The organism is Phytohalomonas tamaricis (assembly GCF_003012345.1).
Taxonomy (GTDB): Bacteria; Pseudomonadota; Gammaproteobacteria; order Pseudomonadales; family Halomonadaceae; genus Phytohalomonas; species Phytohalomonas tamaricis.
Map to the genome: position 1 here is coordinate 452,415 of NZ_PVRV01000023.1, position 54,894 is coordinate 507,308.

50 protein-coding genes, 1 rRNA gene and 1 pseudogene (1 of these 52 cut by a window edge) are annotated in these 54,894 nt (G+C 56.3%); 32 read left to right on the plus strand and 20 right to left on the minus strand.

Annotation, left to right across the window (positions count from 1 at the left end; translation table 11 throughout):
- Positions 1–340, minus strand: partial view of a phosphoglycolate phosphatase gene (locus C3Z11_RS13565; RefSeq protein WP_106478476.1) — the 5' portion only. Its footprint begins 338 nt before the window's first position; 340 of the gene's 678 nt are visible here — the first part of the coding sequence; the start codon lies at positions 338–340; its stop codon lies beyond the left edge, outside the window.
- Between the two features lie 202 nt (positions 341–542).
- Between C3Z11_RS13565 and C3Z11_RS13570 the strand changes: the two genes are divergently transcribed.
- The 6 genes from C3Z11_RS13570 (at position 543) to C3Z11_RS13595 (ending at position 7,400) form a co-directional block, all read left to right on the plus strand.
- Positions 543–1,841 (plus strand): NAD(P)/FAD-dependent oxidoreductase, encoded by a 1,299-nt coding sequence (locus C3Z11_RS13570; RefSeq protein WP_106478477.1) that lies wholly within the window; start codon positions 543–545, stop codon positions 1,839–1,841.
- Positions 1,842–2,092: 251 nt separating this feature from the next.
- Positions 2,093–3,154, plus strand: a complete 1,062-nt coding sequence (locus C3Z11_RS13575; RefSeq protein WP_262927395.1) for a LacI family DNA-binding transcriptional regulator — start codon at positions 2,093–2,095, stop codon at positions 3,152–3,154.
- 100 nt (positions 3,155–3,254) lie between these two features.
- Positions 3,255–4,073, plus strand: a complete 819-nt coding sequence (locus C3Z11_RS13580) for a sugar phosphate isomerase/epimerase family protein (protein ID WP_106478478.1) — start codon at positions 3,255–3,257, stop codon at positions 4,071–4,073.
- On the plus strand, positions 4,070–5,023 hold the full coding sequence (locus C3Z11_RS13585; protein WP_106478479.1) for a sugar kinase: 954 nt from the start codon (positions 4,070–4,072) through the stop codon (positions 5,021–5,023). Before C3Z11_RS13580 ends, C3Z11_RS13585 begins: the two co-directional genes overlap by 4 nt.
- Before the next feature lie 59 nt (positions 5,024–5,082).
- Positions 5,083–6,381: an MFS transporter gene (locus C3Z11_RS13590; protein ID WP_262927396.1), complete on the plus strand. Its 1,299-nt coding sequence runs from the start codon at positions 5,083–5,085 to the stop codon at positions 6,379–6,381.
- Between the two features lie 35 nt (positions 6,382–6,416).
- Positions 6,417–7,400: a 2-hydroxyacid dehydrogenase gene (locus C3Z11_RS13595; RefSeq protein ID WP_106478480.1), complete on the plus strand. Its 984-nt coding sequence runs from the start codon at positions 6,417–6,419 to the stop codon at positions 7,398–7,400.
- Between the two features lie 122 nt (positions 7,401–7,522).
- Here the strand turns inward: C3Z11_RS13595 and C3Z11_RS13600 are convergent, their stop codons facing one another.
- From C3Z11_RS13600 to rpe, 6 genes are all read right to left on the minus strand, one after another.
- Entirely contained in the window at positions 7,523–7,936 is a 414-nt protein-coding gene (locus C3Z11_RS13600) for a (R)-mandelonitrile lyase (RefSeq protein WP_106478481.1), read from the minus strand.
- An 83-nt stretch (positions 7,937–8,019) separates the two neighbouring features.
- On the minus strand, positions 8,020–9,804 hold the full coding sequence (locus tag C3Z11_RS13605; RefSeq protein WP_106478482.1) for a GMC family oxidoreductase: 1,785 nt from the start codon (positions 9,802–9,804) through the stop codon (positions 8,020–8,022).
- A 31-nt stretch (positions 9,805–9,835) separates the two neighbouring features.
- A complete protein-coding gene (locus C3Z11_RS13610) occupies positions 9,836–11,245 on the minus strand; it encodes a c-type cytochrome (protein WP_262927397.1) in 1,410 nt (469 codons plus the stop codon).
- Positions 11,246–11,369: 124 nt separating this feature from the next.
- Positions 11,370–12,095, minus strand: coding sequence for a gluconate 2-dehydrogenase subunit 3 family protein (locus C3Z11_RS13615; RefSeq protein WP_262927398.1), 726 nt, complete (start codon positions 12,093–12,095; stop codon positions 11,370–11,372).
- 182 nt (positions 12,096–12,277) lie between these two features.
- Complete coding sequence (locus C3Z11_RS13620) at positions 12,278–12,610, minus strand: GIY-YIG nuclease family protein (protein WP_262927399.1); 333 nt, start codon at positions 12,608–12,610, stop codon at positions 12,278–12,280.
- The gene (rpe, locus tag C3Z11_RS13625) at positions 12,603–13,289 is read right to left on the minus strand and encodes a ribulose-phosphate 3-epimerase (RefSeq protein WP_106478484.1); all 687 of its coding nucleotides are present in this window, start codon (positions 13,287–13,289) and stop codon (positions 12,603–12,605) included. The genes C3Z11_RS13620 and rpe overlap by 8 nt, the downstream gene beginning before the upstream one ends.
- Positions 13,290–13,438: 149 nt before the next feature.
- On the opposite strand from rpe, the gene ggt reads away from it, so the two are divergent.
- Positions 13,439–15,169, plus strand: a complete 1,731-nt coding sequence (ggt, locus tag C3Z11_RS13630; RefSeq protein ID WP_106478485.1) for a gamma-glutamyltransferase — start codon at positions 13,439–13,441, stop codon at positions 15,167–15,169.
- A gap of 72 nt (positions 15,170–15,241) precedes the next feature.
- Here the strand turns inward: ggt and C3Z11_RS13635 are convergent, their stop codons facing one another.
- Complete coding sequence (locus C3Z11_RS13635) at positions 15,242–16,711, minus strand: aspartate ammonia-lyase (RefSeq protein ID WP_106478486.1); 1,470 nt, start codon at positions 16,709–16,711, stop codon at positions 15,242–15,244.
- 265 nt (positions 16,712–16,976) lie between these two features.
- Between C3Z11_RS13635 and cysP the strand changes: the two genes are divergently transcribed.
- The 4 genes from cysP to C3Z11_RS13655 are packed head-to-tail and all read left to right on the plus strand — an operon-like array spanning position 16,977 to position 20,749.
- A complete protein-coding gene (gene cysP / locus C3Z11_RS13640) occupies positions 16,977–18,008 on the plus strand; it encodes a thiosulfate ABC transporter substrate-binding protein CysP (RefSeq protein WP_106478487.1) in 1,032 nt (343 codons plus the stop codon).
- Entirely contained in the window at positions 18,008–18,847 is an 840-nt protein-coding gene (cysT, locus tag C3Z11_RS13645) for a sulfate ABC transporter permease subunit CysT (RefSeq protein ID WP_106478488.1), read from the plus strand. The genes cysP and cysT overlap by 1 nt, the downstream gene beginning before the upstream one ends.
- Entirely contained in the window at positions 18,847–19,668 is an 822-nt protein-coding gene (gene cysW / locus C3Z11_RS13650) for a sulfate ABC transporter permease subunit CysW (protein ID WP_106478489.1), read from the plus strand. The genes cysT and cysW overlap by 1 nt, the downstream gene beginning before the upstream one ends.
- 19 nt (positions 19,669–19,687) lie before the next feature.
- The gene (locus tag C3Z11_RS13655) at positions 19,688–20,749 is read left to right on the plus strand and encodes a sulfate/molybdate ABC transporter ATP-binding protein (protein ID WP_106478490.1); all 1,062 of its coding nucleotides are present in this window, start codon (positions 19,688–19,690) and stop codon (positions 20,747–20,749) included.
- Positions 20,750–20,828: 79 nt separating this feature from the next.
- Here the strand turns inward: C3Z11_RS13655 and C3Z11_RS13660 are convergent, their stop codons facing one another.
- From C3Z11_RS13660 to C3Z11_RS13670, 3 genes are all read right to left on the minus strand, one after another.
- Positions 20,829–21,485: a thiopurine S-methyltransferase gene (locus tag C3Z11_RS13660; protein WP_106478491.1), complete on the minus strand. Its 657-nt coding sequence runs from the start codon at positions 21,483–21,485 to the stop codon at positions 20,829–20,831.
- A gap of 12 nt (positions 21,486–21,497) precedes the next feature.
- The gene (locus C3Z11_RS13665) at positions 21,498–22,109 is read right to left on the minus strand and encodes a TIGR04211 family SH3 domain-containing protein (protein ID WP_106478492.1); all 612 of its coding nucleotides are present in this window, start codon (positions 22,107–22,109) and stop codon (positions 21,498–21,500) included.
- Between the two features lie 233 nt (positions 22,110–22,342).
- The gene (locus C3Z11_RS13670; protein ID WP_106478493.1) at positions 22,343–22,672 is read right to left on the minus strand and encodes a DUF1820 family protein; all 330 of its coding nucleotides are present in this window, start codon (positions 22,670–22,672) and stop codon (positions 22,343–22,345) included.
- Between the two features lie 312 nt (positions 22,673–22,984).
- On the opposite strand from C3Z11_RS13670, the gene miaB reads away from it, so the two are divergent.
- The 6 genes from miaB to C3Z11_RS13700 all read left to right on the plus strand — a co-directional run bounded on the left by miaB (position 22,985) and on the right by C3Z11_RS13700 (position 29,310).
- A complete protein-coding gene (gene miaB / locus C3Z11_RS13675) occupies positions 22,985–24,328 on the plus strand; it encodes a tRNA (N6-isopentenyl adenosine(37)-C2)-methylthiotransferase MiaB (protein WP_106478494.1) in 1,344 nt (447 codons plus the stop codon).
- A gap of 124 nt (positions 24,329–24,452) precedes the next feature.
- Positions 24,453–25,457: a PhoH family protein gene (locus C3Z11_RS13680; protein ID WP_262927400.1), complete on the plus strand. Its 1,005-nt coding sequence runs from the start codon at positions 24,453–24,455 to the stop codon at positions 25,455–25,457.
- Positions 25,454–25,945, plus strand: a complete 492-nt coding sequence (gene ybeY / locus C3Z11_RS13685; protein ID WP_106478496.1) for an rRNA maturation RNase YbeY — start codon at positions 25,454–25,456, stop codon at positions 25,943–25,945. Before C3Z11_RS13680 ends, ybeY begins: the two co-directional genes overlap by 4 nt.
- The gene (locus C3Z11_RS13690) at positions 25,942–26,835 is read left to right on the plus strand and encodes an HlyC/CorC family transporter (RefSeq protein ID WP_106478497.1); all 894 of its coding nucleotides are present in this window, start codon (positions 25,942–25,944) and stop codon (positions 26,833–26,835) included. The genes ybeY and C3Z11_RS13690 overlap by 4 nt, the downstream gene beginning before the upstream one ends.
- A gap of 224 nt (positions 26,836–27,059) precedes the next feature.
- Positions 27,060–28,541 (plus strand): apolipoprotein N-acyltransferase, encoded by a 1,482-nt coding sequence (gene lnt / locus C3Z11_RS13695; RefSeq protein WP_106478498.1) that lies wholly within the window; start codon positions 27,060–27,062, stop codon positions 28,539–28,541.
- 34 nt (positions 28,542–28,575) lie between these two features.
- Entirely contained in the window at positions 28,576–29,310 is a 735-nt protein-coding gene (locus C3Z11_RS13700) for a YdcF family protein (RefSeq protein ID WP_106478499.1), read from the plus strand.
- A gap of 27 nt (positions 29,311–29,337) precedes the next feature.
- Here the strand turns inward: C3Z11_RS13700 and C3Z11_RS13705 are convergent, their stop codons facing one another.
- Positions 29,338–29,928, minus strand: coding sequence for a zinc ribbon-containing protein (locus C3Z11_RS13705; RefSeq protein ID WP_106478500.1), 591 nt, complete (start codon positions 29,926–29,928; stop codon positions 29,338–29,340).
- Positions 29,929–30,237: 309 nt separating this feature from the next.
- Between C3Z11_RS13705 and leuS the strand changes: the two genes are divergently transcribed.
- From leuS to slyA, 5 genes are all read left to right on the plus strand, one after another.
- The gene (gene leuS / locus C3Z11_RS13710; RefSeq protein ID WP_106478501.1) at positions 30,238–32,829 is read left to right on the plus strand and encodes a leucine--tRNA ligase; all 2,592 of its coding nucleotides are present in this window, start codon (positions 30,238–30,240) and stop codon (positions 32,827–32,829) included.
- 46 nt (positions 32,830–32,875) lie between these two features.
- A complete protein-coding gene (locus C3Z11_RS13715; protein ID WP_158701046.1) occupies positions 32,876–33,394 on the plus strand; it encodes an LPS-assembly lipoprotein LptE in 519 nt (172 codons plus the stop codon).
- Positions 33,394–34,455, plus strand: coding sequence for a DNA polymerase III subunit delta (gene holA, locus C3Z11_RS13720; protein WP_106478503.1), 1,062 nt, complete (start codon positions 33,394–33,396; stop codon positions 34,453–34,455). Before C3Z11_RS13715 ends, holA begins: the two co-directional genes overlap by 1 nt.
- Before the next feature lie 114 nt (positions 34,456–34,569).
- Positions 34,570–35,679 (plus strand): DUF5924 family protein, encoded by a 1,110-nt coding sequence (locus tag C3Z11_RS13725; protein ID WP_106478504.1) that lies wholly within the window; start codon positions 34,570–34,572, stop codon positions 35,677–35,679.
- Positions 35,680–35,795: 116 nt separating this feature from the next.
- Positions 35,796–36,236: a transcriptional regulator SlyA gene (gene slyA / locus C3Z11_RS13730; protein WP_106478505.1), complete on the plus strand. Its 441-nt coding sequence runs from the start codon at positions 35,796–35,798 to the stop codon at positions 36,234–36,236.
- Positions 36,237–36,256: 20 nt separating this feature from the next.
- Here the strand turns inward: slyA and C3Z11_RS13735 are convergent, their stop codons facing one another.
- Positions 36,257–36,766 (minus strand): hypothetical protein, encoded by a 510-nt coding sequence (locus tag C3Z11_RS13735; protein WP_106478506.1) that lies wholly within the window; start codon positions 36,764–36,766, stop codon positions 36,257–36,259.
- Between the two features lie 122 nt (positions 36,767–36,888).
- Between C3Z11_RS13735 and C3Z11_RS13740 the strand changes: the two genes are divergently transcribed.
- Positions 36,889–37,347: a universal stress protein gene (locus C3Z11_RS13740; RefSeq protein ID WP_106478507.1), complete on the plus strand. Its 459-nt coding sequence runs from the start codon at positions 36,889–36,891 to the stop codon at positions 37,345–37,347.
- Between the two features lie 56 nt (positions 37,348–37,403).
- On the opposite strand, the gene C3Z11_RS13745 is transcribed toward C3Z11_RS13740, so the two are convergent.
- Positions 37,404–39,326 (minus strand): ATP-binding cassette domain-containing protein, encoded by a 1,923-nt coding sequence (locus tag C3Z11_RS13745; RefSeq protein ID WP_106478508.1) that lies wholly within the window; start codon positions 39,324–39,326, stop codon positions 37,404–37,406.
- Positions 39,327–39,533: 207 nt separating this feature from the next.
- Between C3Z11_RS13745 and C3Z11_RS13750 the strand changes: the two genes are divergently transcribed.
- Together C3Z11_RS13750 and C3Z11_RS13755 are read left to right on the plus strand one after the other, a co-directional pair.
- Positions 39,534–40,394: a TatD family hydrolase gene (locus tag C3Z11_RS13750; protein WP_106478509.1), complete on the plus strand. Its 861-nt coding sequence runs from the start codon at positions 39,534–39,536 to the stop codon at positions 40,392–40,394.
- Entirely contained in the window at positions 40,387–40,872 is a 486-nt protein-coding gene (locus tag C3Z11_RS13755; RefSeq protein ID WP_106478510.1) for a hypothetical protein, read from the plus strand. The genes C3Z11_RS13750 and C3Z11_RS13755 overlap by 8 nt, the downstream gene beginning before the upstream one ends.
- Here the strand turns inward: C3Z11_RS13755 and C3Z11_RS13760 are convergent.
- The gene (locus C3Z11_RS13760) at positions 40,869–41,462 is read right to left on the minus strand and encodes an elongation factor P hydroxylase (protein WP_106478511.1); all 594 of its coding nucleotides are present in this window, start codon (positions 41,460–41,462) and stop codon (positions 40,869–40,871) included. The genes C3Z11_RS13755 and C3Z11_RS13760 overlap by 4 nt on opposite strands.
- A gap of 133 nt (positions 41,463–41,595) precedes the next feature.
- On the opposite strand from C3Z11_RS13760, the gene C3Z11_RS13765 reads away from it, so the two are divergent.
- The 3 genes from C3Z11_RS13765 to C3Z11_RS13775 all read left to right on the plus strand — a co-directional run bounded on the left by C3Z11_RS13765 (position 41,596) and on the right by C3Z11_RS13775 (position 45,107).
- Entirely contained in the window at positions 41,596–43,047 is a 1,452-nt protein-coding gene (locus C3Z11_RS13765) for an MATE family efflux transporter (RefSeq protein ID WP_262927412.1), read from the plus strand.
- The gene (locus tag C3Z11_RS13770) at positions 43,013–44,074 is read left to right on the plus strand and encodes a DUF3080 family protein (protein ID WP_106478552.1); all 1,062 of its coding nucleotides are present in this window, start codon (positions 43,013–43,015) and stop codon (positions 44,072–44,074) included. The genes C3Z11_RS13765 and C3Z11_RS13770 overlap by 35 nt, the downstream gene beginning before the upstream one ends.
- Before the next feature lie 337 nt (positions 44,075–44,411).
- Positions 44,412–45,107, plus strand: a complete 696-nt coding sequence (locus C3Z11_RS13775) for a hypothetical protein (RefSeq protein WP_106478512.1) — start codon at positions 44,412–44,414, stop codon at positions 45,105–45,107.
- A gap of 97 nt (positions 45,108–45,204) precedes the next feature.
- On the opposite strand, the gene tusA is transcribed toward C3Z11_RS13775, so the two are convergent.
- Both tusA and rlmM read right to left on the minus strand, forming a co-directional pair.
- Complete coding sequence (gene tusA / locus C3Z11_RS13780) at positions 45,205–45,447, minus strand: sulfurtransferase TusA (RefSeq protein ID WP_106478513.1); 243 nt, start codon at positions 45,445–45,447, stop codon at positions 45,205–45,207.
- Between the two features lie 59 nt (positions 45,448–45,506).
- A complete protein-coding gene (gene rlmM / locus C3Z11_RS13785) occupies positions 45,507–46,577 on the minus strand; it encodes a 23S rRNA (cytidine(2498)-2'-O)-methyltransferase RlmM (protein WP_106478514.1) in 1,071 nt (356 codons plus the stop codon).
- 446 nt (positions 46,578–47,023) lie between these two features.
- Between rlmM and C3Z11_RS13790 the strand changes: the two genes are divergently transcribed.
- Positions 47,024–49,258, plus strand: coding sequence for an NADP-dependent isocitrate dehydrogenase (locus C3Z11_RS13790; protein ID WP_106478515.1), 2,235 nt, complete (start codon positions 47,024–47,026; stop codon positions 49,256–49,258).
- Positions 49,259–49,587: 329 nt separating this feature from the next.
- Here the strand turns inward: C3Z11_RS13790 and C3Z11_RS13795 are convergent.
- Together C3Z11_RS13795 and C3Z11_RS13800 are read right to left on the minus strand one after the other, a co-directional pair.
- Positions 49,588–49,819, minus strand: a pseudogene (locus C3Z11_RS13795) (transposase); the annotation flags it as partial.
- A gap of 5 nt (positions 49,820–49,824) precedes the next feature.
- The gene (locus C3Z11_RS13800; protein WP_158701047.1) at positions 49,825–50,658 is read right to left on the minus strand and encodes an AraC family transcriptional regulator; all 834 of its coding nucleotides are present in this window, start codon (positions 50,656–50,658) and stop codon (positions 49,825–49,827) included.
- A 174-nt stretch (positions 50,659–50,832) separates the two neighbouring features.
- Between C3Z11_RS13800 and C3Z11_RS13805 the strand changes: the two genes are divergently transcribed.
- From C3Z11_RS13805 to C3Z11_RS13815, 3 genes are all read left to right on the plus strand, one after another.
- Positions 50,833–51,912, plus strand: a complete 1,080-nt coding sequence (locus tag C3Z11_RS13805) for a BMP family ABC transporter substrate-binding protein (protein WP_106478517.1) — start codon at positions 50,833–50,835, stop codon at positions 51,910–51,912.
- Positions 51,913–52,032: 120 nt separating this feature from the next.
- Positions 52,033–53,073, plus strand: a complete 1,041-nt coding sequence (gene add, locus C3Z11_RS13810) for an adenosine deaminase (protein ID WP_106478518.1) — start codon at positions 52,033–52,035, stop codon at positions 53,071–53,073.
- A 107-nt stretch (positions 53,074–53,180) separates the two neighbouring features.
- Entirely contained in the window at positions 53,181–54,134 is a 954-nt protein-coding gene (locus tag C3Z11_RS13815; protein WP_106478519.1) for an isopenicillin N synthase family dioxygenase, read from the plus strand.
- Positions 54,135–54,809: 675 nt separating this feature from the next.
- Here C3Z11_RS13815 and rrf read toward each other — a convergent pair.
- Positions 54,810–54,894: ribosomal RNA gene (rrf, locus tag C3Z11_RS13820) — 5S ribosomal RNA — on the minus strand; the annotation flags it as partial.

Sequence of the window (54,894 nt, forward strand, 5' to 3'; positions counted from 1 at the left end):
CATGTTGCGCACTCAGGCACTCCTCTACGCCCGGGTAACAGACAGTTCGTTCGCAGGGCGCCTGAGCATAATAATGCAGAAAACGATCATGCACGGCGTCAAGCGCGGCCTGATCGAAGGGAAGACAAAGGCCACGCGCTACTGCATCGACAAGTGCACGCTCGATCAGTTTACGAGAGCCGTTGCCGACCCAGGTGCGTACACGCTCTATCCCGGCAGGCGGCATATTGCGCTCCTCCAGCGCCAGATCGACCGCAGCAGCAAGATCAGGCGCGGAATCGACCAGCGTGCCGTCGAGGTCATAGGCGATCAGGCGAATATCGTATAAAGCGGGATGCATTACGGTGTCCTTGGCAGTTTCAAGAGTGAATCTGGGGCATGGTGGCCAGCAGTTAAATGGCCTCACCTGTTGAAGTTGAGCATTGCGACTAACGTCTAATCCATTCTATCGTCTCGTCAGCACGAGCCGTCAGCATATAAACTAGCCTGATCAAATTACTCAATTTTTATTCGCTTGATCTCACTTCAGCCATGGAGCATACATGAACCCTCCCCGCATCGTAGTGGTAGGCGGCGGCGCAGGTGGCCTTGAATTGGTTACCCGACTCGGCCGCAAGCTTGGCCTGCGAAAGCGCGCCGAAATCGTGCTGGTTGACCGCAACACCACCCACATCTGGAAGCCACTGCTCCACGAAGTGGCCACCGGCGTGCTCGATTCCAGTCTCGATGAACTCTCCTATCAGGGCCACTCCAGCACCCACGGTTATCGTTACCAGCTCGGCACACTTTCCGGTCTGGACCGCGAACAGCGCCGTATCACCCTCGCCCCGATTCACGATGAAAAAGGCCTGCCCGTCCTGGCCGAGCGCACGCTTGAATATGATTATCTCGTGCTATCGCTGGGGAGTGTCTCGAACGATTTCGGCACGCCCGGCGTGGCCGATCACTGTTATTTCCTCGATAGCGTCAAGCAAGCTGAAGCCTTCCGCAAGGCAATGCTTAACACCTTTTTACGTTACGGTGACCCCGGGCATCACGAGCGCTCCCATCTTTCGGTCGCCATCGTTGGCGGCGGCGCTACCGGCGTCGAGCTATCTGCTGAGCTTCTCAATGCCACACAGATGCTCAAGAGTTACGGTTATTCCGAGATTGATCGCAACCAACTGAAGATTCACCTGATTGAGGCCGCGCCGCGCATTCTGCCGGCATTGCCGGAGCGCATCGGCAATGCCGCACGCAAGGAGCTGGAAAAGCTCGGCGTCGAAATTCACGTCAACACCAAGATCACCACGGCCGATGACAAGGGCTTTACCACTGCAGATGGTTCGCGTCTCGACGCCGATCTGACCGTGTGGGCCGCCGGCGTGCGCGGCCCTTCGGTCCTGTCCGAACTAGGCCTTTCGACGCGCCCCAACCATCAGGTCAAGGTGCATCAGACGATGCAGAGCATCGATGATGAGCGCATCTTTGCGCTGGGCGATTGCGCCGCCTGCCCACAGCCCGGCGACAAGATGGTGCCACCACGTGCCCAGGCCGCCCATCAACAGGCCAACCATCTTTACAAGAATCTCGTTGCCATGCTCGAAGGCAAGCCATTACAAGATTTCAATTACCGCGACATGGGCTCGCTGATTTCGCTGGCGCACTTCGATGCGGTAGGTAGCTTGATGCACGGCGCCTCCGCTCGCGGTCTCTTCATTGAAGGCATGCTAGCCAAGCTCTTCTACGCCTCGCTTTATCGCCTGCACCAAAAAGCGATCTACGGCGCCACGCGGACGGCGCTCAAAATCGTCGTTGACCGGCTCAACAACTGGTTACGCCCCAAGATGAAGCTGCACTGAGCACCCGCTCTTTGTTTCAGCTAGCCGCCCGTGCCAATGGTACGGGCAATTTTTGCCCTACAGTCATGCCCTGCTTGGCAGTGGACGTCATCTCCTTTCTTCCCTTTCAGTCGTAGACGCTGTAGTCCTGCGACACACCTTCCTGCCATTGTCCAATTTGCTAACGTCGGTCGTCTCTCTAAAGTAGCTCTGGAACCGTTACCAAACCAGCTGTAGCGAACAGGCACCAACGCAGCAAGGCGACCACACGCATGCCATCTTCGGAAATGCCAGACAAGTCAGTTCGGGCCACGCCAGGCCGCGCCAAGCGGACGACCATCCATGAAGTCGCCAAGGACGCGCGCGTGTCGAAGACCAGCGTGTCGCGTTATCTCGGTGAAGAGCGCAAGTTGCTCTCCGACGATCTGCGCGAACGCATTGAGGCGTCGATCAAGAGGCTGGGCTTCAAGCCTGACCGTATCGCCAGCAGCATGCGGGGCCGTCGGACTCGGCTGATTGGCATGGTGGTCGCCGACATGCTCAACCCCTACACCGTGGCGATGATGCATGGTGCTGAAACGGCCTGTCGCGAGCAGGGCTATTCCTTAGTGGTATGCAATACCGACCGTGACGACGAGCTTGAGCGTCGTCATCTTGATGTTCTGCGCGCCTATAGCGTCGAAGGCCTGATCGTCAACACGCAAGGACGCAACGTCGACATGCTTCAAGAGTTGAGTAACGAAGGCCTGCCGATGGTGATGGTGGACCGCCGCGTATCTGAGCTCAATGTCGACATGGTAGGCCTCGACAATCATCACGCTGTCAGCCTTGCCACGTCTCACCTGCTCGACCAGGGCTACCGGGACATCCTGCTGATCAGCGAGCCCATCGCCGGTATCAGTACGCGTCAGGAACGCAGTAACGGCTTTCAGTACGCCTTGCAGGCCTGCCAAGATGCGCACGGCGACATTATTGAAGTCGCGTTAACCACCCCAGACGCCCTTACAGAGGCACTCAAGCACTTTATGCAGCGTCCCGGGGCCGGTCCAAAAGCCTTGCTCAGCGCCAATGGGGTAGTCACCACTCATATCTGCCACGTGTTGAGGCGTCACGACAGCATCTCCTTTGACACGCTGGGACTCATTGGCATCGATGAACTCGACTGGTGCGCCCTGCTCGACCCGGGCATTTCAACGGTAGCGCAGCCAACGCAGCACATCGGACAGGCCGCCGTCGACCAGCTTCTGGCACGCCTGAGCATGTCAACTCGCCCCATTCAGCATCAGCTATTTGAAGGTTCACTCAACATCCGCGGTTCGACGCGTGCTCGATGAGCATCGTCGAGCCACTAAAAAAAGCGTTATGGAACCGTTCCCATAACCATATGCCAGTAAAAATAAAGATCGTCCCATCAAGGCGGTCGGGAGAGACAACATGACAGTACCCGTAGTGATCTGCACCTCGGCGTTTGGCGCCGAGGTGGTACGTCAGCGCGGCCAGGGGCATTTCGCGATGGCCATCGCACAGGCAGGCGCCGAAGGCATTGAAATTCGTGAGGAGCTATTCACGGATCAGGACCGTCCCAGTGAAGCGCTGGGGGCCCGTCTCCATGATACCGGCCTGCTCTGCATTTATTCCTCGACACTTAAGCTCTTTGAAGACAGCGGCACACTCAACATGACGCTGGCAGACGAACTGGCAATAGCCGAGGCGTTACACGCACGCTATATCAAGGTCTCACTTGGCCAGTTCCCGCTCGCCCCCGAAGAGGCTACCGCAGCTGTCCAGGCACTTGGCGCGACGCTTGAGCATAGCCCTATCACGTTGTTGATAGAGAACGACCAAACGCTAAGCGGTGGACGAATCGCCCCGCTCAAACAATGCCTAGATGCCTGCCGCGCTCAGGATATCGATATTGCCATGACCTTTGATGTTGGCAACTGGTACTGGACCGGTAATGACCCGCTGGAGGCCGCTAGAACGCTCGGGAAGTTCGTTGCCTATGTCCATTGCAAGGGCGTCGAAACGAGCATCACTGCGCACGGTAAGCAGCTGGCCGCACGAGTTCCGGATGACACCGATATGAACGCCTGGTCCAGCCTATGGCAGCATTTCCCCGCAAAATGCCTGCGGGCGATCGAGTTCCCATTGATTGCTGATGACGACGCCACACTCATTGTTCATGCTCAGCAGCAGATCGAGCGGCTGCGTGAATTAGGACAATACATGGCCGATCAGGAGGACATCGCATGACGCTCACTCACGACGTCGCCGCCTTTGGCGAGACGATGGCCATGTTCGTGGCCACCGAATGCGGTGATCTCGATCAGGTCACCCACTTCAGCAAACGCATCGCCGGCGCCGACAGCAATGTCGCGATCGGTCTTTCACGACTCGGCCTGCGTGTCGCCTGGCTGTCCCGGGTCGGTGACGACAGTCTGGGGCGCTTCATTCTTGCCACGCTTGCTGAGGAGGGACTCGACTGCTCGCACGTGCGCATCGATTCTGAGCATCCGACCGGCTTTCAGCTCAAGGAGCGCCGTGACGACGGGCTCGACCCGCGTGTCGAATATTTCCGCCGCGGTTCGGCGGCGAGCCATCTGTCGCTCGACGATTTCGACCCGGAGCTTTTTCTCGGCGCACGCCATCTGCATTGCACCGGCATTCCACCCGCCCTCGGCGAGCACGTGCGCGAGCTGTCACGCCACGCCATGCAGATGATGCGCGCAGCAGGTCGCAGCGTGTCGTTTGATACCAACCTGCGCCCCGGACTATGGCCGGATCAGGCGACTATGATCCGCGAAGTCAACAGTCTCGCGGCGCTGGCCGGCTGGGTATTGCCCGGCATCGACGAAGGTCGCCTATTGACCGGCCGGGAGACACCCGAGGCGATCGCCGATTTCTATCTTGAGCGCGGCGTCGGTGAGGTCATCGTCAAGCTCGGCGCCGAAGGTGCCTTCTACAAGAGCGCCACGGAGCGTTTCCACACGCCCTGCGCCAAGGTCGAGCGCGTCGTCGACACGGTCGGTGCCGGTGACGGCTTCGCCAGTGGCTTCATCAGCGCCCGGCTCGAAGGGCTCGGCGCACGCGACGCCGTGACACGCGGCACCCTGGTCGGCGCCTGCGCCATTCAGGTTGCTGGCGACATGGAAGGGCTTCCCACCCGCATCGAACTCGATGCACTCATCAGCACGCAGCAATAGTAACCACTGACGTCCATTCGCTCTGACGGAGCACGCCAGGGACGTCGAGGAGAAAAATCATGACGCGCAATACCAGCATCACGTCTGCAGCGCTGCCCAAACGGCGCTGGTGGTACATCATCCCGATCGTTTTCATCACCTACAGCCTGGCCTATGTCGACCGCGCCAACTTCGGCTTTGCAGCGGCGGCGGGCATGGCGGACGACCTGAACATCACCCCGGCGATTTCATCGCTGCTGGGCTCGCTGTTTTTCCTCGGCTATTTCTTTTTCCAGATTCCCGGCACCATCTATGCCGAAAAACGCAGCGCCAAACGGCTGATCTTCTGGTGCCTGATCAGTTGGAGCCTGCTGGCCACGCTGACCGGGATCGTGCCCAACGTCTCCGCCCTGATCGTGATCCGCTTCATGCTCGGCGTCACCGAAGCCGCAGTGATGCCGGCAATGCTGGTCTATCTAAGTCACTGGTTCACCCAAGGCGAGCGCTCGCGCGCTAATACCTTCCTGATCCTTGGCAATCCGGTGACGATTCTGTGGATGTCGGTGCTGTCAGGCTACATCATCAGCAATGCCGACTGGCGCTGGATGTTCATCATCGAGGGCGCACCGGGCATCATCTGGGCGTTCTGCTGGTGGTTTCTGGTCGACGACAAGCCGGAACAGGCCAAGTGGCTGAGTCGGGAACAGAAGGATTCGCTGGAAGCCGCCTTTCAGGAAGAGCAACGCGGCCTCAAGCCGGTACGCAACTATCGTGAAGCCTTCCGTCAGCCGCAGGTGATTCTGCTATGCCTGCAGTATTTCTCCTGGAGCATCGGCGTCTACGGTTTCGTGCTATGGCTGCCGTCGATCCTCAAGGAGGCCGGGCAGCTCAATATCGTCGAGGCCGGCTGGCTCTCTGCACTGCCCTACCTAGCCGCCGTGATCGGTATGCTCGCTGTCTCTTGGGGATCGGACAAGCTGCGCAACCGCCGTCTGTTCGTGTGGCCGCCGCTACTGATCGCCGGATTCTCCTTTGCCGGCTCCTACATGCTGGGCGCCGATCATTTCTGGTGGTCTTACACGCTATTGGTCATCGCCGGCTTCGGCCTTTACGCACCCTATGGCCCCTTCTTCGCGATCATTCCCGAGATTCTGCCGCGCAACGTCGCCGGTGGCGCCATCGCCCTGATCAACTCGCTCGGCGCGCTGGGCGGCTTCATCGGTTCCTACGGCGTGGGTTATCTCAATGGCCTGACCGGTACGCCTGCGGTATCGTACATGTGCATGTCCGGGGCGCTGTTCATCGCCGCAATACTGACCATGTTCGCACGCCCTGCCAGTGAAAAAGGATCGCCAGCGCCCATGCCCCGCCACGCATGAGCCTGCTTACAATAATCGAAGACAAGGAGTCGTAAATGGCCAAGCATGTAATGATCTACCGGCGCGGGCTGCCCGAAGCGCTGCTCGAGCGTCTCAAGGAACACTTCGAGATCGAGGATTTCAGCCATCTCGAGAGCCCGCTTGATGACGAGCAATTCAAGCAGGCACTGACCCGCGTCCACGGCATGATCGGCGCCAGCGTCAAGCTCGACCGCAGCGTGCTCGAAACGGCCGACAAGCTCGAAGCGATATCGAGCATCTCGGTCGGCGTCGACAACTACGATATCGACTTTCTCAACGAACGCGGCATCGTGCTGTGCCACACCCCGGACGTATTGACCGAGACCACTGCGGATACTGCCTTCGCACTGATTCTCGCCAGCGCACGACGGGTGGTGGAACTGGCCGAGTACGTCAAGAGCGGCGAGTGGGACAAGAGCCTCGAAGAACCGCTGTTCGGCGTCGACGTGCAGGGCAAGAAGCTCGGCATCGTCGGTATGGGCCGTATCGGTGCGGCGATTGCGCGACGCGGCAGGTTCGGCTTCAACATGGAAGTGAGCTACCACAACCGCTCGCGCCACGAGCAGTACGAACGCGAGATCGGCGCAACCTACAAGGAGCTCGACGCGCTGCTGCGCGACAGCGATTTTGTCTGCGTCACCGTACCGCTATCGAAGAATACCGAGAAGATGTTCGGCAAACGTGAGTTCGAGCTGATGGGCAGCAACACGATTTTCGTTAACATCTCACGCGGTCAGGTAGTCGACGAGGAGGCACTGATCGAGGCGCTGCAAAACGGCACTATCCTCGGCGCCGGACTTGATGTGTTCGTCAAGGAGCCGCTGCCCAAGGATTCGCCGCTGCCCAAGCTGAAAAACGTCGTTGCCCTGCCCCACATCGGCTCGGCCACCCACGAGACGCGCTACGCGATGGCGGAGCTGGCCGTCGATAATCTGATCGCTGCGCTCAACGGTGACAAGCCCAAGGCGCCCTACAATTGGGACGACACCAAAAAGTAGCGGCTACGGCATTCGCATCCTGCCGTCATGCATGTCAAAAGAACCCCGCCTCGTGCGGGGTTCGTTCGTTTTATGCTCGTGCCAGGAATGCCTGATTCGCCGCGTTAAACCCTGCGGGGCGCTCAGCCAACCTGACCAGAGTGGCCGAGGTAATCCTCATCGGTCACTTTCTCCAGCCACGTGACTCGTGAGCCATCCTGCGCTTCAGCGATGGCGATATGAGTCATCGCGGTGGTGTCGGTCGCGCCGTGCCAGTGCTTCTCGCCCGGTTCGAACCAGACCACGTCGCCGGGTCGAATCTCCTCCCGCTCACCGCCCTCGCGCTGAGCCCAACCGAGCCCTGCGGTCACGATCACGGTCTGGCCAAGCGGGTGGGTGTGCCAGGCGGTGCGCGCGCCGGGCTCGAAGGTCACGGTGACACCGCCGACCCGAGCGGGCTCGGTGGTCTGGAAAGGCGCGTCGAGGCGGACGGTGCCGGTGAAATAGTCTGCCGGTCCTGGCGTGGACGGCTTGGAGCCGTTGCGCTGAATATCCATGCGTTTTCTCCTGTAAGGCTGTCGGGGCGCCGCTGGGCCAGACAGAGACGCTTTTCAAGCATGTATTTCAACTGCGCCCCGCTTCAAGCCGACATCAGCGGTCCGGGATTTTTCAGGTACTGCTCCCGGATCGCCTTCGCCGACCAATAGGTCAGCGCAGCGACCGTACCGGTGGGGTTGTGCTGCATATTCTGCGGGAAGGCGTTGGCGCCCATCACGAACACGTTGTGTACGTCCCAGCTCTGCAGATAGCGATTGAGCGCCGAGGTCGAGGGATCGGTGCCCATGATCGCGCCGCCGACGTTGTGGGTCGACTGGTAGTGGCGCGTATCGTAATGATCACCGAAGTTCTTGAAACCTTCGACATGGCTGCGCGGATTGAGCTCGCGCACGATCTCGAGCATCCGTTCGCGCATGAAACGGGTCATGCGGATGTCGTTGTCGTGCCAGTCCAGCGTCATGCGCAGCAGCGGGTCGCCGTTGGGGTCTCTGTAGTTGGGATCAAGGCTGAGATAGCAGTCGCGATAGGCCATGTTGGTTCCCGTCGTGCCCATCGACATCGAGTGGCCATAGTTATCCTTGACCGCTTTCTTCCAGCCGCTGCCCCATTTGGGCGCATCGCCCGGTGTCGGGGTATTGCTGATCGGTGCGCCGCTGCCCTGTGCCGTATAGATGTACGAACCGCCGATAAAGCCATGACGGGCAGAATCGAACGTATCGGGACTGAAATCATCGATCACCTGGCCGTTGGCGCCGGCGGCAACAAAGGGATTGAACTCGATATCGTCGAAGAACATATCGATCGAGCCAGTCATCTGATAGGAGTAGTTACGCCCGACTACGCCGGTGTTGGCTACCGGGTCATAGGGTTTGCCGATGCCGGAAAGCAGCAGCAGGCGCACATTATTGAGCGCATAGGACGCGACGATCACCAGCTCGGCCGGCTGAAACACCCTGTTGCCGTCGCCGTCGATATAGGTGACACCGGTCGCCTTCTTGCCGTCGCTGTCGAGTTCGACGCGGGTGACTTCGCAGTTGGTGCGATAGGCGAAATTCTCGCGCCGCTTGAGCGCATCGAGAATGCAAGTCTGCGGTGACGATTTGGAATAGTTGAGACACCCATATTTGCTGCAGAAACCGCAGAAATTACACGGCCCGAGCTGCATGCCGTAAGGATTCTTCCACGCCTGCGACACATTGGCCGAAGGATAGGGATAAGGGTGCCAGCCCAGATTCTTGGTGGCTTGGGCAAACAGCGCATTGTTGTAGGTCCCCGGCAGCGGCGGCAGCGGATAAGGATTCGCTCGCGGCCCCTCAAACGGATTGCCGCCCTCGATGAGCTGGCCGTTGATATTGCCGGCCTGGCCCGAAATGCCGCATACCTTTTCGAAGAAATCGTAGTGCGGTTCGAGCTCCTCGTAGCTGACGCCATAATCCTGAATCGTCATGTCATCGGGCAGAAAGCCCTTGTCGAAGTGCTCGTCAGCGAAGCTCTTGAGCTTGAGTTCGACCGGTGTGGCGCGGTAAAGCACGCCGGTCCAATGCACCCCCGCACCACCGACCCCGTCGCCGGGCAGAAACGAGGTCAGATAACGGTTGGGCAACGCCGTCTCGTTGAGATTGCGCCGAATCGTGATGGCCGCCTGCGATGGGCGCTGCATCATTTCCATGCGCACTCCATAGGCGAGTTCGTCGGCGGGCTTGGGATAGGTGAAATCGGCGTTGGTACGGTCATTGCCACGCTCCAGCGCTAACACGTTCAAGCCCGCATCGGTCAACTCCATACCCATGATCGAACCGGTCCAGCCGAGCCCTACGATGACGGCATCAACCGGCTCTTTTCTGATAACAGTACTATTGCTCGCCATGTTTTCCCCTCGCTTCCTGCTGCATCCGTTGTTATTGATCGTCCTCGACCGGCGCACCGCCCTTGAGCTGCTCACCGCTGGTCGGCTGCTGGTCACGCCCGGTCGAACGGTAGCCCGGCGAGACGCTGAAACTATGCTCGGGCAGCGTCTTGCGCACCTCGGCGACTTGATCGGCGGTCACCGCCGCGGCATCGTTGCTCCATGCGCCGCGCACGAAGGTAGCGATATCGGCCACTTCCTGATCCGACAGCCGCCAGGCGAAGCCAGGCATCGAGACCGATTCCGGCGCTTTCGGCGTCGAAGGCATCTCTGCGCCAGCAAGGATGGTATGAATCAAGCCGGTGGGGTTGTCGGCGTTGACTAACGAATTGCCATCGAGCATCGGAAAGATATGTCCGGCGCCCTTGCCATCGGTGAAATGACAAGCATTGCAATTATCGAGATAGAGCCGCTCGCCTTCGCTGAGGTCGCGCGCCGACGCAAGCTTAGCTTCGGTCCCGGATTCGGCAATATCGCTCTTGTCCGGTGACGCCGCCTTGCTGGCGCTGCCGCCCGCCTGTCCTGTGTGGGCAGGGATGGACTTGAGATAAGCGGCAATGGCGTGGATATCCTGATCATTGAGATGTGAAGTACTGTTGGCTACTACCGAGGTCATCTCGCCCGAAACGGCAGTGTAGGCGTTGCGCCCGGTGGCAAGCAGATCGACGATGTCCTGCTCGCTCCAGTCAACGACACCGCGGCCACTCTCGCCCTTGCCACGCAGCGCCGGAGCCAACCAGTCGTTGAGGTCGGCACCGGCGAGATAATCCTCATCACTGGCATCAAAGCCCTTGAGCTGCTGGGCAAAGCCGCGCGGGGTATGGCAACTGCCGCAGTGGCCCAGCCCTTCAACGAGATAGGCGCCACGATTGAGCTGATCGCTGCGGTTCGGATCGGGCTGGAACACCTCATCTTCAGTGAACAGCCAGTTCCACATCGCTATTGCCCAGCGCTGGTTGAAAGGAAAGTTGAGATCGGTCTGCTCGGGACGATGATTGACCGGCTCCACGCCGTGCATGAAGTAGACGTAAAGCGCATGAATATCAGCATCTGTGGTCTTGGCGTAGGAGGGATAAGGCATCGCCGGATAGAGATGGGCGCCATCGGCGCGAACGCCATCACGCACGGCGCGAGCAAACTGCTCTTCGCTGTAGTCGCCGATGCCCGTTTGCTTGTCAGGCGTGATATTGCTCGAATATATCGTGCCGAACGGGCTTTCAATCGCCAGACCGCCAGTGTATTCCTTGCCGTCCGGCGCGGTATGGCACGCGACACAATCGCCGACCCGAGCCAGATAGGCGCCGCGCTCGATCACGCCCTGATCGGCTGCCTGCGCGTTGGCCGCCATGGGCAACGCCCAGGCGATCACTCCCCCACCTGCCAGCAATATTTTTTTCATCATCGTAGTTACCGTATTTTGGTGCGCCAAACCCAACTGGGCATTTTCGCGGCCTGCCAGCACCTGTGGTTATTCTTGGAACTAAACGGTGCGGCCCGGTAGTGATAACCTGCGTTTTTATCTGGAACTAACCCCGCTCTCCCGACAGGCTGACCGGCCCGAGCGGGTAAGGCACGTTGTGCTGCTCGACCCACTCGCGGAAATTGGCGCGCGCACCGGTGAAGCCGATCATCTTCCAGGCGCCCATGTGCTTGTTGCCGCCGTAGATCGGATCGGCGAAATAGCCCTCGCGGATGTTCTGCCACAGAAAGGAAAAGAAGACCCCGGCGGTTAACGGCGCCGCGTCGAGCGCGGCAAAATCGATCTTGTCCTGCTCAAGCCGCCCTAATATGTCGTCGCGCGTGGCAGCGTCGAGCGCGGAAAACGCCTTGTCGTGCTCCTGCTGACAGTAACGCTCGACGGCAGCAATGCCATGACGGTAGAGCTCACGTGGCGTATAGGGCAGCTGATAGCCGAGTTCGGGATCACCATCGGTGATGAAGGGTCCCTGCATGTACCAACGATCGGCATGGCCAAAGGGACCGTACAGTTCCTTGTCGATGAAGATCGGCACGTTAGTCTCCAGCGCACCGGGGCCGTGCTCGTCGGAAGGAATCAGTTGATCACAGGCAGCAAGAATAAATTGCCATTCGTCCGTATTGAAAAAAGACGGTTGGTAGTCGGCAAGCGCTGGCGGCTCCTCCGCCGCACTAGCGGTTAACGTAACGCCGCTCCCCAGGCTGACGGCAGGAATCAGGGTTAGCGAGCGTCGCATGAAGTCGCGGCGCTGTTCGTCGTCCGGCATTGAAGACATGATAACGGCCCTCCGGTGGTCATCGCGTCCAAACCGCGTTGCGCGAGACCGCTTGGGTAGTGTGCGGTCTCGCATCGATGCCCTCACCACCTGTTGGGAAGGCCACACACGGCACAAAAAAGCCGTAGTGGTCACTACGGCTTAATCCAACCTTAGGGCAGCATTAATTAAATAAAAAATAGTTAATCTAAATTAGATTCAGCTTCTCCATATTCAAACAGCATGGCGAGAGAACACTCGCCTGCTATCAATGCCTGCTTGTCATGCCTAGGCCGACGCTTGAGCGCATATTCCAGCTTGAGCGCTCGCGACTTATCCCCAACTTCGCAGTGAAAGCGCAGCTGCAAAGGACCCTTGCCGCGTAAGGCACGGGCACCGCGTTTACCTGATTGATGCTCGGCAAAGCGGCGAGTGATATCCGTGGTGATACCGGTATAAAGATGCCCGTACGAAGTTTCGATGATGTACAACGACCAGCATGGCTCAACACGCCGATGCTCTTCTTGCTCAGGCATCAGCGAGCTGCTGACGGAGCTCATTGATGATGGTGTCATAACCGTTGGGGTCATCGTCATCACGTGCGCCGAATACGGCCGAACCGGCGACAAAGGTGTTGGCCCCAGCGCGAGCGATCTCGGCGATATTATCAGCCTTGACGCCGCCATCGACCTCTAGGCGAATGTTACGTCCACTCGCCTCGATGCGCTGGCGTGCCTGCCTGAGCTTGTCGAGGGTGCCTGGAATGAATGACTGACCGCCGAACCCTGGATTGACACTCATGATCAGAATCATGTCGAGCTTGTCGATTACATAGTCGAGGTAGCTCAGCGGCGTGGCGGGGTTGAATACCAGTCCCGCCTTGCAGCCGCCATCCTTGATCAATTGCAGCGAGCGGTCGATGTGCTCGGACGCCTCGGGATGGAAGGTAATGAAACTGGCACCGGCATCAATGAAGGCACCAATCATGCGATCGACCGGCTTGACCATCAGGTGCACATCGACCGGTGCCTTGACGCCATGCTTGATCAACGCCTCGCACACCGCCGGGCCAATGGTCAGGTTGGGGACATAATGATTATCCATCACGTCGAAGTGGATCATGTCAGCGCCGCTGGCAATGACATCGTCGGCTTCCTGTCCGAGGCGAGCAAAATCGGCGGAAAGAATGGAAGGGGCGATCTTGAAATCGGACATGCACAGGACCTCAGGCCGTAAAGGTTTGAGTGAAACAATCGTCTATTCTAGGCCATCGGCGTCGGCTAGGCTAAGAGCGGCGGTCGCCACAGCACACGGTGGCCAATATGCCTGATAACAAACAAGCCCAACTGCAAGGAATCCTCACCATGGCTCACCCTCGCCATCGTCTTGCTGCCGCCCTGCTTGGCGCCACTACGCTGCTGCTGTCCACCGTGACCCTGGCGGTAGCGCAACCGATCATTGAAGGCGAACGCTTCCATCCCGCCGTCGGTACCCATGGCATGGTGGCCACCAGCAACACGCTGGCCACTCAAGTTGCCCATGATGTGCTGGCCCAGGGCGGAAACGCCGTCGACGCTGCGGTCACCGCCGGTTTTGCGCTTGCCGTGACCCAGCCGCAGTCGGGCAATATCGGCGGCGGCGGGTTCATGCTGATCTCCGATGAAAAAAGCGGCAAGGTCATCGCCATCGACTACCGCGAGAAGGCGCCCCAAGGCGCCAGTGAGACGATGTTCCAGGACGAGCACGGCAACGTGATCGCAGACGCCTCGCGCTACACCGCCAACGCCTCCGGCGTGCCCGGTACTGTTGCCGGCCTAGCACTCGCTCTCGACAAGTACGGCACTCTCAGTCTCGCTCAGGCGCTGGCGCCAGCGATCACCCTGGCCGAGAACGGCTTTGCCGTGCCCCAGTTGTTCAGCGACAACATCAGCCAGGCTCGGGAGCGGCTGACCCAGTGGGAGGCGACGCGCAAGACCTTCTTCAAGTCCGATGGCAGCGTTTATCAGCCCGGTGAGGTATTCAAGCAACCTGAGCTTGCGGCAACGCTCAAGCGTATCGCTGAACAAGGCCCGCGTGAGTTCTACGAGGGCAAGACGGCGCAGCTATTGATCGCGGAAATGAAGCGCCACGGCGGCATCATGACGCTGAACGATCTCAACGCTTACCAGCCAGCGCTGCGCGAACCGGTACACGGCAGCTATCGCGGCTACGACGTCTATTCGATGAGCCCGCCCTCCTCCGGCGGCGCTCACATTGTTCAGATCCTTAACATGCTTGAGGGCGACGATATCGGTGCGCTGGGCTTCAATTCAGCGGCCACCATCCATCTGATGAGCGAGGCGATGAAGCGCGCTTACGCCGACCGTTCCCAGTACTTGGGCGACACCGACTTTGTCAATGTGCCGCTTGCAGCGATCACTTCAAAAGCTTATGCCCACTCGCTGCGCGCCCAGTTCGACATGCAGCACGCCACGCCGTCGAGCGAGATCGCGCCGGGCCAGGTTGCTCCTTACGAATCCGACCAGACCACCCACTTCTCGGTCGCTGACGACCAGGGATTGGCGGTCTCCAACACCTATACCCTCAATTTCAGCTACGGTTCGGGGATCACCGTCGACGGCGCTGGCTTTCTGATGAATAACGAGATGGACGACTTTTCAGCCAAGCCGGGGGTGCCCAACGCCTACGGATTGATCGGCGGCGCAGCCAACAAGATCGAGCCCGGCAAGCGCATGCTGTCATCGATGTCGCCGACCATCGTCAAGCACGACGGCAAGAACTTCCTGATCACCGGTAGCCCGGGCGGCTCGCGCATCATTACTACCACGCTGCAGGTGATCATGAACGTGATCGATCACCGTATGAATATCCAGGCCGCGGTCAGCGTGCCACGCGTGCACGATCAATGGTCACCTGAGGAAATCCGTATCGAACAGGGCATCAGCCCCGACACCATTAATCTGCTTGAGGCGATGGGCCACACGGTGGTGACCAAGGAGGCGATGGGCGCCAGCCAGTCGATCGTGATTGAAAACGGTACTTTCTATGGCGGCGCCGACCCACGCCGCTCTACGTCCGCGGCGATGGGGTTGTAAAGATTATCTGCTTGACCTAAAAAGCCCGACGCTACGCGTCGGGCTTTTCTATTGACAGCAACGTGATTTGCATCAATGCGGGGACTTCAATGGCACCAGCCGCGGCGCAATCATGTTTTCCGGACGCAGAATATCGGCGAGCGTCTCCTCATCAAGCAGCTGCTCCTCACGCACCAGCTCAAGCACGCCGCGTCCACTGATCAAGGCTTCACGGGCGATACGCGTGGCATTTTCATAGCCAATGTAAGGATTGAGCGCGGTGACCAGGCCTATCGAGTTTTCGACCAGCGCCCGGCAGTGATCGACATTAGCGGTGATGCCACTGATGCAGTGTTCGCGCAGCATGTCCATGGCGCGCTGCAACAGACGGATAGAATCGAATATCTTGTAGGCGATCAGCGGCTCCATCACGTTGAGCTGCAGTTGCCCGCCTTCGGCAGCCAGCGTCAACGCCAGATCATTACCGATCACCTCGAAGGCAACCTGATTGACCGCCTCGGGAATGACCGGATTGACCTTGCCCGGCATGATCGAGCTACCCGGTTGACGCGGTGGCAGGTTGATTTCATTGATGCCTGTACGCGGGCCACTGGAGAGCAGGCGCAGATCGTTGCAGATCTTGGAAAGCTTAACCGCGAGGCGTTTGAGCAGCCCTGAAAACAGCACAAAGGCGCCCATATCCGAAGTCGCCTCAATCAGGTCAAGCGCCGGCTTGAGCGGCTGACCGCTGATCGCCGCGAGTCGCTCGACTGCAAGCTGCTGATAGCCGGGGTCGGCGTTAATGCCTGTTCCAATGGCAGTGCCCCCCAGATTCACCTCGCACAGCAATTCCGGAACAAAGCGGCGCAGTTTGTCGAGGTCTTCATTCAAAGTTGTCGAAAACGCATGGAACTCCTGCCCCAGCGTCATCGGTACCGCATCCTGCAACTGAGTACGCCCCATCTTGAGCACGTCAGTAAATTCTTCGCCCTTTTTGCCCAGTGTCTGACACAGGCTATCGAGGCTTGCCAGCAGCATATCGTGACCCAGCAGCAGGCCAAGGCGAATCGCAGTCGGGTAGGCATCATTGGTCGACTGCGCCATGTTGACGTCGTTATTGGGATGGAGGTGATGATAGTCACCCTTGGCATGCCCCATCGCCTCAAGCGCCACGTTAGCGATGACCTCATTGGCGTTCATGTTGGTTGACGTGCCCGCCCCGCCCTGGATCATATCGACGACAAATGCGTCATGAAACTCACCACGAATGACACGAGAACAAGCCTGGCTGATGGCCTGATACTTATCGGTACTTAGATAACCCAGCTGGTGGTTGGCATCGGCCGTCGCCTGTTTGACCATCGCCAACGCAGTAACAAATTTTGGATAGTGCGAAAGCGGCACGCCAGAGAGACGGAAGTTGTTGACGGCGCGCAGCGTCTGGATGCCGTAATAGGCATCAGCCGGTACTTCGAGCGTTCCGAGCAGATCCTTCTCGAAGCGGAAACCATCAGAAGATGAAGCATAGGGAGAAACAGCGGAGGCAGCGGTAGTCGAGGACATGTTCGGTCAGCTTACAGTAACGGAGCCAAGATGGACGGGAACTTTCCCGCCGAATGATTCCACTTTAGTCTTAACGCTTAACATACGGCTAATGCCGTTATGCGCTGCGTCATGCCCGAACGGCATGGCCTGCATTGAAAGCAGCTAGAGACATCGAGAAACGATAACTTACAAATAACCAAATAGCATAATAGGCATTATTGTAATTCCTGTAAGCTTTGCTTAGCCTAAACGCCATTGACCTATCACATACGCAGGGACTTTCATGGCTCGCTTCACTCCCCATTGGCTTAATGTCTTGCGCGGCGGTGCGCTCGTCGCCACCCTCGGTCTAACCCTGTCAGCGCCACTGGCGCAGGCAGCGGACCGTGAACTGCTCAACACCTCCTACGATATCGCGCGTGAACTGTTCGCCGAGATCAATCCGCAGTTCGTTACCTACTGGAAGGACAAGACCGGCGAAGATGTCGAGATCAAGCAGTCCCATGCCGGCTCATCCAAGCAGGCGCGGGCCATCATGCAGGGGCTGCGCGCTGATGTTGTCACCTTTAACCAGGTGACCGATGTCGATGTCCTGGCCGAAAAAGCCCACCTGATTCCGGCCGACTGGCAGCAGCGTCTGCCTAACCACAGCTCGCCCTACTATTCGACCATGGCATTCCTGGTGCGCAAGGGTAATCCCAAGCACATCGAGTCGTGGCAGGATCTCGCTAAACAGGACGTTAAGCTCGTCTTCCCCAACCCCAAGACCTCGGGCAATGCGCGTTACACTTATCTCGCCGCCTGGGCTGCTGCCAATGATTTCGACAATGGCGACGAGACCAAAATCCGCGACTACATGAAGCGCATGCTCGGCAACGTGGCGGTGTTCGATACCGGCGGCCGCGGTGCGACCACCACTTTTGTCGAGCGCGGTATTGGCGACGTACTGATCACTTTTGAGTCCGAAGTTAACAATATTCGCAACCAGTACGGTAAGGACGATTATGAAGTCGTCGTGCCCAAGACCGATATTCTCGCCGAATTCCCGGTCACCTGGATCGACGAGTACGTCAAGCGCAATGGCACCGAAGATCTCGCCAAGGGCTATCTTAACTATCTCTATAGCGACGAGGCTCAGCGCACCCTGGCCAACTTCTACTATCGCGTTAACAACGACAAGATCGCCGCCGAATTCGCCGACCGCTTCCCCGAGACCAAGCTGCTGCGTGTCGAGGATGTGTTCGGCAGTTGGCAAGACGCCATGGCCACCCACTTCTCAAGCGGTGGTGAACTCGATCAGCTGCTGCGCCGCTGATGATTGCGTTATCACGTAAACGGGTACTGCCGGGCTTTTCACTGTCGCTCGGCATTACTCTGCTCTATGTATCGCTTATTCTGCTGTTGCCAATGAGCAGCCTTGTTGGCCAGCTTTCCACGCTCAGCTGGGAACAGTACTGGAACATCATCACCGACCCGCGCCATATCGCCAGCTACAAGGTAACGGTCGGCACGGCACTGGCAGCATCACTGGCCAATGCCGTGTTCGGTCTGCTGCTCGCCTGGGTGCTGGTTCGCTATGAATTTCCCGGCAAGCGCATTCTCGATGCACTGATGGATCTACCCTTCGCCCTGCCTACGGCCGTAGCCGGCATCACGCTGGCTACGCTGTATAGCCAGAACGGTGCCATTGGTGAACTGCTTGCCCCTTATGGCATCGAGGTAGCCTATACCTGGGTCGGTATCGTACTGGCTATGGCTTTTACCAGCATTCCCTTCGTGGTACGCACGGTTCAGCCGGTGCTGGAAGATTTACCTGGGCAGATCGACGAAGCAGCGTTGACCTTGGGCGCCTCGAACGGCTACGCCTTTCGCCGCGTGATCATGCCGCATATCTGGCCGGCGCTGGTAACCGGCACTGGGCTCGCCTTTGCTCGCTCGCTGGGCGAGTACGGCGCGGTGATCTTCATCGCCGGCAACATGCCCTACAAGACCGAAATCACCTCACTGATGATCGCCGTACGCCTTGAGGAATATGACTATGCCGGCGCCGCAGCGATCGCCTCGGTCGTGCTGGCAGTCTCACTGTTTCTTTTATTGGCCATCAATATATGGCAGGCGCGGTTTTACAAACGCCTGCACGGAGGACGCGGCTAATGCGACGCATCGGTGACTCCCCGCCCGTTCGCGCACTGCTGATCGCGCTGGCACTGGTGCTGACAGCGCTGTTTCTGGTCGTGCCGCTGGTCAGTATCTTCTATCAGGCCTTCGCCAGCGGCCTGGGAGAAATCTGGGTCAATCTGAGCGACGAATACACATGGTCCGCGATCACGCTGACGCTGCTGGTCACGGTTATCACTGTGCCCGTCAATCTGGCATTCGGCGTGTTTCTCGCCTGGCTGGTTACCCGCTTCTCCTTCCCCGGCCGGCGCATTTTGCAGACCCTGATCGATATTCCATTCGCTGTCTCGCCAGTAGTGGCTGGTCTTTTGTACCTGCTGCTCTATGGCCGTGGCGGCTGGCTGGGCAGTTGGCTTGCAAATTATGATCTGCAGTTGATGTTCGCCTGGCCCGGCATGGTATTGGTCACGGTGTTCGTTACCTGCCCGTTCGTGGCGCGTGAGTTGATTCCGCTGATGCAGGCTCAGGGCAGCGCCGAGGAGGAAGCCGCGGTGACGCTTGGCGCGCGCGGCTGGACGCTGTTTCGTCGCGTCACATTGCCCAACATTCGCTGGGCGTTGCTCTATGGAGTAATTCTGACCAATGCACGGGCAGTTGGGGAGTTCGGCGGTGTATCGGTGGTCTCCGGCTCGATTCGCGGCGAAACCAATACGCTGCCGCTGCATGTCGAGCAGCTGTATCAGGACTACAACACGGTAGGCGCCTTCACCAGTGCCTCGCTATTGGCCGGACTGGCGATTGTCACGCTGGTTATAAAAGCCTGGCTTGAGTGGCACACTGCCCGCCGCAGCCATTAATTCAGGATTGCATATCGCGATGAGCATCCGTCTTAACAATATCTCACGGCGTTTCGGCGCCACCACAGCGCTGCATCCCCTGTCGCTTGACATCAAGCAGGGCGAGTTGATTGGCCTGCTCGGCCCGTCGGGCTCAGGCAAGACCACCTTGCTGCGTATCATGGCCGGACTGGAATCACCCAACAGCGGCACCATCCATTTCGGTGAGCGTGATGTTACCCACGTCCACGTTCGCAAGCGCCGAGTCGGTTTTGTCTTTCAGAACTACGCCCTGTTCAAGCATATGACCGTCGCGGAAAATGTCGCCTTTGGACTCAAGGCACGCCCACGAAGCGAACGCCCCTCTCACCGCGATATCCGCGAGCGGGTTTTAGGCCTGCTGCAAAAGGTAAGACTTGAAGCATTGGCTGAGCGTTATCCGGCCCAGCTGTCCGGGGGTCAGCAGCAGCGCGTCGCTCTAGCACGCGCACTTGCCGTCGAGCCTGACGTATTGCTGCTCGACGAGCCGTTCGGTGCACTCGACGCCAAGGTGCGTATCGAGCTGCGGCGCTGGCTGCGCCACCTGCACGACGAATTCGGCTTCACCAGCGTTTTCGTCACTCACGATCAGGAAGAGGCACTGGAGCTTTCCGACCGCGTAGTCGTGATGAGTGAGGGACGTATCGAACAGATCGACACGCCCCACCAACTCTATCGCCATCCGGCCAATCGTTTCGTATTCGAATTCCTGGGCGAGACCAACCGCCTCGAAGGCGAAATCGTCAACGGAGTGCTAACCAACGGGGAGGCACGCTTGACGCTGCCTGGCGCAACGGGGTCGCGCGCCGAAGTGCTGCTGCGCCCCCATGAGGTGCGATTGGCGGAAAGCTTCGACGAGCATGCCCATCTGCCGGTAAAGGTCAGCGCCATTTCCCCGGTAGGTGCAGAAGTGCGCGTCGAGCTCGAAGCCAACTGGATGAGCGACCCCTGGCAGGCGACGATGACGCATCATGACTATGAACAGCTGACGCCAACACGTGGCACTCGGCTTTACGCACACCCTACCCGCCAGCATCGCTTCGATCTCGATTACGCCATCTGATCAACGCAGTACAGGCCAACCGCATCGGGTTGGCCTGTCACGTTACGGTCTCTGTCAATGGAGTGCGCCAGCCGGAGCGTCAACGTACGGCAAGTGCCTCGTCATCTTCCGGCCCCTTGCGCACCATCGTCCAGACAGTTTCGCAGATGCCATCATCCACATGCTGGGTGCCAAGCCTTGCGAGCGTGAAATTGGGCCCGAACAGGCGCTCTATTTCCGCATCATCAACCGAGAAAGGCGGGCCAACATCGGCACCACGCCCGTGGGTCAGGCTGACTAACAGCCCAGAGGTACCTGGCGCCATCATTTGCGCAAGATGAAACGCATAGCGCTGCCGAGTGGCGGCAGGTAGCGCGATCAGTGCCGCTCGATCGTAAAAGGCAGAAAAGGAGAACGTCTCATCGGCAGAAAAGTGAAAAAAGTCACCTTGCCACAGTTCGATATTGCCCTGGCGATAACAGACAAAATCATCCTGACGAAAACGGGTAACTTCGCCTCGCCCCTCCGCTACAAACTGCTCAGCCGCTTCTCGTACCAGTTCGATACCCAACACCTCATGGCCACGCTCCGCCAGCCAGCGCATGTCCAGGCTTTTTCCACACAACGGCACCAGCACTCGCCCATTGGCAGGAACCGATAGTGCTCGCCAATGGGCTTCAAGCGCCTCATGCGGCTCCTGCTTGTGAAAACCGATGCGCCCTTCCTGCCAGCGGGACAGCCACTCCTGATGATTCATAGCCGTACCCGTTTAGAACCAGCGATCACGCCGCTTACGGCGACGCGGTAAATGCGGCACGATCAAGCCAAGCAGCAAGCCTGCGCCCGCCACGCCGCCGCCATACATGAAATAGCGCATCAGCAGGTCATCTCGCTCAGTATCGAGCCGCGCCTGGTACTCACGCGCCTGCGATTGCGCCTGGGCCAATTGCTGGTCGAGTTTCTGGGTCCGCGCTTCTAACTCGGCAATGCGGCTTTGCCTCACATCAAGCGTTTCCGTCATGCCGGAAACCTTGCTTTCCCATTCACTATCAATGTTATTCAGCCGAGTCGTGAGTTCGCTGACCTTCTGTTGCAGCTCCGGCATTCTCTCACTACGGCTGCGCTGATTCTGCAGTTCGTCCGATCTTATCCACACGGTATCACCACTACCGCTGCGAATCCGGCTATAGTCGCCTTGTGTTTCAAGCAAGGTAACTTTCTCGCCGGCATCGACAGTGCCCACGATCCGATAACCGTCTGTCGGACCGCTTCGCACATAGGTATGGAGATCGTCACTTACCCAACGTGTTTGATCGGCATGGGCCACGCTGGCCGCCGCCCCCATCATGACACCGATAAATAAATGCTTGATTTTGGTCATAAAAAATTCGTTTCTTTGCAGTTGTTAACTTACGGAAAAATAGCTCACACACGGCGATGAGACTGCTCAGGCGGGCATCCTGCCCACCTGTGAAAACCGTCTGCTGGCGTTTTGCCGTTTGATCCAGCCATCCACACTTTCTGTGGATAACCCTTGGGAAAACATGCATCGATAACTTTTCGGGCCGCCGCTATTACTGACACCCGCACAAATTGTTCAAAAATTGATCAGCACTACAAGTCGTCGCGTGGCGGCCCGCTCATCGGCATGGGAAAGGGGGCAATCTTGCCTTCAGCCTTGACGGCCTTGGCCACCCCTTCACGCTCGACCTCGTCAATACGGACAATGGCATTCAGCGGCAGATAGCTGCGCTGTACGCCATCAAAGGCATGACGCAGCTTTTCAGCGCTCGGGTCAACCACGACCTTTGACGTGTCACCGAAAACAAAACCTTCGACCTCAAGAAAACCCCATAGATCGCTTTGATAGATTTCGCGCGCGTAAAGCTCCCAGACCTCACCCTGCTGCTGAAAGACCACTTTGTAAATCGGCTTTGCCGCCATTGCTGCGATGCACCTCATCGTTACCCTCCGGACATTTCAGGAAGGCATATTGCAAAATAAAAGGGGCGAGTCTACCACACCGTATTTGCGCTGCCTTCAACGAACGCACGATGCTGGCCGATACGCCAGGAAAAACGTATAATGCGTGACCCGATTCCCGCATCCGGCTAGATCGGATCGCCGCATTTTTTATTTTATCGCAGTGGCGAGCTAGCGGCAGCGGTCCTCACGGTTATTCGATATACATTAACCCTGTTCTGATTCATGTCACGCTGAATGCAGCGTGACAGCCCATCACATTGGCACAAGCACATGGCGAAGAAACTCTTCATCAAGACCCACGGCTGCCAGATGAACGAGTACGACTCCGCTCGCATGGCGGATCTTCTCGGCGAGTCTCATCAGCTGGAACTGACTCACAACGAGCATGAAGCAGATGTCATCTTGCTCAACACCTGCTCGATTCGCGAGAAGGCGCAGGAAAAGGTCTTTCACCAGCTGGGACGCTGGAAGAAGCTCAAGGCGGCCAACCCTGACCTGGTCATTGGCGTGGGCGGCTGCGTAGCAAGCCAGGAAGGCGAGAATATCCGTAAGCGCGCGCCACATGTTGACATGGTATTCGGTCCGCAGACATTGCACCGCGTGCCGGACATGCTCAACAGTCGCGCGGCAAACCAGATCTCGGTGGTCGATGTGACCTTTCCCGAGATTGAGAAATTCGACCGCCTGCCAGCGCCAAGATCCGAAGGTGCTACCGCCTTTGTCTCGGTCATGGAAGGCTGTTCAAAATACTGCAGCTTCTGCGTCGTTCCCTATACGCGCGGTGAGGAAATATCACGTCCGTTCGAATCGGTAATGGATGAAGTCATTCATCTTGCCGAACAGGGCGTGCGGGAAATCAACCTTCTCGGTCAAAACGTCAATGCCTATCGCGGCTTGAATCTACTTGGTGAGGAGATTGACCTCGCTGAGCTGATTGCCTGTGTGGCTGCTGTGGATGGGATCGATCGGATCCGCTTCACTACTTCGCATCCGGTTGAGTTTACCGACAGCCTGATCGACGCATACGCTGAAATCCCTGAGTTGGTCAGCCACCTGCACTTACCGGTGCAGTCCGGCTCGGATCGTATCTTGGCCGCAATGAAGCGAGGTCACAATCGCGAGGAATATATCGCCAAGATGGAGCGCATCCGCGCGATTCGTCCCGATATCAGCTTCTCATCGGACTTCATCATCGGTTTTCCCGGTGAAACCGAAGAAGACTTCGCTGATACCATGGACCTGATCCAGCGCATCGGCTTTGATCATTCTTTCAGTTTCGTCTATTCGAAGCGCCCTGGGACGCCGGCATCATCGCTTGAGGATGACACCCCGGAAGAGGTGAAAAAGCAGCGTCTGGCGATTTTACAAACGCGCATCATTGAGCAGGCCACGCAGATTTCACGTCGCATGGTAGGCAACGTTGAGCGCATTCTGGTAACCGGCTTTTCGCCCAAGGATCCTGGCGAGCTGTCGGGGCGCACCGAGAACAACCGTGTAGTCAATTTCCGCGCTCCCAACCCGATTGATTTAATTGGATATTTCGTCGATGTTGAAATCGTCGAAGCCTATGCCAACTCTCTACGCGGCGAGCTGGCCTCTGCCCAGCTATACTGAAGCCCACGTACCATCAGCAAGGACGCTTTTGCGTGTATTGCACATTGCCCCGGTGATAGCCGGGGCAGTAAGCTGATGACATGCCCTTTCATTTCACTTTTCAATACGCACGGACTGAACGATTTTGAGCCAAAATCCCGGTAACGCGCAGCGCATACTCCAGCTTTCCCTCGAACCCAACGACCCCATGCGGTTAGCCACACTCTGTGGACAGCAAGACGAACATCTGAAGCTTATCGAAGAACGCCTCAACGTCACGATTCGCAATCGGGGCAATGCCTTTCAACTTGCAGGCCCCAGTGCCCAGGTCAAGGCCGCCGCGAATATCCTTGAATATCTCTATCGTGAAGCAGAGGCCAGCGAACTGACGCCTGACACCATTCATCTCTACCTGCAGGAGTCGAGTCTCGAGGCTATTGCAGAAGAGGAAGAAGAGAACGGCGTTCCTTCTGAAGGCGTCATCCTTCGTACGCCGCGGGTCATGATCAAGCCACGCGGCCATAATCAGCAGGGTTATGTCGAGTCAATTCGCAACCACGACATCAACTTTGGCATTGGCCCTGCCGGTACCGGCAAGACCTATCTTGCCGTTGCCGCCGCGGTGGAAGCGCTCAATCAGCAGGAAGTGCGCCGCATTCTGCTGGTACGTCCTGCCGTTGAGGCCGGTGAAAAGCTGGGCTTTCTCCCCGGCGATCTGGCGCAGAAGATCGACCCCTACCTGCGTCCGCTCTATGACGCACTCTACGAGATGCTCGGCTTTGAGCAGGTCGGCAAGCTGATCGAGCGGCAGGTGATCGAAATCGCGCCTCTGGCCTACATGCGCGGCCGTACCCTGAACAACGCCTTTATCATCCTGGATGAAAGTCAGAACACCACGCGCGAACAGATGAAAATGTTCCTGACGCGTATCGGCTTCGGCTCGACCGCCGTGATCACGGGTGACATTACCCAGGTCGATTTGCCACGCGGCTCAAGCTCGGGACTGACGCATGTCATTAATGTCCTCAAAGGTGTTGCTGGCATCAGCATGACCCACTTTGTCGCCAAGGATGTGGTGCGTCACCCGCTGGTGCAACGCATCATCGAAGCCTACGATGCCTTCGAGTCCCAGGAGGACAATCAGCGATGAGCGCCCCCGTTGTCGACTGCCAGGTGGCCGTCGACTTCGCCGCCCTGCCCGACGAGGCGAGTCTTGCACGCTGGATAGGCTGTGTGCTCGATGCGCATCCTGAAGAAGCGCGCAATGAGATCACGGTGCGTTTTGTCGATGAGACAGAAAGTCGTGAGCTCAACCGCGATTACCGTGGCAAGGACTCGTCGACCAATGTGCTGTCCTTTCCCTTCGAAGCGCCGCCGGAAGTGCCTATTCCCCTGCTGGGTGACTTAGTGATCAGTCCTCATGTGGTCGAACGTGAGTCAGAAGATCAGCAAAAAGCGCTGATCGACCACTTCGCCCATATGGTGGTCCATGGTACCTTGCATTTACTGGGCTATGACCACATTGAAGAGGATGAAGCCGAACGCATGGAGCAGATGGAACGCGACCTGCTGGCTACTCTAGGCATAGCCGACCCTTACATTGACAGTTCTATCGAGGACGAGAGACCACACGCATGAGCGACGACCGATCGGGGAGCCAGGGCGGCAAGTCCTGGCTCGACAAGCTGCTCGGCGCTTTTTCCGGCGACAACGATGAGCCCAGTAATCGCGATGAATTGAAGACCTTTCTCAGAGAGGCTGGCGCACGCCTGAACCTCGATCAGGACGGTTTGACAATTATCGAGGGTGCCTTCGATATCAGTGACCAGCAGGCGCGCGAAGTGATGATCCCGCGCTCGCAGGTGGTCGCGATTCGGGCCGATCAGCGTCCGGAAGATTTCCTGCCCATCATCATGGATAGCGCGCATTCTCGCTATCCGGTTATCGATGACAGCCTCGATGAGATTCTTGGCATATTGCTGGTCAAGGATCTATTGCCACTGATCATGCAGAGCGACGCCGAACGTGAGCGTTTTCAGCTACGCGACGTGCTGCGTCCCGCCATGTTCATTCCCGAGTCCAAGCGTCTCAATAGCCTGCTCAAGGAGTTCCGCGACACGCGCAATCATATGGCGGTCGTGGTCGACGAGTATGGCGGTACGGCAGGACTTGTCACTATCGAAGACATCCTTGAGCAGATCGTTGGCGATATCGAAGATGAACATGACATCGACGAGGAAGACGATATTCGCGATCTGGGCGATGGTACATGGGCCGTCAAGGCACTGACGCCGATTGATGATTTCAACGAGCGCTTCGAGACCGACTTTTCCGATGAAGAATTCGATACGGTCGGTGGCCTGGTCATGCAGCGTTTCGGGCATCTGCCACGCCGTCACGAAGCGACCGAACTTGAAGGCTGGCGCTTCACGGTACTCAATGCAGATAATCGCCGTATTCGTTGGCTGCAAGCCGCACCGATCACGTCGGAGCCGTCAAATGAAGATAGCGAGCAGGCACACGATTGACGTTGCCGTACATCTCCAGACTGCTGTCCCACTGATTGATCTGGTATAAGTGCTAACCGAACCTGACGGGTTCGGTTTTTTTATATGTTAGGCCTAAGGCCTCTTTGCTATTTGCCATGCACTAACACAGCACATTGCTCGACTGCCGAGAGATAACGACACAGCAAAGTGCACGACGTGATTATGCCAAGACACTTGCTCGACACGTTTTGCTAGGAAAAGCCATGACGTCATTGCTAGAACGGCCCTGGGTCGGCCACATGATTGCGCTTGTTGCCGGCGCGTTGACAACGCTCACGTTCGCCCCTTTCGATCAATGGTGGCTGGGACCACTGTCCATCGCTCTACTCTATGGCTCCCTGGCCCATACCTCAGTACGTACCGGCGCTTTTCGTGGCTGGTGGTTCGGCGTCGGCCTGTTTGCGACCGGTACTTCATGGGTCTACGTCTCGATCCACGATTTTGGCAACACAGGTGCTGTGCTGGCAGGGCTACTCACCGTGCTGATGGCACTGGGCCTGGCGCTGTTTTATGCCATAGCTATGGCAATCTATCGCCTGGTTGCACCGTCACGGCTGGATATCATTGCCTTCGCCGGGGTCTGGACGCTGGGCGAAGCCTTCCGCAGCTGGGCCTTGACCGGCTTTCCGTGGCTCTATCTTGGCAGTGCTCATGTCGACTCACCTATCGCTTCGTTGGCCCCGCTGGGCGGCGTTTATTTACTGAGCCTGGTCGTCGCCCTCTCCGGCGCGCTGCTCTGGCATATTGTCGCCAAGCGCCAGTGGCTGTTGGTAGCACCGCTGCTGGCGCTGTGGCTCGTGCCCCTGCTGCTGCCCAAGCTGTGGGCAACGCCGTCTGATACCCCCGTGTCGGTCTCACTGGTCCAAGGCAACCTAGCCCAGTTAATCAAGTGGACCGCCGAGGGCCAGCGCACCGCCGCCAATACTTATGCTGGCCTCACGCGTGAGCAGTCCAACGATGCCGAACTGGTCATATGGCCAGAAACCGCCTTGCCGATGTTCGAGGATCAGGCACGCCCTTTTCTTGAGCGTATGCAGTCGACATTGTCGTCCAACACAGCGCTTCTGACCGGCATCGTGCAACGTGACGATACCGGTCATTACTACAATAGCGTCATTTCGGTAGGGGCCAGCCAAGGAGAGTATAAAAAGGAGCATCTGGTGCCGTTCGGTGAATATCTGCCGCTTGAAAGTACGCTGCGCGGCATCATCGGCTTTTTTGATCTGCCCATGTCGAGTTTCGGCACTGGCAATGGTGATCAACCGCCCCTTCTCGCTCATGGGCTTCGCCTGGGCGTCGCGATCTGTTATGAAATTGTCTATCCCGACCTGGTTCGCCAGCGTGCCAAAGACGCCAACGTGCTGTTGACCGTCTCTAACGATACCTGGTTTGGCCATTCGATCGGCCCACTACAGCATATGCAAATGGCCCGTCTGCGGGCGCTTGAGAATAACCGCTATCTGCTGCGCGCCACCAATAACGGCATGACGGCGATCGTTTCTCCTCGCGGCGAGATCATCGCTCACGCGTCGCGCTTCGAAAAAGCTGTCCTTAATGGTGAAGTACGTGCCATGGCAGGCGAAACCCCGTTTACCCGCACCGGTAGCCTACCGACGCTGTTGCTAGCCTGCCTAATGGCAGTTGTAGGCTTGATATTCACCCGTCGAGAACGCAACAAACACTGAGGGCTTAAACCATCAATGCCGCCATGAGTACTTAATGATGATGCAGCTGTTAAAAGCCTTTCTTCTGCCGCCCGGCTGTTTTTTGCTTGCCCTGCTGGTGCTAATGATCGTCTGGAACCGTATACCTCGGCTGGCACGTGCGCTCAGTTTTGCCGTCGTCATCCTATTCTGGGCGGTCGCCACGCCTCCCGTGGCAAGCCTGCTGCTCACGCCTATCGAACGCGTCATGCCAACGCCGCCATCACAATGGCATGAGGCCCAGGCAATCGTCATTCTCGGCGGTGGCCGTGATTATGACGCACTGGAGCTGGGCGGACGTCACCGCGTCAATGAATACACGCTGGGCCGTCTGAGCGAAGGCGCACGCATTGCGCGCAAGACAGGACTTCCGATTCTTGTCACCGGCGGCAAGGCACCTTGGGAGCGACAATCGGAAGCCGAATTAATGAAGCGCAGCCTGGAGGAAGAGTTTGGTCTGACACCTCGCTGGCTTGAAGGTGACAGCCGAGACACGACAGAAAATGCCGAATTCACGGCACGCATTCTGAAAAAAGAAGGCATCGATACCATCCTGCTGGTGACCAATGCCTGGCATATGCCGCGCGCCGTACGCAATTTCGAAAAAACGGGACTGAAGGTCCTGCCCGCGCCTTTTGGCTTCACCAAGAATGTTTCAGGCGGGAGTACCTGGTGGGCGCCCAAGGCTGACGCTCTTGAACGCTCTTATTGGGCACTCTATGAGTACCTGGGGTGGTTTGCTGGCCACTAAAGGCCTGACTATTGACCCTTGGCGCAGCTAGAGCGGTGCACGCTGAAAATAACGATGCCCGCACGCATGGCACGGCTCAAGACGCGTTGGCCGTATTAGCGTCACGATCTCGCCACAGTGGACACAGGCCATGCGTCCAGGCGCTGCAATTTCGCCTTCGTAATAATCGGCACGGGCCGCTTCGAGATCGTCCTCGAAGCGGGTACGATCGACTACCGTACGATCAGCCACCGAGAAGAGCCCCTGGCGGATGCGTTCGGATATCGTAACAATGTCAATACCCAGCCAGTTCGCTACGCTCTCGCCGCCGCTGGCGAGATAGCGTCGCAAATCCGCCAAATCGCGCTCCACCCAGGCGCGCAGCAGCGCCAGCTCGTCTTTGGTGAAGTTCTCGACATCTGCCTCGAACTGCACCGCCTCATCAATCTCACGCTGTAAACCCTCGCGGTTCAAGCGGCTCTGACCCTTATCTTCAGCCTGCCCCCGCTGCGGGTCATCTACTGTAGAAGAAGCGCCATTATTGTCACGATGAAAGCGTGCCAGGATACGCTCATAGGCATCACTCAGTCGGCTATCGCGCTGGCCGTCATCCGGTCGATGATCGTTATGTTCGCTCATGGCTGCTCCTCGTTGAAAGACCTACTGCAAGAATGACACAAGCGGGGCCAAGTCGATCCCCCTATCTGTCAATCGCTGACTGGGTTATGCTTGGAAACCACTTATTCAGCCTAAACCGTAGCGCGCTTCTCACCGTGTGAATATACCTTTTCTACACTGGTGCACAGGGACGAAGACGCTTGTCGCTCCGGTTTCATTATTTTAGAGCCAGCTTCTGCATTTTAGGAAAGTCGCGCTTATCCTGGCCCCTTTCCACCCGCTTAACAGTGCAGAGCGAGGCCCTGACCCCAAGGTGTCAAGACAAAGACGATGGACGCACAGTACAACCCTTTCGAGATCGAACGCAGCGCTCAAAATTTTTGGGAAAAGAATCGTTGTTTCAAGGCCGTCGAAGACGCCAACCGTGAGAAGTTCTATTGCCTTTGCATGTTCCCCTATCCCAGCGGCAAGCTGCATATGGGCCATGTGCGCAACTACACCATCGGCGATGTCATCTCCCGCTTCCAGCGTATGAACGGCAAAAATGTGCTGCAACCGATGGGTTGGGATGCCTTCGGCATGCCGGCTGAAAATGCCGCGATCAAGAACAATGTCGCTCCGGGGCAGTGGACCTACGACAACATCGACTACATGCGTCACCAGTTGAAAGCACTGGGGTTCGCCTATGACTGGGATCGCGAATTCGCGACCTGCGATGTTGATTACTATCGCTGGGAACAGTGGTTCTTCGCCAAACTGGTCGACAAGGGGCTGGTCTACAAGAAGAACTCTACGGTCAACTGGGATCCAGTCGACCAGACAGTGCTCGCCAACGAGCAAGTCATTGACGGCCGCGGCTGGCGCTCTGGCGCACTGGTCGAGCGCCGTGAAATCCCGCTGTGGTTTTTGAAAATTACCGATTACGCCGAAGAGTTGCTCGCTGATCTTGATACCGTCGATTGGCCGGAGCAGGTCAAGACCATGCAGCGCAACTGGATCGGCAAATCAAAAGGCGTAGAGCTCGATTTCGATATTGCCAGCGATAGCGGCGACGTTCCTGCTGGTGCCGAACGGCTCACCGTCTTTACTACCCGCCCCGACACCCTGATGGGCGTGACCTACGTCGCCGTCGCCGCTGACCATCCGTTGGCAAAGGCAGCCAGCGAACGCCTGCCTGCGCTTGAAGATTTTCGTGAAGAGTGCCGCAAGGGCGGCACGTCTGAAGCCGATCTGGCCACGATGGAAAAGAAGGGCATGGATACCGGCTTCAAGGCGGTCCACCCGCTGACCGGAAAATCCCTGCCGGTTTATGTCGCCAATTTTGTATTGATGGAATACGGTACCGGCGCCGTAATGGCGGTGCCCGGTCACGACCAGCGCGATTGGGAATTCGCCTCCAAGTATGCCCTGCCCATTCTGCCGGTTATCGCCGACGCTGAAGGCAACGCGCCGGATTTGTCCGAGAGCGCGTATACCGAGCACGGCCAGCTGATCAATTCCGGCGAATACGACGGTCTGGATTTCGAGGCGGCGTTCGAGACGATCTCCAAACGTCTTGAGTCTGAAGGTCGCGGCAAGATCAAGGTCAACTTCCGCCTGCGCGACTGGGGCGTGGCCCGTCAGCGCTATTGGGGCGCACCGATTCCAGTCAAGTATGGCCCGGAAGGTCAGACCGTACCGCTGACTGACGACGAACTGCCGGTAGCGCTGCCAATGGAAGTCGAGTTCGATGCCACCGGCTCACCGCTCAAGAAGATGCCGGCCTTTTATGATCTTGGTGACGGCTGGACGCGGGAAACCGACACCTTCGATACGTTCATGGAGTCGTCCTGGTACTACGCACGTTTTTGCTGTGCGGACAATGACCAGGCCATGCTCGATGAGCGTGCACACTACTGGCTGCCCGTCGATCTCTATATCGGCGGTATCGAACATGCCATTTTGCACCTGCTTTATGCCCGCTTCTTCCATAAACTGATGCGCGATTTTGGCTTGGTAAACAGTGACGAGCCGTTCAAGCGTCTGTTGACCCAGGGCATGGTGATTGCCGAAACCTACTATCGCGAACGTGCCGATGGCGGTAAAGACTGGTTCAACCCGGCCGACGTCAGTGTCGAACGTGACGACAAGGGCCGCGCCATTAGCGCTACACTCGACAGTGATGGTCAACGCGTCGAGATGGGTGGCATCGAGAAGATGTCGAAGTCGAAGAACAACGGTGTCGATCCTCAATCGATGATCGACCGCTTCGGAGCCGACACAGTGCGGCTGTTCATGATGTTCGCTGCACCGCCCGAGCAATCCCTGGAATGGTCAGATTCAGGTGTTGAGGGCGCGCACCGCTTCCTGAAACGCCTCTGGAAGCTGGTTAATGAACATGTGAAGTCAGGCCAGCCGGGTGAGCTTGATCTCAACGCCCTCAATGATGAGCAACGTGCGTTACGCCGCAAGACGCACGAGACCATTAACAAGGCGAGCGATGACATCGGCCGACGTACGACCTTCAACACCGCTATCGCTGCAGTGATGGAGCTCACCAATGCCATCAGTAAATTCGATGATCAAAGTGCCCAAGGTCTGGCCGTGGTGCGTGAAGCAGTCAACGCCTGTGTGCTGTTGCTTGCCCCTATCGTTCCCCATGCGGCCCATGCACTTTGGCATGCGCTCGGCCATGATGAAGCGGTCATCGATACTGCTTGGCCGCAGGTGGATGAGGCAGCCCTCAAGAAAGACAGCCTCGAACTGGCCGTACAGGTCAACGGCAAGCTGCGCGCCAAGCTTGAGGTAGCGGCGGAGATCACAAAAGAAGAGATCGAACGTCAAGCGCTTGAGAATGAAAACGTACGGCGTCACATAGAAGGCAAGACGATCCGCAAGGTCATTGTTGTACCAGGCAAACTGGTCAATATCGTTGCGCAATAATGCCTATCTATATCGCTGGGATTTGGACAACCGCAAGGAGACTCGAGTGAAGCGTCGTACCTTCCTCACCTGTCTGGCTGGTATCACTACTGCACTCGTATTGAGCGGGTGCGGTTTTCAGCTTCGTGGCTACGGTGCGCCCGAGCTATCAATTGAGCGTCTGGCGCTGTCCGCTGCAGATACCGGACCACGCGCCCAGTTGACTCAACGGGTATCCCAGACCCTGGAAAGCGCCGGCGTCACGCTTGATGACAGCGCCCCGCTGCGGCTCAACCTGGGCGAGGCGAAAACGACAGAGCGTGAACTGTCCTTCGGCGATGCCGGCAACCAGGAGCGTGAGGTCACCTTGACTCTGCCCTTCTCGGTCCAGCGCGTCTCCGATGGCGCTTACCTGCTTGATCAGCAGCAGGTCGAGTCACGCGGCACGTTCTATACCAGCAGTGATCAGTTGCTTTCACGCGATGACCAGCGCGAAGAGCTGCTGGAGGACCTGCGCGACGATGCCGCGCGCCGCCTGCTTGAGCGGCTACGCAATCTGGATACGCAATCGGTTTCGACGCATTAATGAAGGTTTTTCCTGACAAGCTCGCCGAGCAGTTGCAAAAGAAGCTCGCACCGGTCTACATCGTGGCCGGTGACGAGCCGCTATTGCACATGGAAGCATGTGATGCGGTACGCGCTAAAGCGCGTGAAAGCGGTATTGAGGAACGTGAGGTACTGCACGTCGAGAATGGCTTCAACTGGGGGCAGCTATTTGAAGCAGCCAACAGCCTTTCATTGTTCGCCGACCGTAAACTGATCGAGCTGCGCATGGGTAGTCAGGCGCCTGGCCAGGAAGGAGCGAAAGCGCTGGAGGCTTACGCCGAAACCGCCAAGGCAAACGGCAATATCTTGCTGTATTCCAGTGCCAAACTCGACCGCAGGCTTCAGCAGAGCAAGTGGTTCAAGACGCTTGATGGTCTGGGAGTATTCGTTCCCGTCTGGCCGGTAGAGCATCAGCGTTTGCATTTCTGGATTCGTGACCGCGCCAGCCGTCACGAACTCGAGCTTGATCATGACGCGGCAAAGCTCTTGGCCGACCGTGTCGAAGGCAACCTGTTAGCCGCTGATCAGGAACTGTCCAAACTTCGCCTGCTGTATCCACCTCGAGCCCGCCTCAACGCCGATGCTATCGCCCGGGGCGTCGAAGATAGTGCACGCTTTGATGTCTTTATGCTCAATGAAGCCTGTCTTAAAGGAGAGCGGGAGCGTGCCTTACGTATCGTCAAGGGACTTAAAGGCGAAGGCATAGAAGCGCCGGTAATTCTTTGGGCGATTACTCGTGAACTGCGTGTTCTGCTCTCTATCCGTCAGCATCTCGATCAAGGACAGAGCATTGAGCAGGCCTGCAAGGCACAAAAACCGATGATTCCTGACAAGCGCCGCCCACATTATCAACAGGCACTAAAACGCCTGCCCCATAAACGACTGCACAAGTTATTGTTATTTGCTCAGCGCGTTGATCTCGCCATCAAGGGTGCTGGCCCCCTTCCCATCTGGAACGCGTTAAATGACTTGGCGCTTACCTTTGCCGGTGGACGTGGCCCGTTAACCGAGTGGCCCGACGCTTATCGGTCGCAAGCGTAATACGCGATAACCAAAAGACAGCAGCATGGCGTCTACGATGGTAATGAATGTAAGTTACTGCCAACTCCCTTATAAAAAGCGTCTGATCCATTGCCTGCGAGCGTGCGCTAGCGCATGATCAAAGAGCTTTCTTTACCGCCGATTTTTCAGCGCTGGATCGCCCGGCTGCGCCGTTATCATTACCTCTGGCCAATATTCAGCTTCGCCAGCGGCATCTTCAGCTTTTTTCTGATCAACCGACAACAATCCCTTGGTGCCTATCTAGCGCTGGCCTTATTGCTGACCTGGAGCTTGTTGCTGGCAGAGAATTTATGGTCGTGGCTGCATCGTCATCGCCGGCGCTCCCGACTGCCCCGCATCGTTGCCTCCTTCTGCGCGCAGATGACGCACCAGGAAACCCTGTTCTTCTGTTTACCCTTTTTCCTGATCACTACCATCTGGAATAGCACTCAGGCGCTGTTCACCAGCCTTTTATTGATCGCTGCACTGGTTTCGATTATCGATCCGCTCTACTTTCGTTTAGCTGATCGTCTGCGCTGGCTATATTTTGCTTTTCACGGGCTATGCGCATTCGTGCTGATGCTGGTGCTATTACCACTAATGATGCATCTGACTACAGGCGAAAGCATCCTGCTGGCCTCAGGCGCCATCGTGATTGTCAGTCTGCCCAGCCTGATCACGCTGATGCAGCCGCACGGTGTGATGGGGTGGCTGGCCATGTTCGGCCTTGCGGGACTATTGAGTACCGGAGCATGGCTCGGCCGTGACGGCATCCCGCCAGCTACATTATGGATTGCCGGTCATGCCCTGTCTCCTGAGTTCGATGCCTCAACGCGACAGCCACGCGGCAGCATGCCTTTAGCCAATGGCATTATTCAGCAGCGAGGCCTCTACGTGTACACCTCGATTAATGCCCCGCGCGGCCTTAACGAGCGGATATATCATGTCTGGCGTCATGATGGCCGGATAGTAGATCGTGTTCCTCTTACTATTCGAGGCGGGCGCGAACAGGGCTATCGTGCCTGGTCGCATAAGCAGAACTTTCCCGAAGACAGCCGTGGCAAATGGCGTATCGATATCGTCACCGATACTGGCCAACGCCTGGGCGTCATCCGCTTTTCCATAGCCGATGATGCCAGTACGGCGTCGCTGGCTGATGGGCGTATCAAGACACCACCGGGTATTAGCTGGCTACATCTTGCCACGGGAAACAAGTCAACTTGAGACTGGGATTTTTCGTAGCGTGTAATTCATAAGTGTTATGTGATAAAGCTTTACTTGCACACATACCCCTGCTTTCGTGACAATAGGACTTTAATTTACAACCTAATTATATCGCCATGCATGAATCGCTCTGTTTGAAATTGTCGCGAGTTCCGCGCTTGTGGCGTGCGATCATCGATTATCGTCTAGCCCCCTTGGGGCTGACCCAGACGCGCTGGGTCACGCTATATCATCTGTGGAACATGGGCGACGGCCAGCCACAATGCGACTTGGCGCGGACTATCGGTGTCGAGGCACCTTCGCTGGTGCGTACCCTCGACCAGTTGGCCCACCAGGGCCTGATCGAACGCCGCCCCAGTGATGAGGATCGACGCACCAAGCTTGTCTATTTAACGGACAAGGCCACGCCTTTACTCGAACGCATCGAGACCGTCGTTCAAGAAGCACGAGAAGAAATGCTGCATGGCATCAGCGACGCTGACCTCGATCATTTCGAAACGGTTCTGTGCCTGATCGAGAAAAACGGCCAAACGCTGCTTTCACGTCAAGAAACCTGATCCCACCTATCAGGCTCGGCTTACGGTGTGTTATTCGTAAGCCGAGCCTGAGCGACTTTCAACTGCTCGGCCAGTATGGCGAATGCAGCAGCGTCCAGCGTTTCATCCCACCATAATGTGAGCGCTCTCGCATCCGATTCCAGAGCTCGGATATCCTTGGGCAATTGCTTGAGCAAGGTTTCAACGGCTGATCTTTTGTCGAAGCTCAATGACGTCAAGGACGAATGTACACTTTTCCAACCCACCGGGGCGCCAGTCATTCTCGTGATTTGCCCCGGCGTGTCTCCTTCTTGCGCATTTATCAAGGCAAAACGCGGCCCCTGCAGCTCACGTGGATAGTGAAGCCGATAGGCGACTGTAGACAGAGAATCCTCCAGCCATGGCGTTTTTTCAATCGCCACACGAAACCCTTGGCGACGCGCCTCATCACGCAGCGCGATCTGTCGGCGCTGATGTAGTGAGGGACGCATTGCGATGACCGGTGCCATAGCAATGAACAGAATCACCACCAGTATCAAGAGTGTCTTCATGAAGGCTTCCTAATGCTTGCGCTGCGTTGATTGGCTGCATAACACAGCGATACAAAGACGTTGTATCACCTCAAACTCCCGCTTACAGTGAGGGATGTCATAACCAGTTGGGGGCTGCAGTCATGAGTTACGAATATCGCCACATCCTGGTCGCCGTCGATCTGACCAAGGATTCCAGCCGTGTACTGGAACGCGCGCTACCCATTGCGCGACGCAACGACAATGCCAAGATATCGATCATGCATACGCTTGAACCCCTGGGATTCGCTTATGGCGGCGACATTCCCATGGACCTGACCTCCATTCAGGATCAGCTTGACGAACATGCTCGCGAACGGCTGGCCGAAGTTGCTGATCCACACGGCATCCCACGTGAAAACCAGCATGTCGTGATTGGTATGCCTGATTCCGAAATTCATCGCTTCTCGGCCGAGCATGGCGTTGATCTGATTGTGGTTGGCTCTCACGGTCGGCACGGTTTTGCCCTGTTGCTGGGTTCGACTTCGACTGGAGTCCTGCACGGTGCGCAGTGCGATGTACTTGCCGTACGTGTGGGTACTGAAGAGAACTCGGAAGAATAAGCGCACCCGGGCCGGCCCTTATGCCGGCCGGCCCCAGCGCTTTCAGACGGATTAAATCACTCGCCCTCTCTCACCGCTTCCAACTCCATCCAGCGTTCCATCGCCTCATCGAGTTCTCGCTGACGTGTCGACAGCTCGGCCAATGTTGCATTAACCGTATCGCCATCTTGCTGGTAAAACGCTGGCTCACCGATGGTTTGCTCAAGTGCCGCGATATCTTGCTCAAGCCTTTCGATCATCTCGGGTAGCTGGTCAAGTTCGCGCTGCAGCTTGTAAGACAGCTTCTGCGTCTTTTTTGCAGGCGTTGCAGTAGCCTCACTGATGCTGTCCTGCTTCGTTTTGCCCCCACTCTGAGATGTGGGCTTTTGCTGCTCAATCTGACCTGATACGGGCGGCAATTTGCCTCCCTGGCGCACCCAATCAGTATAACCGCCCACATATTCCCGCACTTGTCCTTCACCCTCGAAGGCCAGCACGCTAGTGACTACGTTATCCATAAAATCACGGTCGTGACTCACCAACAGCAGCGTACCGTCGAAGTCAATCAAGAGTTCTTCGAGGAGTTCAAGCGTTTCGACATCGAGATCGTTGGTGGGCTCGTCGAGCACCAGCACGTTGGCCGGTTGGGTAAACAGCTTGGCCAGCAGCAGGCGATTCGATTCCCCCCCTGACAAGGCCTTGACCGGCTGACGCACACGGTCAGGAGCAAAAAGGAAATCCTGCAGGTAACTCATCACATGCTTGTCTTTCCCGCCTACGGTGACGAAATCACGGCCCTGCGCGACGTTATCAAAGACCGTGGCATTCAAGTCGAGCCCGGCCCGCAGCTGGTCGAAATAAGCGACCTGGACGTTAGTCCCCATACGAACCTGCCCTTCGCTGGGTTCAAGCAGCCCCAACAGAATCTTCAAGAGCGTCGTCTTGCCGGCACCGTTACGCCCGACGAAGCCAATGCGATCGCCGCGCTGAACTTCCAGGCTCAGGTTACGAATAACCCATTCATCACCGAAGCGGTGATTCACGTTTTCCAGCTCAACAACGCGCTTGCCGCTTCTCTCGCCACTGTCCACCGTCAGTTTGGCATTGCCATGACGATGACGTCTCGCCGCCTGCTCCGCCCGCATTTTCTCAAGCGCACGGACGCGGCCTTCGTTGCGCGTCCGTCTCGCCTTGATCCCTTGGCGAATCCAGCTCTCTTCCTGGGCCAGCTTCTTGTCGAATTCCTGACGCTCACGCGCTTCTATTTCAAGCTCATGCTGCTTTTGAGCCTGATACTTATCGTATTCACCTGGATAACGGCCCAGCTTGCCACGGTCGAGCTCAAGAATGCCGGTAGCGAGCCGCTTCAGGAAAGCGCGGTCGTGAGTGATAAACAACACCGAACCGGAAAACTGCAGCAACTGCTCTTCAAGCCAGAGGATGGTGTCGAGATCAAGGTGGTTGGTAGGCTCGTCAAGCAGCAGCACATCGGGCTCGGCAACTAGAGCACGCGCCAGCGCCACACGGCGCCGCCAGCCGCCGGACAGTCCTTCCATCGCCGTATCGGCAGGTAGATCCAGGCGTGTCAGTACCGTATCGATACGCTGATGATACGACCAGCCATCAAGAGCTTCCAAACGGGTCTGCAGGGTTTCCAGACGCTTCATGTCAGGCTCTGGCGCCGCCACCAGCCGGTCGTACTCGGCCAGGAGGCTGCCCACCTCGGGCATACCTTCGGCCACGACATCAAAAATGCGTCGTCCTTCCGCCGGAGGCAAATGTTGCAGCAGCGTGCCCACGCGCAGACCCGGCGCCCGCCAGACCGTACCGCCATCGGGTAGCGCCGCGCCGGAAACAAGTGATAATAGCGTCGATTTACCGGTACCGTTACGCCCGACAAGCGCTAGACGCTCACCTTTTTCCAGCGTCAGCTCAGCGTTGTCGAGCAACACTTGAGTGCCATAGGCGAGTTGAAGCTGTTCGAGTTTTAGCAACGTCATGCGTAGCGTCCCGCTGAGAAAAATGAAGATGGCCTATTGTAGCGCATCAAGGCGCCAACGCGTGGAGCGTTAGCATCAGGTTTTCCGTACAATGGTGTATTTTCACGCTTAAGCCGTGCGCTGACGCATATTCCATGATGGTTATACAGGCGGGCTGTATTCAGCCTGCTGCGCTACAGCCATTGTGATGTTTCAACTGGAGTCTTCATGCTGCCCGACGCTTTGCGCTTCAGGTCGCCCTCGCCGCTGGTCGATATTGGCGCCAACCTGACCCATGAAAGTTTTGACCGCGACATGGACGATGTCCTCGCGCGCGCCCATGACGCCAATGTGCAGGCATTAGTGCTTACCGGTACTGACCGCGAACATATTGACGCTGCCATCGCCTTGGCGGAAAGAGATAGTCCGGTTGCACTTTACGTGACAGCCGGCGTTCATCCTCATCACGCGACACAGTGGGATACATCGCTCGCCGCCCATGTGGGCCATGCGTTGACACACCCCAAGGTGGTAGCTGTCGGTGAGTGCGGACTCGACTTCAATCGCGACTTTTCACCGCGTCAGGCACAGGTACAGGCGTTCGAGGCTCAACTTGAATTGGCGGCTGCCAGTGGCAAGCCTCTATTTCTGCACGAACGTGACGCCGGCCATGAAATGCTCGAAATATTGAAAACCTGGCGCGACGACATCGGCGACGCCGTGGTTCACTGCTTCACCGGTGAGCGCAAGACACTGTATGGCTATCTCGACCTTGACCTGCATATCGGCCAGACCGGCTGGCTATGTGACGAGCGTCGCGGCCATCATCTACGAGAATTCATTAAAGACATTCCACTCAACCGGTTGATGGTCGAAACCGACTGTCCCTACCTGCTGCCGCGTAATTTGCCTGCAAAGCTCAAGGGACGCCGCCACGAACCGGCATTACTGCCTTGGATCGTGCGTGAGATCGCTGCTTGCCGCCACGATGATGAAGAGAACGTAGCGCGCGAAACAACGCGTACTGCGCAGCGTTTTTTCAATTTGGATGCCCTTTCCGATCAGCAGGGAGCACGTACCGATGACTGACTTTCCCGGTTTCATTGCCATTGAATCCGGTGATGGCGACCTGCCGGTCGCCATCGCCTGGTCACTGCCTGATGGCCGTATCAAGCACACTTTGATACAACCCGGCGAGCATTGGCTGGAAGAAGAAGGCACTAGTCTTGGCGACTACAGTGAGGAAGAACTCTACTCCCTAGGCGTGAGCCCTCTCGATGTGATCCGTGAAATGGAAAATGATCACTTCAGCGATACCCTGTATACCGCTGGAGTGATTGATGATGAGGCCGCGCTGTCGCGCCTGTTTGATGAATACGGCATGGACCCCTTCGTCGAACTTGCCCCGGCAGAGACGCTTTATCCCACGCTGGATATCGGCGAATGGAACCGCGAACGCAGCGACACCTTCAGCGAGCTGGGGTTGGAACCACTCCGTCCTGAACATGAGTTGCAAGTCATGTTGACGCTGCATGCGCGCCTGACCAGTAGCGGTGAAGATATTTAAGCTGACGTCTTGCGGCGCTTCTCCGGTTTTTTATGGGCGTGTTGCTCGTCATGCCAAGCGCCAGCGAGCGTGATCGCTTCCGAAAAAGAAGCGCCGTGCTGATAGAACGCTTCAAGCGCTCGCCGGAAGGTCTCGGCACGCACTGCCAGACCTTCACGCCTGTAGCGTTCGGCTTGCGCACTCACCTTGGCGGCAAAGGCTTCGCGGTCCACCTCAACCTCCCCGTTGAGGTTATCGACACTGACATTGAAACGAAACGCACAGGCCTCGCTCAATAACATTTCAATGGCCTGAGGCACGACTTCGGCGCTTTCAAAAGCGCGCTGCTGATCGGCATCGCGCCCGTCGGGAAGATACCAGTAGCCATAATCTTCAAGCTCGCGGCGCCTTGCCCCGGCAACACACCAATGACTAACCTCATGCAACGCGCTGGCAAAAAAGCCATGGGCGAAGATGATCTGGTGTGTCTCATCAGGCCTCGTCGCCGGACGATAAAGCGGCTCATTATCTCCCAGCACTAGCCGGGTGCGATAACGCTGCTTGAACAATCCGTCAAACAGCGTAATAAGATCTTGATGGCGGTGTTCCACTGCCGTTCTCCTTACGTGCAAGCACGCCATTATAACGTGCAGAAGCGCAAGCCGCCGGAGGATATTTTGCTAGACTGCGTTGCTTTCTCTACTTTTTCTTCAGCTCAGGATATGGCGTGTGGCTCGACTTTCCATGGCTAGCTTTTCCATGACGGCACTTGCTCGCAGCCGAACAGAAGGCAAGCAGCTCCTGCGTCTGGCATTACCCATCTGCGGTGCTCAGCTGGCCCAAGCGGGCATGAGCACAGTTGATGTCATCATGGCTGGACGCGCCAGTGCGACCGATCTTGCCGCTGTATCGGTGGGTGCTAGCCTATGGGTTCCGCTGATGCTGTTCATGACCGGAACACTGATAGGGCTGACGCCCATCGTGGCGCAACATTTTGGCGCCGATAAGAAAGCGCTGATTCGTCCCAGCGTACATCAAGCGCTTTGGGTAGCGCTGGTGTTGGGATGTGCCGCGGCTGGCTTGATCTGGGCTCTAGTAGAACCGGTATTTCGCTTTATGGACGTACCGCCTCATGTTGCCTCGCTTTCCACGGGCTATCTACATGCGGTGGCGTTTGGTATTCCGGGCGTTGCCTTTTATCAAACACTGCGCGCCTATTCCGATGGCATGAATCATACGCGTCCCGCCCTGTGGATCAGCCTGATTGGCCTTGGCGTAAACGTGCCATGCAATTACGTGCTGATCTACGGCGGCGCTGGCATGACAGCGCTATTAGGTGATTATACCCCCGCCCTGCTCACCTCACTGCCTGCGCTCGGTGCGGTAGGCTGCGGAATTGCGACTGCCCTGGCGATGTGGGTCATGTGTGGCGCGATGATTATGTATACCCATCGCGCCAGAGCTTACCGAGGCGTTTCGCTCTGGTCCAAGCCTGCTGCGCCCAACCGTAAGCTGATCTTCGAGCTGCTGCACATCGGCTTACCGATTGGTGTCGCCATCTTTGCTGAAGTTACGCTGTTTACCCTTATTGCCCTGTTTATCGCAGGCTATGGCGAAGTAGTTGTCGCCGCTCATCAGGTCGCGCTCAACTTCACCTCGCTGTTGTTCATGCTGCCCCTGTCACTTGGCATGGCGCTTACCGTGCGGGTCAGCAATACATTGGGCCAAGGCAATGCGGCTCACGCGCGGTTTGTTGCCTGGAATGGGGTCGGCTTGTCACTGGGGGCCGCCATGATCAATAACATGATCCTTCTGGCAACCGCCAGCTGGGTCGTCACGCTCTATTCCAGCAATGCCGAGGTACAGCATCTCGCCAAAATGCTGATGTATCTTGCCGTGATTCATCAGATCTCCGATGCCCTGCAGGTCAACATGGCCGGCGCGCTGCGTGGTTACAAGGATACGCGCATCATCATGGCGATCACGCTCTTCTCTTACTGGGTCGTCGGGTTAGGTGGCGGCCATCTGCTCGGCAAGGGCTGGCAGGGCGTATTTGAAGGATTAGGGGTCTACGGCTATTGGATAGGGCTGATTGCAGGTCTTACCGTTGCGGCATCGCTTTTAGGGCTGCGCCTGAATCATATCAGCAAGGCATTGAACAATGGCAAAAGGCCTTTGGATACTGTTACTGAGTAGCTTGGTGCTACTAGAAGGATGCAGTGAGCGTCATCCCGCCGACGCGCTGCTGGTGGACTACCAGCAGCGCGTGTCTCGGGCCCTTGAAACATCTATGCCCGAGCCCGCGATACCCCCTAATTTCGAGGCATTACCCGCACGTGAAGCACGCCTGTTTGAGCTTGAGCCACTGCGCACCGGCATGCTGGACATTTATGCATTACGCGAGTGCGGCCTGGTCTCGCTGGTTGCAGCGCGCAACAATCAGCTGGGTAAGGTCGCCGTGCCAAGCCACCGCTGGGTCTACGAGCTTACACTCTGGCGGGTACTTTACGGCTGTAAGAACAGCCAGGTGCCCGAGCGCCTTTCGCCTAATAATCGTGCCAACCTTGACCGTTTTCTTACGCTAAAGACGGAACAGCTCCCTTATATCAGTTGGAATGCGCTCTTTGACTCACGCGAATGGGTTGAGAGTTTTACACGTTCAGCGCTCCCCATCGCTCCAGAAGAAGACTTGCCATTAACAAGTAGCATTCAAGCATTGGACTACTTGCGCTACGCCACAGCGCACCAATTCGATTCAGACTGGCAGCCTGAGGTGACCACGATCGATGCCCAGTTTCATGTGCTCGATAACAATCTGTTGAGTGCCCGGCTATTGAGATCACTTTTGCTGGTTACCCAGCGGCTCGACGAGCTTTCAACAGTCATGGAAAAACGATTGGAAACACGGCCGATATGTTATCGGGGGCATTCCAATCCACAGGCCGATATCCTCTATAACGTTTTTCTTCATTATTATGTTGGCCGTGTGCAGCCTTATCTGGCACTTACCCAGCGCAGTAGTCAGCAGTGGTTCAGCGCCGTCAACGCTCTGCTCGATCAACATACCGTCTCCCGTCCCGAAGTGGCGCACTACCAGCAAAGATGGCTTTCCTTCGACACGCCTCATGCACCTTGGCAGCGCTATCAGCACGCCATGTCTCGTCATATCGCGCTGTGGCAGCAGATATGGCAAAGCTGCGGGCGGATGCCGGGAAGCCAGTGAGCCGACCCTTCTAGCCCAATAATTTTTTCGCAGGGTTTCAGACAGCAACTATAACTAAATGTCTTTATTATCTTTAAAAATCGGAGAAAAATCCGATAAAACAAGCGAGCCTAAGCAGCGCAATAAACGCTACACGCCGAAGGCGTGCAAAGTAACTTAACTTTCTGGTGGTAGCTGTGCTAATAGTGAAGCGAGCGTTGCCGAAAATTTGGCGTCATTTATTTCGTTAATGCTCAGCGAAAGAATAGATATTCGCCGGGTTTGCAAGGGAATAGTGGCGACCTTTGACATCAGCGTTCGGGTTATGGCCGATCGACACCCGATGAGGAGGGCATTTATGGGCACCCCGCTATCTTCCCGCCCCGCCAAGGTTATCGACTTGGAAATTATGCGCGACCGGTTTCGCGCCCGTCAGCGCGTCACCCGCTTGGCGCCTGAACTCGACGGACTGGAAATGCTGTATCGTTTGGCCTCTGATCCGGATTCACTCTATGGCATGCCAGTACTTGCCTGGGCTATACGTGAAGACGGCGTAGTCATGGGTATGGTGCCATGGATGGAATGCTTGACGCCGTGCCATACGCTTGATGACCCTGAACATGGGCACTTTGTAGGCTATCGTGACCCTGAAACTGATGAGTTACTGGACAGCCCGCCCGAGCATAAGATTTTAGAGCTTGAGCATGCTGCTGCTTACTTCGACTATGAGGCAACGAACGAGACCACGCTGATCCAGCACCTTCCGGATACACATGGCACGCATGCACTGTGCATCGATGACGATGACGGCCCGTGGCAACTCAAGCAGATTTACGGTTGGAGACTTTATAGTGATGGGACTATCGAGGCGCTATTGCTCGATGAAGAAAAAGAGTATCAGACCCCCATCCTGCCCAGTGATGAGTGCCTTTATCCAGGTCATAGCCGCCACCAGATAGTGTATTTCTTTCAACGCGCCATCGCCAATCGCATCAAGAATAAAGATCCTGACACACTAGAAGCCTTGGCCCTCATGGTGGGCAACACGCCCTAGTCTGTCTCTTCTCAAGGACTTGCCCTCAAAAAAAGAAAAGGCGCCATGGTGGCGCCTTTTCCTTTGAAATATTTCTCTTGCCCCCTCTTGGCAGCCGTTATGTCTTCAGGCGAATGAAGTATTCGTAGTCTCCATCCTGTTCACGCTGCGCAATTAGCTCATGACCCAAAAACGTACAGAATTTAGGAACATCGCGTGTCGTGGCCGGATCTGTCGCCACGACTTTGAGCACATTGCCGGCTGCCAGATCTCGCACCCGGTTATGCATCATCATGATAGGTTCTGGACAGTAAAGCCCTGACGTGTCGAGCACGTCATCATAAGCAGGTAGATCAGCCATAAATTGCTCGTGTAATGAAATAAGTCGCATTTAGATCGACACTATGGTGTAAGGCTTGTCTAGTCCAGAAGGCGAACGTAAACGGTCACTTCTTCACGGTCATGATAGAGATGCCGACAGGCGATTTCTGCCTTGATACCAGCTGCTTTCAAGGAATTCTGCAACTTCTCAAGACACAGACTAACTTCCTGCCAACGGCGTTTCATTGGCAACTTGAGATTGAAGACAGCTTGCCAGCACCAGCGTTTCGTCAGCCAACGCTCTACCATTTCCGTCACACGCATTGGTCGGTCGACAATATCGCACACCAGCCAGTCGAGCCGCTGCGGCGGAGCCCAGACAAAACCATCCTCACGTAGATGGTCAATCATGCCGCTACGCATCAACTCGCTATCCATCGGCCCGTTATCGATGGCATAAACATACATGCCCTTACGAACCAACTGATACGTCCATCCGCCTGGCGCTGCACCCAAGTCTGCCGCCTGCATACCGTCATGCAGCATGTCGGGCCACGTCTCACGCGGCAAGAACTCGTGCCAGGCTTCTTCCAGCTTCAAGGTCGAACGACTGGGCGCCTCACGCGGAAACTTTAGATGACGGATACCGCCGGGCAGCTCACTGCGATTGCCTGGGAAACTCATCGCCACCTGGACACAGTCGCCATGGGTCCAGAACAGATGCAGTCGACGGCCACCCGCGCGGCGCTTCAATGCCCCCCGTTTTTTAAGTACACCTTCTAGGGGTTGCTGCAAAGACTTGATCAGGCCGGCCAGCGCCTTGCCATCATTGGTATCCGGTGTTTCCTGCCAAAGTGCCTCGAAATTCCATCCGCTCGCTACGATCTGTTCAATAATGGGCGAAATACGATCCTGCCTTGATAGATTCTCCAAAGGCGCAAAAGCGACTAAAGATTGGCGTGCAAATACTAACGAGCGCAGCGAAAGCGCCTGATGAAGTTTATTGACCGGATTATCATCGACCGTAGCAAAACGCACATGGCCACTTCCAGATATCGCAAGAGGATAACCGGCAAAACCAAGCACAGCAGCTTTTTCGGTAATTTCTACGGCAAGATCCGTTTCGAAACCGGCGCGGCAATAGAGGAGAAGTTCGGTCGGCGTATTCATTAAATGATGCTTGTCAGCTCTTGATGAGGCATGAAAAGTGCGCAGTGTACCCGCTCTCGCGCTGGCATACGAACACAGCTATCGCCTATCAGGATGTGCGAAGACATTAGGAGCTATTGTCATGATATGAATATGCACACCCTCGTTGCCAAGGGCTTATTCTTACTTGCATATCTTTTGTTTGCTCACCGCTGCCGTTAGCTTGTGTATGCGCATGAAGGCCTGCACTGATATACTCTGGCGCGACCGCTGGGTCGTCGACATACTATAAAGCTGGACCCACCGAATCCAAACCCCTGCATGATGGTCCGAGCGCTTTCGCGGGCATAACATTGTTAGGCAGGCGAACAGCCTAAATTTCCGGCGTTTGCTATAAGCATCCCGAGCCTAACCCGCACCGCTCAAGATTCATGCATTAGCTGTGACAAGAGAGGTCAACGCAAAAAATGTCCAAAACGCCGAAGATCATCTACACGCTTACCGACGAAGCTCCTGCCTTAGCGACCCACTCCCTGCTCCCCATTATCGACGCCTTTACCGATCCTGCCGGCATCATAGTAGAGACTCGGGATATCTCACTGGCGGGTCGGATCATCGCGCATTTCCCTGATTACCTAAGCGATGAACAAAAAATTTCTGATCATTTGGCTGAGCTTGGCGCTCTGGCAACTACGCCGGAAGCCAACATCATAAAACTGCCTAACATCAGCGCCTCGACTCCACAGCTCAAGGCGGCTATTAAGGAACTCCAACAGCAGGGTTACAAGCTGCCGGATTATCCAGATGAGCCTGCAAACGACACTGAAAAAGATGTCAAGGCTCGCTACGACAAGGTCAAGGGTAGCGCGGTCAACCCCGTTCTGCGTGAAGGTAACTCCGATCGGCGCGCGCCACTTTCTGTCAAGAATTATGCTCGCAAGTATCCTCATCGGATGGGCAAATGGAGCACCGATTCCAAATCTCACGTCGCGCATATGAGCGAAGGCGATTTCTACGGTAGCGAGAAGTCCGCGCTGATCGATAACGGCGGTGACGTAAAGATTGAGCTGGTCGCAAAGGATGGCAGCACAACCGTCCTCAAGGAGAAAACCACTCTTCTGACCGGCGAGATCATCGATGCATCAGTAATGAGCAGCAAAGCCCTGCGCCGCTTCGTTGCTGCTGAAATTGCCGATGCCAAGGCCAAAGGCATACTGTTTTCGCTGCACCTCAAAGCCACCATGATGAAGGTGTCGGACCCCATCATGTTTGGCATGGTAGTCAGTGAGTTCTATAAGGACGTGCTCGACAGGTACGCTGAAGAACTTAAGCAGGCCGGTTTCAACCCCAACAACGGCATTGGCGATCTGTACTCGACGATCAAATCGTTGCCCGCCGACAAGCAGGCCAAGATCGAGACTGAAATTCAGGCGCTCTACGCCGATCGTCCACCGCTGGCAATGGTCAATTCACATAAGGGCATAACCAATCTGCACGTGCCTAGCGATGTGATCATTGACGCCTCCATGCCAGCCATGATCCGTGACTCCGGCAAGATGTGGGGTGCCGATGATCAGCTGCACGACACTAAAGCAGTGATTCCGGATCGCTCCTATGCGGGTATCTATCAAGTGACGATCGAGGACTGCAAGCAAAACGGCGCCTTCGATCCGACTACCATGGGCAGCGTACCTAACGTTGGCTTGATGGCACAGAAAGCTGAAGAATACGGTTCACACGACAAGACCTTCCAGATTCCGACTGACGGTATTGTACGTGTCGTTAATGCCAATGGAGATGCCCTGCTCGAACACGTCGTCGAAGCTGGCGATATCTGGCGCATGTGTCAGACCAAGGACGCGCCTATTCAGGACTGGGTCAAGCTGGCCGTTACCCGTGCCCGCGAGAGTGGCGATCCTGCCGTCTTCTGGCTCGACCCGCATCGCGGTCATGATGCCCAGATGATCAAGAAAGTTGAACGCTATCTGAAAGACCATGACACTTCCGGTCTAGATATTCGTATTATGTCTCCGGAAGATGCCATGCGCTTCTCCCTGGAGCGTATTCGTAAAGGCCAGGATACCATTTCGGTAACCGGCAACGTTCTGCGTGATTACCTGACTGACCTGTTCCCGATCATGGAACTGGGTACGAGCGCCAAGATGCTATCGATCGTGCCGCTGATGAACGGTGGCGGTTTGTTCGAAACAGGCGCAGGTGGTTCCGCGCCTAAACACGTTCAGCAGCTTATAGAAGAGAACCATCTGCGTTGGGATTCCTTGGGTGAGTTTCTGGCGCTTGCCGCCTCCCTTGAGCACTTGGGCAATACCTTTGGTAATGCCAGAGCCAAGGTACTGGCAAAAGCTCTGGATCAGGCTAACGGTAAATTCCTCGATAGCAACAAATCACCATCACGTAAGGTCGGCGAAATCGACAACCGTGGTAGCCATTTCTATCTTGCGCTCTACTGGGCACAGGCGCTGGCTGAGCAGAACGAAGATGCCGAACTGAAAGCGCTGTTCACCAAGTTGACTGAGACCCTGGAAGCTAAAGAGGCGACCATCGTCGATGAACTCAACAAGGTACAAGGCAAGCCGGTAGACATTAAAGGCTATTATCATCCAGATCATGCACTAGCCAGCAAGGCTATGCGTCCGAGTGAAACCTTCAATGCCGCATTGGCGATGGTTGCCAAAGGCTGATCGAAGCCTGAAGTGGATCCAATGATTAGCTAGAAGTACAGGGTAGTCATTAGGCTGGTGGAAAGGGCCCATGCACAGCATGGGCCCTTTTTATATCCATAGGGTGGTACACCATGACTAGCAAATTACCATCACCTCCCCATATATGTATTGATGACGATATTAATCCATCTCTTTACTATCGATCCCTTCTTTGCCTGTTAGCCTTCTTGGCTAGAAGATGGACACATGACCAAAAAAGCCTGCCGCTGTGGCAGGCTTTTTTTCTGGGTGAGTGATCAGAGGGGTGCCCCGGCTGGCAACGTCGCCAGGCAGTGCCAGCCCTGTGGATAGGCTTTCATGTAAGTGCCATCCTTGCCCTCGATCAGGGCATTGAACACCTTGAGCGGCTTGCCTGCGGCCGACCAGGCATTGAAGCGTTTGTAGACCGCGCTCCAGCATCCGAAGGCGCCGAGTAGATCCCGCCCCGCCACGGATAACCCATGCGCATTAGGTAGAGTATTCTTTCACTGTCATCCGCGGACTAGGCTTATAGTAAATGGCTTGTTGAAACAGTAACAGCCATCTTAGTAATGCACATCACAAGCCTCGCCACGATAGGTTGCAGGCATCCGCGCCCAGTACCGTTGCCGTAGTTCCCGCGGGCTATGGCCGAAATGCTCACGCATCATACGAGAGAAATGACATGGATTCTTGAATCCGCACTGGAAAGCAATATCAGCCATACTTCGCGTGGATTGAATAAGCATCTCTTCGGCTTTGCCCAGCCGAACCTGCCATAAATACTGTATAGGTGAAGTACCAACCTGCTCATTGAATAGCCGCGTCAGGTGCTGGCGACTGAAACAAGCATAAGCGGCGATATCCTCCAATGAGCAGGATGATGCGAAGTGGCGTTCAATGTAGCTCTTCGCCTTTTCTACCGAACGGTGCAATACACTTGGTTTATCCGGCAGAAGGTCAAGATAGTGCAAGCACTCATAAAACACGCTTCTTGCCAGCGCATCACGTAGCATGCCAGCTTCTCCCGGACGTTCGTATTCCAGCTCCAGCCCCGTAGCCAGCAATGCTTTAAGCCGTGTACTAGCTGAAAACTTGCCGAACGTTCTGTCTAGCAGGTCTTGGGTCATAGGTGTATCGAGAAACTCACCCGTTTCACACCAGCTGGCATGGCAGTAGCAATCGCTGGGAAAGTGCTGTATCACCTGCTCGCGACTGCATACCAGGCAGGCCTCGCCAGCATGCAATACAATTTCACGCCCATCGATCGACAAGATGCTCCGCCCCTTATTGAGCATTGCCAGCCAGAGATAAGGTCCGCGTAGCGGGCCGTAGCTGCCGCCCCGCTCATAGGTGGTTTCACCAAACCGGAACACTTGATCTTCAGCGAACAGCTTCATACATGAATTCCCATCAGATAGACGCATTGAATATTCAATAAGCGTGCCAACAAAACTTATCTGTAAGGAACATGGTCTTGACTAGGGCCCGCTAAACACGGGACGTCGATTGTCTGCGCTACACCTACTTTGTAAGCTCGCAGGGCCAACGACAATAAAGATCTCAGGTGCCACATGTACAAAAAAATCAGGAAACCACTTTGGTTACTTGCTCTATTCATCAGTAGCCATGCCACTGCGAACAACTCCACCAATCCGTTGCAGATGAGCTTCATGTATGGCGGGCCGGTTTCGAATCCAGTCGGCTGGATACATGGCCATGAAATCGCCCGTAAGCAATTGGAGAAAGAATTCTCGGGCGGGCTTAAAACCCGTTACGTGGAAAAAGTGCTAACGACGACTGCTGCGAGCAGTGTGATCCATCAACTATCGCGCCAAAGTAGCGACATCGTAGTGGGTGCTTCTTTCGACTTCATGAATCCGATAATGCAGGCCGCGAAACAGAACCCCAATACCATCTATCTCTGCGCGTCCTGCTACAAGCAGGCGCCGAATGTAGGCAATTACCTAGCTTCGACCTATCAGGGTCGCTATATCGCCGGCATCCTCGCTGGTTACATGAGCAAGACCGGAATTGCCGCCTATATCGGTAGTTACCCACTGCCAGAGGTTATTCGTGATATCAACGCTTTCCTGCTCGGCATGCGCACTGTCAATCCTAAAGCCATCTTGCGTGTCACTTGGCTGAATACTTGGGATGATCCACAGAAAGAGATGGAAGCCGTAACACTGATGGTCGCTCAAGGCGCCGATGTAGTGACAGCACACAACGATAGTGCATCGGTAGTAATGGCTGCTGAGCGCGCACATGTCTACAGCGTCGGCTACGGCTCGGATATGCGCAAGTACGGTCCCAAGGGCCAGCTCACAGCTATTGTCCAAAACTGGGAACCCTACTTCCGCCAGTCTATAGACGCTGTACGCTCTGGCGCGTTTAAAGGAGGGGATTACTGGGGTGATGTTGTCGACGGCATTGTTACTCTGTCGCCGTTCAACGACGCCATTCCGCAAGAGGCTCAGGATAAGGCGTTGGCCATGCTGGAAAAGCTACGCCAGCGTCAGCGCGATGTTTTTGTCGGTCCTATCAGTAACCAAGCCGGTAAAGTGGTGGTGCCCGCCGGGATGACCCTCGGCCACAAGGAACTGGCACGCATGGATTACTTCGTAGAAGGCATTAACGGAAGCCTGCAGTGACCAATTACTGCCAATGCCTGCCAAGGCCCGTCTTTCAACAATTGATTTGCTACCCATAAGCGTCAACCTGGCGCTGGATGCATACCAGACATCGCTACCTGAAGCCATAGGTGATGAGTTATGGAATTCTCTAAGTCGGTGCAGCCATTGGATAAGCTCTCATTCATCCGTGCCCTGCCCAAAGCCGAATTGCATTTGCATCTCGAAGGCTCAGTAGGAATCGAAACGCTCGTTGAGCTAGCCGCCAAGCATAGCCTTGAACTGCCACTACATGATAAGCCTGAAGATCTGCTCAGATTCGCCGACCTCGGTGAGTTTCTTCAGGTCTACGATCTGGTATGCAGGTCGATGCAAGACGTTGATGACTTCATCCAGGTCACCTACGAGATGCTGCAGCGCTGTGCGGATCATGGCGCCCGTTACGTCGAGTTCTTCTTCAGCCCGCATGCCCATACCGGGATCGACTATCCCTTGATGCTCCAAGCTATTCGCGATGGGATGCAGGCTGCCCATGCCGATTTCGATATAACGTCACGGGTAATTCCGGCGCACAGTAGAGAACTCGGCGCACCAGCAGGAATGGCATTTCTCGAACAGGTGCTAGCCAACCGCTGTGACGAGGTGATCGGCATTGGCCTCGATTACCAAGAGCGCCCTTATCCCCCCGATCCATTTCAAGAAATGTACCGTCTCGCACGCAAAGCGGGGCTGCAGACCACCGCACATGCCGGTGAAGATGGCCCGGCTGCCTATGTGCGAAGCGCTTTAGATACGCTCGGTTGTCCACGCATCGACCATGGCTACCACATTGTTGATGACCCTAGGTTGATCGCCGATTGCCGTGCTAGGGGCATCTGGTTTACCTGCTGTCCCACCACCACTCTCTATACCACTCAATGGCGAGATCTCTCATCAGCTGCTCACCCCATTCGTCAGATGCTCGCCGCCGGGCTTAATGTCACCCTGAATACCGACGACCCGGGGTTGTTCCGCACTAACCTGAGCCAAGAGTACGCGGTGCTTGACCTTCCACCCGAGCAATTGGCGCGACTCGCGCTCAACAGCTTAGAAGCGGCCTGGCTGGATGAAGCGCTGAAGAAGCACTGGCGCGACGAGTGGCAACAAGAGATTTCCAGGCTTTTCTCCCGGCTGGCTGCATGATGCAGGATTCTTAGAAAGATCCTTCTTTTTTAGTTTGAGCGCGCCACGCCACTTGCTTGTGTCAGCTGAATCATGACCTAAACCTAACAATGTAGAGGGCTCCTTTAATGAACCATTTACCGATTATTTCCGTGGCGGATCTCAGAAGTGATGATTCGGCCAAACGCCGCTATGTAGCTGACCAGCTGGGCAGGGCTTGCCGTGAGGTGGGCTTTTTCTATGTGGTGGACCACGGTATTCGTGAAGCTACCATTGACACCGCCTTCGCCGAGGCAAAGCGCTTCTTCGGATTGCCGCTGGAAGAGAAGCAGAAGCTGTCGATCAAGTTGTCGCCTCACAATAGAGGATATGTGGCAATGTCTGATGAACGCTTAAATCCCAAGGCTGGCGTGGATATGAAGGAGGCCTTCAATATTGGTGTTGATTTGCCCGAAGACCATCCAAAAGTGAAATCTGGTGAGCCGTTTCGAGGTGCTAATTTCTGGCCGGACCTGCCGAACTGGAAGATTAACACCCAAGCCTACTTCGATGCCTGTTTAGATCTCGGGAGGTTAATCCACCGAGGTTTCAGTCTCGACTTGGGACTGCCGGAAATCTTCTTCGATCCCCATCTCGCTACTCCCATTGCGACCCTGCGCATGCTTCATTATCCCGCCAGTGCCAGCGAGCAAGCCCGGCAGGACGGCGGAGCAGGTACCCATACTGATTACGGCAACTTAACCCTGCTCGCTACTGATACCGTGGCCGGGCTGGAAGTCCGCAATAGGCAGGGCGATTGGATCGAGGCACCTCATATACCTGGGGCCTATGTGTGTAATATTGGTGACTGTATGATGCGTTGGAGCAATGACACCTATGTATCCACGCCCCATCGAGTACGGCCACCGCAGCAGGAACGTTACTCGATCGCCTTTTTTCTGGAGGTAGACCCAAACTCAGTGATTGATCCACGCGATATCATATCGAGTCAGAGTCCGAAATATGAGCCTGTCACATGCGCGGATTATCTAGCGTCCCGGCTAAATGCTACTTATGAGCACCGAGCCGTTGGGCAGTCCTGAGCTGTCTGAAACAGGGCATTTGTTCTATTGAACTCCCCTTCAAAACCTTGCTAGCCATCCCATCCTTTCTAGGCTTGACGGAATGGCTAGCAAACTCGTAAACAACCAATTAGGCATCAGTTTCGTCACGTGCGCCCCCAGCCGATCCAGGCATCCACCCTATAAGCCTCCCCTCGACCCGTCGCTGTATAAGTTCTCTTCGTTGGGCAGCGTAGAGTCGGCACGGTGCGGGTCATGCATCTTGAATGGAATCCAAAGATCACCCAGCGTACTTTACACACGACATGCAGCAATTGGCATCGTAGCGAAATAGCAGCACGAATTTGAAGACGAAGCCTAGTTATGCGACGCAATAAAGATACTCTGCGTTTAGCGCAACAGATAGGGTCCGAAGGGAAGGAATGCCAGCCGGATCTAGGTTGGGGATAGCACCCGGCCCTTGATCATGAAGACAGTAAGTGAGGCAGGCTTCGCATCATCGGCCAGGTTTACTAACCTTTTCAGCTCTCCAAGGCACGGCAGTATCATCGATACATCAGCCGGAAAAAACTATTTCAATGAGGAAGAGTTTATTTTGAAACGCGCCATGTTTAAGCGCCTTTCCAAATCGCTTGCCTTGTATGCAAGGCATAAATAAAAAACCCCGCACCGTAAGGTGCGGGGTTGGGTATAGATGCCTGACGATGACCTACTCTCACATGGGGAGACCCCACACTACCATCGGCGCTGAGCGGTTTCACTACTGAGTTCGGCATGGGAT

What these genes read in the sequence shown, in the direction of transcription:
- C3Z11_RS13570 (WP_106478477.1), top strand. Translation starts at nt 543, where the DNA reads ATGAACCCTCCCCGCATCGTAGTGGTAGGCGGCGGCGCAGGTGGCCTT.
- C3Z11_RS13575 (WP_262927395.1), top strand. Translation starts at nt 2,093, where the DNA reads ATGCCATCTTCGGAAATGCCAGACAAGTCAGTTCGGGCCACGCCAGGC.
- C3Z11_RS13580 (WP_106478478.1), top strand. Translation starts at nt 3,255, where the DNA reads ATGACAGTACCCGTAGTGATCTGCACCTCGGCGTTTGGCGCCGAGGTG.
- C3Z11_RS13585 (WP_106478479.1), top strand. Translation starts at nt 4,070, where the DNA reads ATGACGCTCACTCACGACGTCGCCGCCTTTGGCGAGACGATGGCCATG.
- C3Z11_RS13590 (WP_262927396.1), top strand. Translation starts at nt 5,083, where the DNA reads ATGACGCGCAATACCAGCATCACGTCTGCAGCGCTGCCCAAACGGCGC.
- C3Z11_RS13595 (WP_106478480.1), top strand. Translation starts at nt 6,417, where the DNA reads ATGGCCAAGCATGTAATGATCTACCGGCGCGGGCTGCCCGAAGCGCTG.
- C3Z11_RS13600 (WP_106478481.1), bottom strand. Translation starts at nt 7,936, where the DNA reads ATGGATATTCAGCGCAACGGCTCCAAGCCGTCCACGCCAGGACCGGCA.
- C3Z11_RS13605 (WP_106478482.1), bottom strand. Translation starts at nt 9,804, where the DNA reads ATGGCGAGCAATAGTACTGTTATCAGAAAAGAGCCGGTTGATGCCGTC.
- C3Z11_RS13610 (WP_262927397.1), bottom strand. Translation starts at nt 11,245, where the DNA reads ATGATGAAAAAAATATTGCTGGCAGGTGGGGGAGTGATCGCCTGGGCG.
- C3Z11_RS13615 (WP_262927398.1), bottom strand. Translation starts at nt 12,095, where the DNA reads ATGTCTTCAATGCCGGACGACGAACAGCGCCGCGACTTCATGCGACGC.
- C3Z11_RS13620 (WP_262927399.1), bottom strand. Translation starts at nt 12,610, where the DNA reads ATGCCTGAGCAAGAAGAGCATCGGCGTGTTGAGCCATGCTGGTCGTTG.
- rpe (WP_106478484.1), bottom strand. Translation starts at nt 13,289, where the DNA reads ATGTCCGATTTCAAGATCGCCCCTTCCATTCTTTCCGCCGATTTTGCT.
- ggt (WP_106478485.1), top strand. Translation starts at nt 13,439, where the DNA reads ATGGCTCACCCTCGCCATCGTCTTGCTGCCGCCCTGCTTGGCGCCACT.
- C3Z11_RS13635 (WP_106478486.1), bottom strand. Translation starts at nt 16,711, where the DNA reads ATGTCCTCGACTACCGCTGCCTCCGCTGTTTCTCCCTATGCTTCATCT.
- cysP (WP_106478487.1), top strand. Translation starts at nt 16,977, where the DNA reads ATGGCTCGCTTCACTCCCCATTGGCTTAATGTCTTGCGCGGCGGTGCG.
- cysT (WP_106478488.1), top strand. Translation starts at nt 18,008, where the DNA reads ATGATTGCGTTATCACGTAAACGGGTACTGCCGGGCTTTTCACTGTCG.
- cysW (WP_106478489.1), top strand. Translation starts at nt 18,847, where the DNA reads ATGCGACGCATCGGTGACTCCCCGCCCGTTCGCGCACTGCTGATCGCG.
- C3Z11_RS13655 (WP_106478490.1), top strand. Translation starts at nt 19,688, where the DNA reads ATGAGCATCCGTCTTAACAATATCTCACGGCGTTTCGGCGCCACCACA.
- C3Z11_RS13660 (WP_106478491.1), bottom strand. Translation starts at nt 21,485, where the DNA reads ATGAATCATCAGGAGTGGCTGTCCCGCTGGCAGGAAGGGCGCATCGGT.
- C3Z11_RS13665 (WP_106478492.1), bottom strand. Translation starts at nt 22,109, where the DNA reads ATGACCAAAATCAAGCATTTATTTATCGGTGTCATGATGGGGGCGGCG.
- C3Z11_RS13670 (WP_106478493.1), bottom strand. Translation starts at nt 22,672, where the DNA reads ATGGCGGCAAAGCCGATTTACAAAGTGGTCTTTCAGCAGCAGGGTGAG.
- miaB (WP_106478494.1), top strand. Translation starts at nt 22,985, where the DNA reads ATGGCGAAGAAACTCTTCATCAAGACCCACGGCTGCCAGATGAACGAG.
- ybeY (WP_106478496.1), top strand. Translation starts at nt 25,454, where the DNA reads ATGAGCGCCCCCGTTGTCGACTGCCAGGTGGCCGTCGACTTCGCCGCC.
- C3Z11_RS13690 (WP_106478497.1), top strand. Translation starts at nt 25,942, where the DNA reads ATGAGCGACGACCGATCGGGGAGCCAGGGCGGCAAGTCCTGGCTCGAC.
- lnt (WP_106478498.1), top strand. Translation starts at nt 27,060, where the DNA reads ATGACGTCATTGCTAGAACGGCCCTGGGTCGGCCACATGATTGCGCTT.
- C3Z11_RS13700 (WP_106478499.1), top strand. Translation starts at nt 28,576, where the DNA reads ATGATGATGCAGCTGTTAAAAGCCTTTCTTCTGCCGCCCGGCTGTTTT.
- C3Z11_RS13705 (WP_106478500.1), bottom strand. Translation starts at nt 29,928, where the DNA reads ATGAGCGAACATAACGATCATCGACCGGATGACGGCCAGCGCGATAGC.
- leuS (WP_106478501.1), top strand. Translation starts at nt 30,238, where the DNA reads ATGGACGCACAGTACAACCCTTTCGAGATCGAACGCAGCGCTCAAAAT.
- holA (WP_106478503.1), top strand. Translation starts at nt 33,394, where the DNA reads ATGAAGGTTTTTCCTGACAAGCTCGCCGAGCAGTTGCAAAAGAAGCTC.
- C3Z11_RS13725 (WP_106478504.1), top strand. Translation starts at nt 34,570, where the DNA reads ATGATCAAAGAGCTTTCTTTACCGCCGATTTTTCAGCGCTGGATCGCC.
- slyA (WP_106478505.1), top strand. Translation starts at nt 35,796, where the DNA reads ATGCATGAATCGCTCTGTTTGAAATTGTCGCGAGTTCCGCGCTTGTGG.
- C3Z11_RS13735 (WP_106478506.1), bottom strand. Translation starts at nt 36,766, where the DNA reads ATGAAGACACTCTTGATACTGGTGGTGATTCTGTTCATTGCTATGGCA.
- C3Z11_RS13740 (WP_106478507.1), top strand. Translation starts at nt 36,889, where the DNA reads ATGAGTTACGAATATCGCCACATCCTGGTCGCCGTCGATCTGACCAAG.
- C3Z11_RS13745 (WP_106478508.1), bottom strand. Translation starts at nt 39,326, where the DNA reads ATGACGTTGCTAAAACTCGAACAGCTTCAACTCGCCTATGGCACTCAA.
- C3Z11_RS13750 (WP_106478509.1), top strand. Translation starts at nt 39,534, where the DNA reads ATGCTGCCCGACGCTTTGCGCTTCAGGTCGCCCTCGCCGCTGGTCGAT.
- C3Z11_RS13755 (WP_106478510.1), top strand. Translation starts at nt 40,387, where the DNA reads ATGACTGACTTTCCCGGTTTCATTGCCATTGAATCCGGTGATGGCGAC.
- C3Z11_RS13765 (WP_262927412.1), top strand. Translation starts at nt 41,596, where the DNA reads ATGGCTAGCTTTTCCATGACGGCACTTGCTCGCAGCCGAACAGAAGGC.
- C3Z11_RS13770 (WP_106478552.1), top strand. Translation starts at nt 43,013, where the DNA reads ATGGCAAAAGGCCTTTGGATACTGTTACTGAGTAGCTTGGTGCTACTA.
- C3Z11_RS13775 (WP_106478512.1), top strand. Translation starts at nt 44,412, where the DNA reads ATGGGCACCCCGCTATCTTCCCGCCCCGCCAAGGTTATCGACTTGGAA.
- tusA (WP_106478513.1), bottom strand. Translation starts at nt 45,447, where the DNA reads ATGGCTGATCTACCTGCTTATGATGACGTGCTCGACACGTCAGGGCTT.
- rlmM (WP_106478514.1), bottom strand. Translation starts at nt 46,577, where the DNA reads ATGAATACGCCGACCGAACTTCTCCTCTATTGCCGCGCCGGTTTCGAA.
- C3Z11_RS13790 (WP_106478515.1), top strand. Translation starts at nt 47,024, where the DNA reads ATGTCCAAAACGCCGAAGATCATCTACACGCTTACCGACGAAGCTCCT.
- C3Z11_RS13800 (WP_158701047.1), bottom strand. Translation starts at nt 50,658, where the DNA reads ATGAAGCTGTTCGCTGAAGATCAAGTGTTCCGGTTTGGTGAAACCACC.
- C3Z11_RS13805 (WP_106478517.1), top strand. Translation starts at nt 50,833, where the DNA reads ATGTACAAAAAAATCAGGAAACCACTTTGGTTACTTGCTCTATTCATC.
- add (WP_106478518.1), top strand. Translation starts at nt 52,033, where the DNA reads ATGGAATTCTCTAAGTCGGTGCAGCCATTGGATAAGCTCTCATTCATC.
- C3Z11_RS13815 (WP_106478519.1), top strand. Translation starts at nt 53,181, where the DNA reads ATGAACCATTTACCGATTATTTCCGTGGCGGATCTCAGAAGTGATGAT.